General features: G+C 32.1%; 21 protein-coding genes. 15 read left to right on the forward strand and 6 right to left on the reverse strand.

What is annotated here, in order from left to right:
- Positions 1–235 precede the first annotated feature (235 nt).
- Entirely contained in the window at positions 236–16,042 is a 15,807-nt protein-coding gene (locus tag L988_RS08295; RefSeq protein ID WP_047383329.1) for a DUF11 domain-containing protein, read from the forward strand.
- Positions 16,043–19,759 (forward strand): hypothetical protein, encoded by a 3,717-nt coding sequence (locus L988_RS08300; protein WP_047383331.1) that lies wholly within the window; start codon positions 16,043–16,045, stop codon positions 19,757–19,759. It begins immediately after the preceding gene.
- Positions 19,760–19,961: 202 nt separating this feature from the next.
- On the opposite strand, the gene L988_RS13285 is transcribed toward L988_RS08300, so the two are convergent.
- Both L988_RS13285 and L988_RS13680 read right to left on the reverse strand, forming a co-directional pair.
- Positions 19,962–20,522: a HutD family protein gene (locus L988_RS13285; protein ID WP_052191764.1), complete on the reverse strand. Its 561-nt coding sequence runs from the start codon at positions 20,520–20,522 to the stop codon at positions 19,962–19,964.
- 120 nt (positions 20,523–20,642) lie between these two features.
- Entirely contained in the window at positions 20,643–20,792 is a 150-nt protein-coding gene (locus L988_RS13680) for a hypothetical protein (protein WP_156111946.1), read from the reverse strand.
- 148 nt (positions 20,793–20,940) lie between these two features.
- On the opposite strand from L988_RS13680, the gene L988_RS08310 reads away from it, so the two are divergent.
- From L988_RS08310 to L988_RS08325, 4 genes are all read left to right on the forward strand, one after another.
- A complete protein-coding gene (locus L988_RS08310; RefSeq protein WP_047383334.1) occupies positions 20,941–22,068 on the forward strand; it encodes a YibE/F family protein in 1,128 nt (375 codons plus the stop codon).
- Positions 22,068–23,933 (forward strand): bifunctional UDP-sugar hydrolase/5'-nucleotidase, encoded by a 1,866-nt coding sequence (locus tag L988_RS08315; protein ID WP_231549834.1) that lies wholly within the window; start codon positions 22,068–22,070, stop codon positions 23,931–23,933. Before L988_RS08310 ends, L988_RS08315 begins: the two co-directional genes overlap by 1 nt.
- Positions 23,934–24,069: 136 nt before the next feature.
- A complete protein-coding gene (locus L988_RS08320; protein ID WP_047383336.1) occupies positions 24,070–25,038 on the forward strand; it encodes a type I phosphomannose isomerase catalytic subunit in 969 nt (322 codons plus the stop codon).
- 18 nt (positions 25,039–25,056) lie between these two features.
- Positions 25,057–26,466, forward strand: a complete 1,410-nt coding sequence (locus L988_RS08325; RefSeq protein WP_047383338.1) for a hypothetical protein — start codon at positions 25,057–25,059, stop codon at positions 26,464–26,466.
- Between the two features lie 238 nt (positions 26,467–26,704).
- On the opposite strand, the gene pgk is transcribed toward L988_RS08325, so the two are convergent.
- Together pgk and gap are read right to left on the reverse strand one after the other, a co-directional pair.
- Entirely contained in the window at positions 26,705–27,904 is a 1,200-nt protein-coding gene (gene pgk, locus L988_RS08330) for a phosphoglycerate kinase (protein WP_047383340.1), read from the reverse strand.
- A gap of 109 nt (positions 27,905–28,013) precedes the next feature.
- Positions 28,014–29,021 (reverse strand): type I glyceraldehyde-3-phosphate dehydrogenase, encoded by a 1,008-nt coding sequence (gene gap, locus L988_RS08335; RefSeq protein WP_047383343.1) that lies wholly within the window; start codon positions 29,019–29,021, stop codon positions 28,014–28,016.
- A 220-nt stretch (positions 29,022–29,241) separates the two neighbouring features.
- Here gap and L988_RS08340 point away from each other — a divergent pair, with 220 nt between their 5' ends.
- A complete protein-coding gene (locus L988_RS08340; protein WP_047383345.1) occupies positions 29,242–31,320 on the forward strand; it encodes an HD domain-containing phosphohydrolase in 2,079 nt (692 codons plus the stop codon).
- A gap of 63 nt (positions 31,321–31,383) precedes the next feature.
- Here the strand turns inward: L988_RS08340 and L988_RS08345 are convergent, their stop codons facing one another.
- Positions 31,384–32,259 carry an RluA family pseudouridine synthase gene (locus L988_RS08345; protein ID WP_047383347.1) on the reverse strand — a complete coding sequence of 292 codons (876 nt, stop codon included), beginning with the start codon at positions 32,257–32,259 and terminating at the stop codon, positions 31,384–31,386.
- A 342-nt stretch (positions 32,260–32,601) separates the two neighbouring features.
- Between L988_RS08345 and asrA the strand changes: the two genes are divergently transcribed.
- The 8 genes from asrA to L988_RS08385 all read left to right on the forward strand — a co-directional run bounded on the left by asrA (position 32,602) and on the right by L988_RS08385 (position 40,187).
- Positions 32,602–33,639 (forward strand): anaerobic sulfite reductase subunit AsrA, encoded by a 1,038-nt coding sequence (gene asrA / locus L988_RS08350; protein ID WP_047383349.1) that lies wholly within the window; start codon positions 32,602–32,604, stop codon positions 33,637–33,639.
- On the forward strand, positions 33,639–34,448 hold the full coding sequence (asrB, locus tag L988_RS08355; protein WP_047383350.1) for an anaerobic sulfite reductase subunit AsrB: 810 nt from the start codon (positions 33,639–33,641) through the stop codon (positions 34,446–34,448). The genes asrA and asrB overlap by 1 nt, the downstream gene beginning before the upstream one ends.
- Positions 34,449–34,461: 13 nt before the next feature.
- Positions 34,462–35,532, forward strand: a complete 1,071-nt coding sequence (gene asrC / locus L988_RS08360) for a sulfite reductase subunit C (protein WP_052191765.1) — start codon at positions 34,462–34,464, stop codon at positions 35,530–35,532.
- A 127-nt stretch (positions 35,533–35,659) separates the two neighbouring features.
- Positions 35,660–37,417, forward strand: a complete 1,758-nt coding sequence (locus tag L988_RS08365) for a YeiH family protein (protein ID WP_052191766.1) — start codon at positions 35,660–35,662, stop codon at positions 37,415–37,417.
- 20 nt (positions 37,418–37,437) lie between these two features.
- On the forward strand, positions 37,438–37,686 hold the full coding sequence (locus tag L988_RS08370; protein ID WP_047383351.1) for a hypothetical protein: 249 nt from the start codon (positions 37,438–37,440) through the stop codon (positions 37,684–37,686).
- On the forward strand, positions 37,664–38,137 hold the full coding sequence (locus L988_RS08375) for a hypothetical protein (RefSeq protein WP_047383353.1): 474 nt from the start codon (positions 37,664–37,666) through the stop codon (positions 38,135–38,137). The genes L988_RS08370 and L988_RS08375 overlap by 23 nt, the downstream gene beginning before the upstream one ends.
- A 124-nt stretch (positions 38,138–38,261) precedes the next feature.
- A complete protein-coding gene (locus L988_RS08380; protein ID WP_052191767.1) occupies positions 38,262–39,815 on the forward strand; it encodes a bifunctional UDP-sugar hydrolase/5'-nucleotidase in 1,554 nt (517 codons plus the stop codon).
- A 12-nt stretch (positions 39,816–39,827) separates the two neighbouring features.
- The gene (locus L988_RS08385; protein ID WP_047383355.1) at positions 39,828–40,187 is read left to right on the forward strand and encodes an FMN-binding protein; all 360 of its coding nucleotides are present in this window, start codon (positions 39,828–39,830) and stop codon (positions 40,185–40,187) included.
- Between the two features lie 65 nt (positions 40,188–40,252).
- Here L988_RS08385 and L988_RS08390 read toward each other — a convergent pair whose 3' ends face one another.
- Positions 40,253–40,900: an OmpA family protein gene (locus L988_RS08390; RefSeq protein ID WP_047383357.1), complete on the reverse strand. Its 648-nt coding sequence runs from the start codon at positions 40,898–40,900 to the stop codon at positions 40,253–40,255.
- Positions 40,901–41,175 lie beyond the last annotated feature (275 nt).

A 41,175-nucleotide genomic window follows, 5' to 3' on the forward strand; every position in this document is an offset into this window, starting at 1 on the left:
AAAAAATGGTGGTGCTCTTTAAAGGTGCTACAGTGCTGCTAAACAAAGTTGCAAAACACAGTAAGGCTTTAATGCACGATATATTTGTAGGATACGCTCATCTGAAACTTTAATAAATTGCTTCGATGTTTTTATATTTTTGATAAATATTTCCAAAATAATGAAATAGAAAAAAGGAATGAAAGAGAACATAAAGAATATATTTTGAAACGTATAAAAATATTAAGGAGGAACTATGGGGACAACGGGGACATATAAACGGTTTTCAGCACTATTTATTTTCTTATTAAATTCTATATTTTTATTGGCGGCTCCAGTAGTAACAATTCAGAAAGTTAATACATCGGGAGTTGTACAATCAAATGAGTATGACACAGGAGAAACATTAAGATTTAAGGTACGGATTACTAATCCAGGACCAACAGCATTAACAAATATAAAAATAGAAGCGCCGCTGAGTGGAATAACTTCAACGTTAGATGGAGGAGGTTCAGGAGCGGCTTTTTCTAATTTGGTAAACCAAGTTAGTAGTAGTAGTTCAGGTGCTATAACGGGGAGCGTACCATTAAATGGTGATTTTTCAGTTAATGGTGTAGATATACCAGTAGGAGGATTTGTAGAGTATTTCGTGAGAGGAACTGTAAATAATTTGGTAAATGGTCAATTAACTCCAGTTGTAACTGTAAAAGAAACTAACAATACATCTATTGGAACTGGAAATATTACTTTAACAAGAGTTCCTTACACATACACAATAGGAAAGACATCACCAATAGCTTATTACGAAAAAGAGGGAGTTGTAACTTATAAGGTAACAATAACAAATACAAGTTCAACAACTACAATAAAAGATTTTAAAGTAGAGGATATTTTACCATCTGATTTAACAGGGGCAACTATAACTGCGACTAGTACAGGATCAAGTACAGCAGGAAGTTTTTCACCTTCTGGAAATTTAATTGCGACGGGAATAGAGATTAGTCCTTTAGGAAAAGTAGAATATACAATAACTGCAAATGTAAAAGCAGGGGTAACTACTCCAATAGTTAATACTGCAACAACTACAGTGAGAGGTCAAACAGAGAGCTCACTACCTTTGACTTTAAATTTAGCAACTTACGACTATTCAATTATAAAGACAACTACAACAACAAATTATACACCGGGTCAAAACTTAACATATAAAGTAAGAGTTCAGAATAATTCAAGTACTGTTGGAATTACAAAAATGAAAATTGAGGATATTCTTTCAACGATTACAGCAACTGCGGCGAATGGTTCTGTAAAATCAGTTTTTGTACCAGGAACAATAACAACAACAGCGACTGCATCAGGAGGTAGTAGTGCAGGATTATTCTCACCAACAGGCAATTTATCAGCTACAGATGTAAGTATAGCTACAAATTCGTTTGTAGAGTATACAATAACAGGAAAAGTAAATGATGATATTGTGGGAGCAATAGATAATACAGCAAAAGCAACTGATAGAAATAATGTTGAAAAAGTATCGACAATAAGCACAACATCAGTAGCGCCAGTAATGAATTTGACTAAAACTCAAAACCCAACGAGTTATAGACCTGGACAAACAATTACTTATACAGTAACTGTTAGAAATACAGGAACAGGAATAGCTTCAAACTATCTAGTAGAAGATTTATTGGCAAATATAACAGGAAGACTTGGGAATAATGGAACTTCATCAGCTACAGATGTAGCATCTTCAGGATTACTTAATACTTGGACTGTAAATGCGGCCTTGGCTGCAGGGTCAACAAAATCTCTATCAGCTATAGTAACTAACGGAGGAACTACATCTAATACAAATTTATTGGATATAGTATCAGTCTTCCCTGGAGAAAGTATAATTTATACGATAACAACAGTAGCAAAAGATTCTGCAATTAGTAATATAGTAAATGTTGCTAATTTAAAGAAAGATAATGTTCTACAAAAAACAGCGACTGTTACAACAACACCTGTTGCTTTGGCAAATAATAGTACTGTTGTTATAACAAAAGTTCCAACACAGATAGAATACAAACCAGGAGATGTTATAACTTATAATATAACAGTAACTAATCCAAATAACAATTTTATGAATGATATTACTATAACAGATTTGATAAATTCAATAAAGGCAACACAAATAGATGGATCGTTAGCTCCAGCATTTGATAGTTGGGATTTATCTGTTCTATCTACATCAGGAGTAGGAACAGCATCTGGAACAGTAAATACAACAAATAATACAGGAGATTTGATTTTAACAGCAGATATTGGACCAAATGGAAGTATAGTTTATGAAATAAAAGCAAAAACAAAACTTACAACTGTTGGTTTAATACAAGATAGTACAACAATAGCAGGAGACAATGTTGTAGAAACAGGACCTGGAGTAAAAATGTCTACTCCAATTTTAGAGGTAGCTAAAAATGTTAATACTACAGAATATGTTCCAGGAGGAACACTAATTTACACAATAGATGTTGATAATCCAGGAGATGGATATGCTACTAATGTAATGATTACAGATAAGCTAAGCTTGGTAACAGCTCAGTTAATAGATGGAACAACAGGACCTGCATTTAATTCTTGGAATATAACTTCGAAAATATATGATATATCTGGAAGCACACCAGTACTTGTAAATAGTGTTTTAGATCCAACAAGTGCAGGAACGTATTCACCAACAGCAGATATAAATATAACAAATGCAATTTTAGGACCAAACAGAAGAATAACTTATACAATAGAAGCGGTTTTAAATCCCAAAGCAAAAGGTGCTATTAAAAACTTAGCAACAGTGAATGGAGCTGTTTATTCTGATAAAGGATCACAGACAAAAGTTTCAAAAATAAGTATAGAAAAAACGACACCAACATCAACATATGTTGCAGGAGGAACAACAACTATAACATATGATGTAGTTGTAAAAAATGATGCTACTGCAGGGGTTGCTATAGGAATAAAAGTTGAAGATAAAGTATCAGAAGCTATTGCAGCTCTTTTAAGCGATGGTACAACAACAACAGCTTTTAGTAGCTGGACGATATCAGCTCCTGTACTAACAGGAAGTGAAACAAAATCAACATTAACTACTAGTATTAGTAATGTTGATTTAGTAGACACAGTTAATATTTCACCAGCTGGATCTGTAAAGTATACAATAACAGCAACATTAAAAACACCAACCTCAACTAATATTTTATACGGTCCAATAACTAATACAGCAAAAGCCGACGGTTTAATTGCTTCTGCTACAACAACACCTAAATTACCAAATTTAAATGTATCTAAAACAGCAATATCAGGAACGTTTATACCTGGTGGAACTGTATCATTTAAAGTTGTTGTAAGTAATAATGGAGAGGGATATGCAAACGATGCTTTAATTAAAGATATTTTAAACTCAACATATTTTGAAAATATAGAGATAAATGGAACACCAACAGGGTTAGGAACGACAACAGGGATAAGTAATCCTATAAATACTGATTTAAATGCAGTTGTAGATATAGCACCTGGAGGAAAAGTTGAGTATACAATTACAGCTAAAGTAAAAGCTAGTTACTTAGGAAATACAGTTTCAAACACAGTAGAAGTAACAGATACTCAAAATAATTTAACAACAACGACATCAGCAACAATAACAAAAAATGGAGGCTCAGGAAATCTTCTTGATTTTGTGAAAAGAAGTAACAACACTATATTTGAACCAGGAGGAACAATAACTTACTTTATAGATGTTATAAATAGATTAGGTTCAGAAAAAGTAGTTACAGTAAAAGATGTTCTTAGCAATATAAAAGCAACTTATGCAAATGATTTAGGACTTGAAAATGTAACAGATATGCCTAATCAGCCAGCATTTGATACATGGAATATATTTAGAGATTTAAATAATTCAAATCCAACATCTGTTTTGGGAAGTCCAAAGACAGATTTAAATGATACTATAACAATACCAGGTAATTCAACTATGACGTATAAAATAGTTGCGACAGTTAATCCTAGAGTCGTTACAACTCAGCTAACAAATATAGCAACTGTATTAGAGGGCACAACTTTAATCGGAACAAGTTCTGTGCAACATAACATAGTTCCACCAGGTGGAGGAGTTACTAGAGAAGTTAATAAGTCGACATATATTCCAGGAGTAGATACTATAAAATATACAATAACAGCAACTTCTACAGGTCCTGGATATCAAAATAATTTGAGTATAAATGAGCTTGTAAAAGACTTAACAGTACCACTTATAGATGGAACAGTTGGAAATCCATTTAATGGAGTATTTACAGTTACAAAAATTGTAACAAATGAAACAGATGGAACAGAAACTGTTTTTACAGTAGGACCAGCAAATAATGAAAATCTAATTGGTTTAGTGGATGTTAAACCTGGAGAAAAAGTTCAATACGTAATAGAAGGTTTAGTTCGGAAAGATGCAATTGGAACTATTAATAATAACGGTCTAGTAACAGTTCCTTTTAGATGGAATTTACAAAATACAAAGAGTGTATTACCTAGTAAATATGAGCCTGGGGGATATATAACATATACAATAACTATAAAGAATAATAGTAATGGTAATGCTCAAAATATACCTGTAAGTGATGACTTCAATGTAATTAAAGTTACAGATTCAACAGGAGCACTTGTGTCAGCTTTATCAGATATAACTGTTGATTTAGCTAACAGTACTGCAACAGGATTTAAAGCAGATTTAGGAAATCCTATTATAACTGCAGGAGTATTAACTGCAACTCCAGATATACCGATAGGTGGAGTTATAGTTTATAAAATTAAAGCTAAAGTAACAGATAAAGCTGTTGGTTTTATTACAAATACAGCTATTGTAGATGGAGATGCAGTATCAAACCAAGTAGGACCATCGATAGATAAACCTGAAATTAAAAAAGAAGTTTTAAAATTCTATAAACCAGATGGAACAACAGTTCTAACAAATAGATATATGCCGGGTGGTTTTATAGAGTATAAAGTAACTCTAAAAAATACAGGAAAAGGAATTTTAAATAATGGAACTTTCTTAGATGAAATAGGTGCAATTACGACGAACTACGCAACAACAGGAGTAACAGGACCAGCTTTTGATAGTTGGACAATAACAAAGTTAAGTGAAACAGGAGCTTCAACAGTGGCTGATATAAATAATTCTATCCCTTTAGGAACAGAAGTTTTAAATTCTGCAGCAAAGCCTAAAATAGAAGGATTGATGGATATTCATCCAGGTGGAGAGATTGTTTATATAATAAAAGCTAAAATAAATGAAAATGCAGTTAGAAATATCACAAATACAGCTAGTTTAAATGGTTTGAAATCAGCTGTAACTTCACTTATGAAAAATCCAACTATTAATCATACAAAACAAGTATTTGAAGAAAATGGAACAACAGTTAAAACAACTTTTTTACCTGGTGATAAAGTTGTTTATAAAATGAGAGTTGAAAACACTGGATTCGGTACGAGTGCTTCAAAGACTTATACTGATATAGTTGCAAATATAGTAGGAGAGATTGCTGAAACTCCAGGATCAGTAGCAATTCCAACAGCAAATGTATTTGCTAGTTATACAGCTAGCTTTACAACATCTGGTGGGAATGTTACAACTATAGGATCTGCTGGTTTAAATCAAACAATTAACCTTCCAAATTCGGTTACGATAGCTCCGGGAGGATGGATTGAGTTTAGAATAGATGCGACATTAAAGGATACGGTTATAGGTAGATTTACAAACAGATCAACTTATGATGGAAATAATAAAGATGTAAGCTTAAATCCAGTACCACCAGTAATAACTGCTAAGAAAACTCTAACGAAACTAAATGGAGTAGATTTTGTAGCAGGAATGACTTATGCTCCAGGAGATTCTGTAGAGTATAAAGTTGAAATTGAAAATATAGGAAGTAGCTTCTTCAATAACTTAGCTATTGGAGATAATCTTGATGCAATAGTTACTAGCTTAACTGGAGATGCAACAGGAAAAGGACTTGAAAATATATCAATTTCATCTCCAGTGGTTACTAACACATTATCAAAGCCAGTTTTAACAGATATTAAACCATCAGCTGGTAATAGTAGCACGAATTTACAAGTTGAAGTTGATTTTGCACCGAAAGATAAAATTGTATATACAATAACAGGAAATATTGTGAAATCAGCAATTGGAACTATACCGGCAAATATTGCGATAGTAAATGGAGTAAGTTATCCAAGTAATCCAATAAACCCAAAGGCGCCAATAATATCTTCTAAAAAAGAGCTAATAGCCCCAGCGAATAAAATTTATGGGCCAAACGAAGTTGTAGAGTATAAAATTACAATAGAAAATACTGGTGAAGGTTTTGGTAATGATATAAAAATAGTTGATTTGATAAGTGATATTAAGACGACTCTTTTAAATGGTAGCCAAGGACAAGCTTTTGCAAACTGGACAATAACAAGCCTTATAACTCATAGTAATACGGCTTTTAACGGTCAGACAATTTTACAAAATGCTTTGGCGGATAATACGAATATCAATACAGAAGTGGATATAGCACCAAGCGGAAAAGTTGAAATTACAATAAAAGCAACAACATCTAGTTTAGCAGCTGGTGAGATTGTAAATATTGCAAAAATAGATAACGTGGAGAAGCCAAGCGATAAAATTAATCCTAGAACAGCAGTTGTTGAATTTAATAAAGTTCCTTTAATAACAGGAAGTACAACATATACTCCAGGTGGAGATATTGGATTTAGATTGGTTCTTAGCAATACAAGTACGAATGCAATTGCAAAAGATATTAATTTAAGTGATTTGGTAAGTACTATAAAAGTTGATTCTTCAAATGGAGGACAAGTGCCAGCTTTCCAATCGGGATGGATTTATGAAATTGTAAGTGTTAGTGGAGATAGCACTAAATTTGCAACTTCAGGAATTACGAATGGAGTAGATATAAGTGCAGGAAAAGTTACTTTAGGACCAGGAGAGATTGTAGTTGTTAGAATAAAAGGAAAGGCAGCAACTACAGCAATTGGAAATATAGTAAATACAGGAAATGCATCTTATAATGGAACTGATTTAGGACCAAAAACAGTTACGTTGACACCAGCCCCAGGAATTGCAGATTTAAGCAAAGTTGTAAATAAAGAATCGTATACAGTAGGTGGAAAATTAATCTATACAATTGTTGTAAAAAATACAGGAACAGGTTATTTAAATGATGTTACGATAATAGATGATTTAAAACTAATTGAAACAGAATTAGCAACTGGAGGAGTTGGAAAAGCTATAGATAGCTTTAATGTGGTAACTCTAACAAAAACAAATTCAGCTACAATTATAACTAGAGATACTACATATGCTAATGGATTTAAAGCAACTGGGGATATTTATCCAGGAGATACTGTTACTATAGTAATAGAAGCAACACTAAATCCTCTAGCAGCAGGGAAGATAACAAACATAGCTAAAGTTTTAGATTCATCAGGAAATGAATTTAGTGAAGATAAAACAAACAATACTACAACAGTAAATCCCTTACCAGCAATTGTACAAATATTAAAGACAGTTGATAAAGCAACATATATTTCAGGGGATACTTTAACTTATAAAGTTGTTGTTGGAAATACAGGAACAGGTTGGGCAAATGGAATAAAAGTTACAGATGATATATCTGGAATTTTAGCAGAGATAGGCGGAGCATCTGTTGGTGCATTTGAGTCATGGACAATAGTAGCAAATAAAGTAGCTGGAAGTGATAAGGTTATACTTGGTAGTACAGAGTTAATAAGTTCTACAACATTGACACCAAATAGCAATTTAGATGCGAAAGTTTCATTGGCACCTCTTTCTTCAGTAGAGTTTACAATAGTAGCAAAATTAAAACCAAATACAACAACTGATATAAAAAATATTGCAAAATATCAGTATGATCCAAATAATCCGACTAATCCAACAACGGATCCAAAATTAAGTAATGAGGTTATAACAACTCCAAAGGTAACAGATTTAACAATAACTAAATTACAAAATAACCTAAGAGAAAGATCAGGGTTTACAGCAAATCCAGTTCAATACTGGTTAGATGACGTTATTTTATATCAAATTGTTGTTCAAAATGGTGAAAATGCAATAAATAATTTTGAGATAATTGATAATATACAACAAATTTTAGTTGGTGGAAGTGGAGGAGCTAATATTCCTGCATATTCTCAGTGGTCAATAGATAGTATTATTTATTCTGATGGAACAGCAGGACCAATAAGTGCTCAGCCATCGGGAATAGCAACACAACCATCAGGAGAAAATATTTCAGTTAAAACAAGCTTGAAGGCTGGGGAAAAAGTAACTGTTACGATTAGAGCTCAAATAACAAAGGGGGATGAAACTAATCTGAACTTCCCACAATCAGTTATAAAAAATACAGCTTCAATAATAGTAGAGTTAGCAGGTGGAAATCTGATAACAGAAAACTCTAACGAAGTAATATTTACTCCTTATCCACCAGTATTAGAAAGAACGAAGACAATAACAAGTATTGCAGGAGTACCTTATACATCAGGAATGACTTATTCTCCAGGAGATAAAGTTGTTTACACAATAGGTCTAAGAAATACTGGAAATGGAGTTGCAGATAATATAACAGTAAAAGATGATATAGCATCTGTGGTTACAGAGTTAGCAGGAGGAGCAGTAGGGTCAGCATTTAGTACTTGGACAGTAACCTTAGATAAATCACCAGCAGCTAAAGTTGATGGAACATATCCATTATCAAGTCCAGCAGTGATAGATGATATCGTTGATTTAGGACCTGATAAATATGTAAACTTTATAATAGAGGCAACAGTTGCAACTAATGCAATTGGGACTATTTCTCCAAATATTGCAATAATAAATGGAGAGGATAAAGTTACACCACCTATTCCTCCAAAAGTAGGAACAGCACCGAGTTTAACTAAAAAAATAGTTGTGGAAGACTCTAGATTAGATAAATCTGAATACAGTGCAGGGGATACAATAGTTTATGAAGTTACAGTTTCTAATCCAAACGATAAGATTTGGCTTAATGATGTAAATGTAGTGGATTTAATAGGTGATGTAAAAGCTTTAAATTTAGCAGGAATTGAAGTTACAGCATTTAAACCAAACTGGCAAATAGAGATGTCTAACTTAAAGCCAGAAACTATATTTAGTGGAACTTATCCTAAAAATAATGTTAATTTAAATGAGACTATGGATTTAGCTCCAGGAGATATAGTTAAATTCAAAATTACTGCAATTATAAATGATAATATAGTTGGAAAAATAATAAATACAACTACAGGAACGTATAAGAAAAACAAAACTGAGACACCTGTACTAGGACCAGTAAGTGTAGAATCAGATTCAAAAATAGGTTTAGCAAGTATTACAAAGTCACCATATGAAGAGTTTTATTCTCCTGGTGGCGTGATAGGATTTGATATTGTAATAGAAAATACTTCAGCAAACTTAATAAATGATTTAAAATTAACAGATTTAATAAGCGAAGTAAAAGTAAATAAAATTGGAGAATCAAATCCAGTACCAGCATTTAAAGCTGACCCCGCTTGGACAATAACTTATCAGGTTGTAGGAGATACTGTGAATACAGATGCCACTTCAATTCCAGCAACAGGAGATATAAATGCTGTGAACCTTGATATTGGAAAAAATACAAAAATTATAATTCAAATTAGAGGGACAGCAGCAGATAAAATATATGGAGATATAATAAATACTGCAAGCTATGAATATCCTGATACTAATGAGAATAAAGAAGTTACTGCAGTAATAAAACCAAAGGATCCTGTATTAACATTAGTAAAAAATGTAAATACACCAGAGTATGGACCACAGGATGAAATTGTTTATACAATTGAAATACAAAATACAGGAATAGGAGCTGCAATAGGAGTTGAATTAGAAGATGCAATAGGAGCTTTAGAAACAACTTTAGTAGGAATAGCAGCTCCAGGAACTGGATTAGCTTTTACTTCATGGACAAGAGAGTTGACATCTGTACCAGTAACTTCATCAGTAGTATCAGAAATTACAGATGGTGATACTTATAAAGCAAAGCTAGATATAGCTCCATCAGATAAGATTATAATCACTTTAAGAGGAGTTTTAGATGAAAGAGCTTACGGTAAAATAGATAACTTAGTATTACTAACTTATAGAGACGGACAAAATACAGAGAAAAAATTAGAAGCTAACGCTGAAACAACTGGAAAATCATCAGAATTATTCATAAGAAAAACAATAAATAAAAATGTTTATGAAGATGGAGATACATTAGTGTTTACAGTATTGCTTCAAAATGCTGGATTAGGATGGGCAAATGAGATAATAGTAGAAGATAAAATTTCAGAAATAAAAGATGAGAACTTAAATGTAAGCGCATTCTTATCTTGGACTATTACTGCAACTAAAACTTCAGAATTCTCGTTTATAAATCCTGAAATACTACCAGAGAGTACAGATTTATTCGCTAAAGTTGACATAGCACCTTTAAGTGAGGTTACATTTACAATAGTAGCTAAATTAAAAGAGGATGTAACATCAATTTTAAGAAATAAAGCTAAATTTAAAGATGGAGAGAAACCACCAGTTGATAGTAATGAGGTTGAAACAAAACCTATTCCGGGAATGATCTCTATCATAAAGGAAACTTTAGAGCCGACTTATGCGCCAGGTCAAAAGTTAACTTATATAATAAAAGCGAAGAATGAATCGAATATTCATTTAGAAAAAGTATTAATAACAGATTCTTTAAATAATATTCCAGTAAGTACAAATATAGCTGGAAAGACAATATTACCATTTAAAAATTGGAAGGTAATCAGCGTTAAAAATGATAAAGGATCAGAGATAGGAACATATTTACCAACAGAGTTCTCTACAACACCAGTAGAGGCAATAGTAGATATGGATCCACTAGAAACAGTAGAGGTTACTATAGAAGCTGAAGTTACAATCGGAGATGTCGAAAATGGGGTTCCTTTTGCAGATATAGAAAACGTTGCAGTAGCTACACATAATGACATACCAGTTTCAGATTCAGTAAAAACACCTTCAGCGCCAGGGGACGTAACAGTTCTTAAAAATATAAAGACTTTAGGTGGGGTAGCGTTTACAGGACAAAAATATAAAGCTGGAGATACTATCGAATATGAAATTAAGGTGAAAAATAGTGGAATAGGATTAGCGAAGAACGTAATCATAAAAGATGAAATTTCAAAATTAAAAGTAGAAACAGCTGGAGGAAGCTTAGAAAATGCAATTGAAAGCTGGACGGTATCAATTTCATCTGAAAAGGCAACAACAATAATAACACCGAATACTGTTGCTGAAAATAGTGATATAGATTTAGTAGCGGATATAGATGTGAATGATACAGTTACAATATTAATAACAGGGAAAATAAACTCAAAAGCAACAGGAGTTATACCTAAAAATATTGCGACAGCAAATGACAAAACATCTGAAACACCAGAAATAGATCCAGAAAAAGGAGTTTTAGAATTCACTAAAACAATAATAGGTGGAACTGACTATGTTCAAGGTGGAAATATAGTTTATGAACTTAAGATAACTAACAAGAGTAAAACATTCATAAATGATGTAAGTTTTGTAGATGAAATTTCGAAAATAAAAGCGACAGGATTGGATGAAAGTCAAGTGATAGCATTTAAATCTTGGACAGTAAGTAGAAGTGATAAAGGAACAGGAACAATATACAATCAAGCGCCTAATTTGTCGAATATAGATATAAACGATAAGATAGATATATCACCAGAGGACGTATTAACTTATACAGTAACAGCAGTTGTAGAGGATGATGTTGTAGGAGATATAGTAAATACAGGTTATGTAGAGTATGTTGGACCAGAGGGATTAGTAAAGTTAGAAAGAGATGTTGTTTCTAAAACTAATCCAGGAGATGTAAGATTAACAAAAGAAGCGATAAATCCAACATATGTTCCAAATGGAGAGATTGGATTTAGAGTTGTACTAGAGAATATCTCTACTGAAAATGTAGCGAATAATATAACAATAAGAGATATCATAAGTACTATTGTAGCAGATAAAATAGGAGGAGGAACTACACTAGCCTTTAAACCAGGATGGAAGATAACATCAAGAGTAGAAGGCGATTTAGAAAACTCAAATATAAATAGCTTACTTTCTTTAGAAGAGGGAAGAGATATAGTAGATTTAATAGTAGATTTAGGAAAAGCATCAAAAGTAATAATAGAGATTAAAGGAATAGCGGAAAGTAATATATATGGTGATATAAAAAATATAGCATCATTTAGTTATCCAGATAGCAAAGAGAGTTATGAGAGAGAAGCGATTATTAAAAGTGCTCAATCTACACCAGAATTAACAAAAGTTGTGGATAAAGCAGAATATAACTCAGGAGATACATTAGAATATACAATAAGAATAAAAAATCCAGGGTTATCAATAATACCAAACTTTGTATTAACTGATGAAATTGGAAAAGTTGTAGGAGAGATAGCGGGAGAAAGCTCATCAACAGGATTAGCGTTCGCATCTTGGCAAAGAGTTTCTTTAGAAATACCATCAACATCTGCCTTAAAAGAGGAGTTAGTTAAAGACTCAGCTGCAGGAGATACATATAAAGCAGTACTAGATTTAGGAGTTGGAGACGAAGTGGTATTGAAGTTATCAGCAGTAACAAAACCTAATGTATTTGGAACGCTAGTAAATACAGCGGTAGGTAAATACACTGAACAAGGAGAAGGCGGAGCAGTAGAAAAAGAGATAGTAAAACAAGCTGTTTCAACTGGAAAAATTGGACTTCTTGGATTGACAAAAACAGTTAAGACGAAAACATTATTACCAAATACATCAACATATCTATATTCTCCAGGAGAAGAGATTGAATATACTATAGTTGTAAGTAATAATGGAGATGGATGGGTTAGAAATGCAATATTAACTGATATGTTTACAGAAGTTCAGACTAAACTGTATCCAAATGGAGACTTAGGAGCAGCATTTGAGAATGGAACTTTATCGATTGAGTATGTATCTTCAGATTCTGAAAACTCAATTGTAATATTAGAAGATAATCCAAATTTAAAAGCTGAAATAGATATAAAAAATGGAAGCACAATTACATTTGTTGCAAAAATAAAAGTGTCGACAGAAGCAGTATCTATAATACAAAATAAAGCTGTTTTAAGTATTAAAGTAGGAGAAAAAGAAGAGGTTATCGAAGCAAAAGTAAATGTTTTTGCTCAAATACCTAAAGTTAGTTTAACTAAAACAGTAGATTTAAAAGAGTTTAATCCTTCAGAGAAATTAGTTTATATAGTAACTTTAGAGAATTCTGGAGATAATAATATAGTTGGAATTGAAGGTACTGATATCATTAAAGATATTAGATCTCTAAATAACCTAGGAGAGATGGTTTATCCATTTGAACCAGAAGCAACTATAACTAGATTAATTGAACCTGAAAACTCAGTAAGAGTTACACCGATTGAAACGGCTCAAGGAAATATAGTAGATAAGTTAGATATGAAACCAAAATCAAAAATAACTTATATAATAGAAGTTCAAGTTAAAGATTCGATAGTTGGTAGTATAGTAAATATAGCTAAAGCTAAAATTTTAAGTCAAGATGGTTTTGGAGAAGATAAAAACTTAGAATCTGAAGTGACGTCAACTCCAAGAAAACCAGTGATAGCTATAGAAAAAACTGTACTTACCCAGTTAGAATCTGATGATAAAATTGTAAATGGTGAAGAGGTTACATACACAATTAAATTAAAAACAGATAAAATAGTGTTTAATGTACAGTTGATTGATAAGATTTCTGAGATTAAAAATGAACTAGGAGAGGCATTGTTTGATCCGGAAACAATTAAAATAGTTTCTGTAAAAGAAGGTGAAAGCGACATAGCTTACACTGGAGATATCAATGGCTCAACTTCTGAAATCAAAATATCAAGAATTGATACAGAAGCAATAGTAGTAATAAAAGCAACTGTAAAAAATAATGTTTCATTAAAAAGTGGTGAAAAAATAACAAATACAGCATCAGCAAATTATGATCAGCAAAATGATGGTGGATTTGATTTAGAGACACCTGTAAGTGCAACTGTTGATGTGATTGGAAAAGCTATGCAACTAGAGTTAACGAAAGTAGCAAAGCAAGATCAAGTTTTATTAGGAGAAGAGATAGAATACACTATAGAAGTTAAAAATAGTGGATCAACAAGAGCATTAAACTTCACTGTAATAGACAATATATCTGAAATGACAGAGCTATCAAATAGTGGTTCAAAGATACCAGCTTATACAAGTTGGTCTATAACAGGAGTTGCAGGACCTAATTCACTAATAGGAACTATTCCAGGTCCAAATATTAATTTAAATATTACTGATGCTGAAATAGCTGCAGGTGAAACTCTAACATATACAATTAGAGCTAAAACATCATTAGATTTAAATGTACAAAAAGTTAGAAATATAGCTAAAGTAGCTATTGTTGGATTACCTGAAATAGAAGCAGAAGCAGAGGTAAAAGTTAAAAAGCCTTTAGTGTCGATAGATAAAGAGGCTGGAGTAAAAGAAACATCGATAGGGAAATTTGTACCTTATAGCTTAGTAATTACAAATAACGAGAGTCAACCTATTAAAAATCTTAAAATAAAAGATACCCCACCAGCTGGATTTAAATATGTTGATGATTCTTTAGGAATAATCAAAAATGGAGAGAAAGTTGGGACTATAGATGTTACTTATGAAGGGAATACTATTGTTATTGGACCGTTTGATTTAGAAAGTAAAGAGCAAATTGAAGTTGTTTACTTAACAAAAGTATCTATTGGAGTTGTAAGAGGAACTTATAAAAATGTGGCAGTTGTAACGAATACATCAGGAAAACCAGTTTCGAATGAAGATGTAGCAGAAGTTGATGTAGTTGAAGATCCATTATTTGAAACAACAACTGTAATTGGAAAAGTATTCCATGATAGAGACGGGGACGGAATTCAAGATGACAATAGAGCAACAGAAATATCAATAAAACAAGATATTCCAGAAAATGCATATGTTCCAAATAGTACGTACTATATAGTTGATGGTATTACAAAAGCTATTAAAGATCAGAGTGTTCCTTTAGAAAGAGGAATAAAGTTAAAAGAGGTTCTACATGGTAGAATGAGTGAAAGAGAAGATTTAGAGAAGAGTAGAGTTGAAATTTACACGGGATTAACTGATATTTCAAACTTAGGAGATATTAGAGTTACTACAGCAGAAGGAACAGATATAACTCTAACAAAAGACAATAGAGTTGTAAGTAATCATACTGGTTTAAAAGCTAAAGGTATGGTGTCACAAAATATCGTTGTAAGAAGACAGATATTGAAAAAAGCAACTAATAAAAATAAAGAGAATAAAATTAAATACTATCAAAAGATTACTGTAATAAACACAGGATTGATAGAGGAAGGAATTCCAGGAGTAAGAGTTGCCAATGTTGAAGGGTTAGTAATAATAACAGATCAATACGGAAGATTCCATATACCTGAAGTTTCTGATAAAAAAGGTAAAAATTATATTTTAAAAGTTGATGCAACAACATTGCCTGTTGGAAGTATATTTACAACAGAAAATCCAAAAGTTCAAAGATTAGGAACAACGATGATAAAATATAACTTTGGAGTAGTTTTACCTAGAACAACATATGAGTCAAAAGCAGATGGGACAAGATTGTTGAGAGTTAGAATTTTCCCAGGAGTCTTATTCTATGAAAGTTCAGCCGAGATAAAGCCTGTTGTTTATAAAGATCTTTTCGATGAAATTATGAAAAAATTAAAATCTAAAGACCACTTATTAGTTGAGTTAAATAGAAGTGGGAATAAGGATTTAGATGAAAAGAGAAGAGAGAAACTGCTAGAGGCTTTAAAGGATTATTTGAGTGATGAAAAAGTAAAAGTTCAATATATTCAAAGCAAAAAGGAGGCGATATAGATGAGTAATCACTTACAAAGTAACTGGAGTATACGTTTGATTTTACTAGGATTGATAATTTCAACAGCAAGTGCTCAAGTAGTTGAACCTCCCAACTCTTTTGATGAGTATGAAATAATTGAAACAGTATCAACTCAAAATTTGCAAAATGAAAATTGGAGTGATTCAGAAGAAAATGTAAGAGGTGTTGAGTTCCAGAAACTGGAACTCGACTCACCTTTCATAGAAGCAAATCGATTACCAGAAACAGAGGATTTAACATATAAAGGTAGAGCTTTTTTAGAAAATAGAAGAGGTGTTATCTATAGTATAGTAGATCCAGTAGCAGTAGATCCAAGATTGAATATACTTACGAAACCATATGTTTTGGTTGACGGAATGGGGAATATAAAAGAAGAGGTTATTTTCTATACCTATACAAACTATGATAAAAGTATTAAAAGTTATGAACTGCTAATATATAAAGAAGGGGATATATTAAGAAGAAATCCTATAGGAAAAGTAATTGGAGATAGAATAGATTTTAATACTCCAATAGTATGGGATGGTTTAGTTTCAAAAAATCAAAACTTAAAGAATGTAAATAAACTATATTATGTTCTTAGAGTTTATGGTGAAAATGGAACTTATGATGAAACAGATATAAAGACACTAAATTTAAACGATATGGTAATGAAAAAAACGAACGAAGATGATAGCTCACTAAAAGAGAAAGTCTATGGAACAAATGACTTGGCTTTACAAAATATACCCATCGTAGGATCTAAAATTAGATTCTACGGTAGGGATATTGATCCAAAATCAATAGTAAAAATTGATAATCAAAATATTGATTTAGATTCTACAGGTGATTTTATTTATGAAACTGTTTCAGATGAAACTTCAAAAGTATATAATTTTGAAATAGAAAAGGATGGGAAACATAAACACTATCCAATAGAAGTTGAGACAGTTAAAAATTATCAATATTTAGTAGCTTTAGCGGATTTTACTTTAGGAAATAATAAAGTATCAGGAAGCGATTCAATACTTCAAAATGATCCGGATTTTAGAGAGAGCTATTACAATACTGGAAGATTAGCTTTTTATTACAAAGGAATAAAAGATAAATATAAAATAACAGCTCAAGCTGATACTTGGGAAGATGAAATAAAAAATATGTTTAGTGATTTCCATATGAGAGATAAAAATGCTATTTTTAGAAAGCTTGATAGACAATATTTACCGTTTGACTATGGGGATGAATCAGAACGTTATTATGATGTTGAAACTGAGGGTAAGGCGTATTTAAGAGTTGATTGGGATAAATCTCAAGTTTTATGGGGGAACTATGAAACAGGTTTAGATTCAGGATTCTTTAATAATTATAATCGTAGTCTTTATGGAGCTAGAGGTGAATACAATAGTTTGGAGATAAATCCATTTGGAGAATCGAAACACCACATAGAAGTCTTTGCAGCTAATCCTGACACAAGCTATAAAAGAGATTCTTTCTTGGGAACTGGAGGAAGTATTTACGCTTTGAGTGAAAGAGATATAGTAATAGGAAGTGCAAAGTTAACAATAGAAATAAAAGATAAGAAAACAGGTAGAATTCTAGATAGAGTAACTCTAACAGAAGGGGCAGACTATACAATAAATGAGCTGTCGGGAAGAGTTATTCTTTCAGAACCTCTGAGTCAAAACTACTTCTCAGAAAAAAATACAGATATAGTAAAAAATACTCCATCAGGAGAAAAAAATATTTATTTAATAGCGGATTATGAATTCTATTCTTCAGCAGATAATATTTCAAATTTAACAGCAGGTGGAAGAGGTAAAACTTGGCTAACTGATAATATAGGTGTTGGTGGAACTTATGTTAAAGAAAATAGAAAAGGTTCATTAGCAGACTATGAATTGAAAAGTGCAGATTTAACACTGAAAAAATCTAATGGAACGTATATTAAAGGAGAATATTCGGAAAGTGAAGGAAATCAGCTAACTAAAGATTCAAATTGGTTTTCATATAATGGTGGTTATGATTTTATTCAGCAACCAATAATAAATGAAAATGGAAAAGGTCAAGCCTATTATATTGAGGCAAGTTTAGCACCAAGTGATTATAGTGAAAAGTTTAATTTAGATGACAATTTACTTTTTTGGTATTCTAGAAAAGATAAGGAATTCTCAACAGCGTCAGAGGCTAGTGGTTTAGAAAAAGAGGAGATTGGTTTTAGAGCAGAGCATAAAATTAATGAGAAAACTCTACTCTTTACAGAAGCTACAAAATATAAAGAAACTGATTTTGATGATCTCGGAAAAAAAGAAGGTTTCCAAGAGCAAAAGGAGATTTCTTTAGGAATAAATAGAGAAGTGACAGAAAAATTAGATATTGGATTTGAAGTTAAGTATGTAGAAGAAAAAGAGGATGAGTCAGAATTAGTAACATTAAACAGTGAGGATTTAGATAACGGTGAGGCTGTTCTTTTAGGTACAAGAGTTGGGTATAAATTTAATGAAGAGCTAGACGGATATTTAAAATTACAATCTTCTGTTTGGCGGGACAAAGGGTATGCACCAAATAATTCTATAACCGTTGGAGGAAAATATACACCTACAGAGAAATTAGAACTTGGAGGTGCTTTAACTACTGGAAATAGAGGAGAAGCAGCAGAAGTAACTATAGGTTATAAGTATAGTCCTGATTATGAGATATATGCAGGTTATACACATGAAAATGAAGATGATACAACTAAAGATTTAACAATAGGACAAAGATTCCTATACAGTGATAGAGTAACTCTTTTCCAAGAGAATAGTATAATGAAAAATTATTCAGAAAAAGGATTGTTGCAAGGTTATGGTGTTGATTATGAATATGAAAAAAATATTTTCTTAGGATTCCTATATGAAAGAGGAGATGTGGACATTGAAGATGGAAAAGTAACTAGAAATAATTTAGGAACTAGCTTGAGATATGAAACTGAAGAGCTATATTCAAAGCATAGACTTGAGTATGGTAGAGATTCAGGAGCTAGGTCATCTTCTAGTTGGGCATTTATTAATAACGCAAAATGGAAACCGACTCCAGAGTATACAATATTTGGAGAAGCTAACTATGTTTCAATAGATGGTGATAGCTATACTTTGAAGAAAGATAATAATGAGTACTTATCTAGAACTTTCGATGGTGATGATAAGTTCTACGAGTTAGGGTTAGGGTTTGGTTATAGACCAGTATTTAATGATAGGTTAAATTTAATATCAAGATGGAACTATATCTATGATACAAACGGATCTGGAACTGTAGGAGATTCAACAGACTTTAATTTTAAAGCTCACTTATATACAGTAGAAGCTATTTATGATTGGACTCAGAGATTAACTGTGGCAGGAAAATATGCAATAAGACAGGATAAAGTAAGATTAGTTTCTGGAGGAGATTGGCATAGTAATACAATAAATATGTATTCGATGAGAATGACATATGAAATAATATACAGATGGGATGTTTTTGCAGAATATCATATATTAGAAAGTAGAAAAACAGATGAAGTTAAGCATGGTGCTCAGGTTGGAGTTTATAGAGATATAAATGAAAATATGCAAGTTGGAGTGGGGTATAACTTCAGTAAGTTTGATGATAATTTAAAAGACTTACGTTATAAAAACGGTGGAAAAGATTTAGATTATGAGACACAAGGATGGTTCATAAATATAATCGGGAAATTCTAGTAAAAAAACTGTAAAAAAATCTCCAAAAATTTGAAAAACTTTAAGGAGGGTGATATAATTATATATTAAATATAATTATAAATAGGAAGGTCTGGTACAGTAGATGCAAGAAAAAGTAACTATGACTATGTTGGTTTTAGCAACAGCAATTCTAATGAGAATGTATGCTTAAATAAAACGCAGCCTTAAATTGGCTGCGTTTTTACTTTATATATAAAGATATTAAAATTCCTGAACCTTTTCCTTCTATATTAAAGTTATTTCCACAGATGATAATCGTGTCCCCAACTTCTAAAAGATATTCATTGTTGTTTATATTTACGTGTTTATTGTTTTCTAAATTATAAAAAATATTGATAGCTTTATTGGACAAAATCTCTCCTGAAAGATTGCTATCAGTAATATGGAAAGTTAATAATTCAACATCATCTTTAAAGATAAGGTTAAAATCTTCACTGTTTTCTTCGGTTGTACTTTTAGTTATACTGTCGCCTGAGAAAAAAATATGAGACATAGGATTTAAAGAGTATTCATTATTATCAATCTCTAACTTTATAGAACCTTTTAAAAGAATTAAAAGCCTTTTATACGAGTTGAAAGTGGTGAATTTATACACGCCTGGATTTATTGTAGCAGTTGAAACTCTAAAGTTAAAAGGGTTGTTTAAAGTCGAACCATCAGGGAATATATATAACTCTTTAGAAATTCCACCAGCCCATGAAGATTCTTTTACATTTTCTTTTCTAATAATTTTATAATCCATAGTATTTCTCCTCCGTATTCTTGAAGTTAATATCACTACTTTTATATAGCTCATAAAATCTGAATAATCAAGAGTAAATTTAGAAAAATAAAAAAAAACTCTCTGAATATATCCAGAGAGTTAAGCTATTTCCACTTTTTTATTTCCATCTTTGAAAGTGTGAATAACACTATCATTTATATCAGTAGCTTCTAATCCTAAAATTATCAAATCTAGTAGTTCGTCAATTGTTTTACCTTTTAGCAATTCTTTTATGTTTTTTTCTGGCATTATATTTTTACACCTCACTAAAAAAGTTTTTCATCACAATATAATAATACAAAAAAAATACTGAATAGTCAAACAAAAAAGAGATTTTTTTTAAAAAAAATGTTATAATTTTTAAGCAAAATAACTTTTAATAGAACAAGAGGTTGGAATGAAGAAGATATTATTACCAGTATTAGTTATAATCTCTATTTTTATGATGGCAACATACTCACCAAAATTAAGTCAAGGTTTAAAAGGGAAGGCTAGATTCCCACAAGAGTTTGTCCAAGGAGAGGTTATAAAAGTTTTAAAAGAGGATTTAATGAAAGATCCTGTTGTGGCAGGAAAGTTTAGAGGAAGTCAAACTTTAGAAGTTAGAATTCTTGAAGGAAAGTATAAAAATGAGGAGTTTGTAGTTTATAACTCTTTGAGTGCTTTGCATAATGTTTATGCAGATCAAGGTTTGAAGGCGATATTTACAGTGAAAGAAGAGGGCGCTAAGCCTACAGTCTGGCTCTATAATTTAAGAAGAGATAGATCAATATATCTTTTAGGAGCTATTTTTATAGGAGCTGTTGTATTGTTAGGAAAGATGAAGGGAGTAAAATCTCTTTTAGCGTTGGCATTTACAGGCTCAGTTATAATCTATGTACTGTTACCACTGCTATTTAAAGGAGTAGACCCGATTTCTACATCGATACTGCTTTCTTCAATTATAATTGTTGTAAGTTTTTTACTGATAGGGGGCTATGATAGAAAAACATATTCTGCTATAATAGGAACAATATGTGGAATAACAATAGCCGGTCTTATATCTTTTGGTTTTGGAAAAATTATGAAACTGAGTGGGCTAAATTTATCAGAAGGACAGCAACTATTATATATAACTAGAGATTTTAGATTGCAGATAGAGGGATTACTATTTGTTTCAATATTGATTGCCTCTTTAGGAGCGGTTATGGATGTGGCAATGTCTATTTCATCTTCAGTGAATGAGATTTATCAACATAAAAGTAGCTTAACAAGGAAAGAGTTGTTCCAATCAGCTATGGAGATTGGAAAAGATATTGTTGGAACTATGATTAACACTTTAATTTTAGCTTTTGCAGGTGGTTCGTTACCACTTATGATGATGATATGGGGATATGGAATGGTCTATCAGCAGTTTATCAATATACCAGCTATAGCTATAGAGATTGTCAATGCATTAGCAGGAAGTATAGGAATAATAGCAACTGTACCTGTAACCGCAGTTGTATCAATATTATTAATAAAAAGAAAAGGGGAGGAATATTAGTGAAAAGTACTAAGTTCTTTGTTTTAGGGGCACTTTTATCGTTAGCTTTAGTTGGTTGCGGTAAAAAAGAAGAAGCACCTAAAACAGCTACAAACACAGAGGTTAAGGAGTATTCAGAAAACAAACTTAACCTAGAAAAGAAAGTTATTACAAAAGGAGAGGTTGGAGCAGAAGAGGTAACTCTATCATTTGCAGCAACTTCAGACGTTCACGGAAGAATCTATCCATATGAGTATGGAATAGACTCTGAGGACAAAAGTGCAGGATTTGCTAAAACTTATACAATAGTAAAAGCTTTAAGAGAGCAAAATCCAAACTTAATACTAATGGATATTGGAGATACTGTTCAAGACAACAGTGCTGAGTTATTCAATAACTTAGAAACACATCCTATGGTAGAAGCTATGAACACTATGAACTACGATGCTTGGATTTTAGGAAACCATGAGTTTAACTTCGAGAAGGATTTCTTACTAAGAAATGTTAAAAACTTCAAAGGATCTGTAATCTCTGTAAATATAGAGAATGAAGATGATGGTTCAAAGTTTGTATTACCTTACCAAATCTATGAGATTGAAGGAGTAAGAGTTGCTTTAATGGGAGGAATACCACCTCACGTTCCTATGTGGGAAGCATCAGCACCAGAGCACTTCAAAGGGCTTACTTTTGAAGATCCTATGACAGCTGTAAAGGAAACATTAGATGAGTTAGAAGGAAAGTATGATGTACTTGTAGGAGCATTCCATTTAGGAAGAAAAGATGAGTATGGAAAAACTGGAGTATTTGATTTAGCAGAAGCTTATCCTCAATTTGATTTAATCTTTGCAGGACATGAGCATGCTAGATATGTAACAGATGTAAATGGAACGACAGTTCTTGAGCCTGGAGCTTACGGATGGGGAGTTTCAAACGGAGAGATTAAAGTTGCTAAAAAAGATGGAAAGTGGCAAGTTCAAAATATAGTTGCTAAAAACATTGAAACTAAAGATGTTGATGCAGATGCAGCTATGTTAGATCAATTTAAAAATGTTCATGATGAGTCAAGAGCAGATGCAAATAAAGTAGTAGGAAAAGTAAATGCTAAATTTATTGAAAGAACTGACTACATAACTGGTGAAGATAAAGTTACAACTATGCCAACATCTCAAATAGAGGATAACGCTATTATTGAGTTAATCAATGAGGTTCAAAACCACTATGCAAAATCAGATGTATCAGCAGCAGCGGTATTTAACTTTGATTCAAACTTAAATGCAGGAGATTTCAAAAAGAAAGATGTTGCATTCATCTATAAATATACAAATACGCTTATGGGTGTAAACATGACTGGAGCTAACTTATTAAAGTATATGGAGTGGTCAATGGATTACTACAATACAACAGAGCCAGGAGATGTAACTATATCGTTCAATCCAAAAGTTAGAGGATATAACTACGATATGTTTGATGGAGTAAACTATAAAGTGGATATTTCAAAACCAGCTGGAGAGAGAATAGTAGATGCTACAATAAAGGGAGAGGCAATCGATCCTGCTAAAGTATACAAGGTAGCTGTAAACAACTACAGATTCGGAACTCTTTTAAACTTAGGACTTGTAACAACTGAAGATAAGTACTATGATTCTTACGAAGAGTTACAAGATGGTGGAAGAATTAGAGATCTAATTGTTAGATACGTACAAGAGAATTTAAAAGGTGAATTAACTCCAAAAGTTGATAATAACTGGTCGATTGTAGGATTTGATGAGAATGTTCCTGGAAGAGCCGAGGTTATTGAAAGAATCAGAAATGGAGAGATAAAAATCCCTATGTCTGAGGATGGAAGAACTCTTAATGTTCAATCAGTAAACATTAACACTCTATAATAGAAACAAAAGTATAAAAGAGGAGAAGTTTCTCCTCTTTTTTTATTTACTTTTATAAGAAATAGAGTTACAATAAAAGGGATTGTGGTATTTACATATAGACAAAATAATATTTATATAAATTATGGGAGGAAAAATGTACTTATTGAAATTTAAGAAAAACTTAGTAGAAAAAGTATGGGGAGGAAGAGGATTTGAAACTACTTTAGGATTTGATTTACCTAATGAAGAGTTGTATGGTGAGTCTTGGGAAGTTAGTTGTCATCCATCAGGGATGTCTTACGTTGAAAACGGTGAGTTAGAGGGAGAAACTTTAGAAAACTTATTCCAAAAGTTTGGAAAAGACCTTGTAGGTGAAGAGATAGTAGAGAAATATGAAGAGAAGTTTCCTCTTTTAATAAAGTATTTAGATATAAATGATAAGTTATCAGTTCAAGTTCATCCGAGTGATGAGTACGCTTTAAGAGTGGAGAAAGAGTTTGGTAAAAGTGAAGTTTGGTATGTTATGGAAGCGAGTGAGGATGCTAAGCTGATTCTAGGGTTAAAAAAAGAGATAACACCAGAGATATATAAAGAAAAAGTTGATAAAAAAGATTTCACTGAACTATTCAATGAAGTTAGTGTAAAAAAAGGTGACTTTATAGATGTAAAGCCTGGAGTTGTTCATGGAACTTTAGAGGGGTCGATATTGATATGTGAAATTCAGCAGAACTCAGATACAACATATAGAATATATGATTTTGATAGAGAAGTAAATGGAGTTAAAAGAGAGTTACATTTAGATAAAGCTATGGATGTTATAAAGTTTGGAGAAGAGATTGAAATAAGCTCAGAAGCATCTAGAGAAAAGATAAAGAGTGGAGATGCAACTATAGAAGAGATGATAAGAGGAGAGTACTTCTCAATAGATAGATTATTAATAGATGGAAACTTTACAGATGCACAGTACAAGAACTTTAAAATATATTCAATATTAGATGGAAAGGGAGTATTGACTTCAGAAAATGAAAAGTATGAAGTTAGAAAGGGAGATACGTACTTCATTCCAGCCAATAAAGAGGTTTTAATAGAGGGGAAATTAGAGGTAATGAAAAGTTATATATAAGAATAAAGGGGGGATTTTATGTCAACAGCAGCAATAACATTGTTAAAAATTTTATTGCACGGAGATATGCATGTAGATGAGATTGGGAAATACATAAATTTGGATACAAACGCTATAGAAAGAAATATGCAGACGTTAAATGAATACTTAAAAGCAAACAATATGAATGTAGTGAAAAAAGTTAATAATATTTACAGTTTAGAAAATAAAAATGATGGATTTGCTGATTTTTTCTCAAAACTAGATGTTTTGACTTCGGATGAAAGAATAGATATCTATTGTATAAGATTTTTATTGAAGGGTTATATTAATTTAGAAAAAGAGAGACAGCAAATGGGGGTTTCAAGAACAACAGCGATTAAAGATTTTAAAAGAGTGAGAGAACTTCTAGAAAAAAATAGTATTTTTATAGAATCGAGAAACTCAAAAGGAATTTTTTTAAAAGAACCTAATAATACAAAAATAACTGAAATATTGTGTGAGAAATTAATGAAATTATTTGCAGAGAGGGATTTTCTTTCTAAAAAGAGAAGAGAACTACTAGAAGAGATTAATATTTTAGATGAGAAAAAATTTGTAAAAATATATAAAGAGATTATAGAAGCTTTTAAAATGAGAAAATCAATCTTTACATTCTATGCTATATATTCAATGGCTCTTATTGAAAAACATAAAAATATTTTATATTATGAAAGCCAAAATATAGATGTGAAAGAAAAGAGTGAAGATATAGATAAAAGACTTGGTGAATTAAAAAATCTAAAAGATATATCTGAAAACTTAAAAAAGGTGATTGGAAGTATAGTATTGAAAGGTAAATATTATATATCTTCAGATTATCCTATAAAAAAACATTTCAATAGGTTTTCATCTAAAATTCAAGAGGTATTTAAATTGAATAGTGGTGAGACAGAAAGATTGGAAAATTATATTTTAAGTTATTTTGCAATAGGATACCTAGATAAAAAGTATGGAGTTCTTTGGGTTAGAAAAAATCCCTACTCTTTAAAATGTCGAAGGTTAGGAGAGGTTGTAGAAAATATACTGAATGAACTCAATTTAGAGATGATGTACTCTGATGTATTGAGATTAGCAGGTGCTATCTCTAGATTCTTTATGGAAGAGGAGTATGTAAAGGGATTTAAAATCCTCAGTGTATCTAGAAATTTAGATGAGGAATATAACGAGAGAGTCATTAGAAGTGTAAAAGAGCTTTTTCCAAATATTGAGTTTTCGTATCAATCTTTTCTAGAGTTTAGATTTAATACTGAAGAGGAGATTTCAGAGTACAATTTAATAATATCTGATACGGAAAGCTATTCTATAAAGAATCTTAGAAAAGTAAATGCTCTTAGTGGAAGAGAGATTCAAAGGTGTTTGATAGAGTTTCCTTTAGATAAAAGATTTAAAAAATCTGGGATTTTATAATATGCTTTTTTGATGTTAAAAAATAAAAAAAAAGTATATATACACTTAACATTAAAAATGGTATTCTAGTAATACAAATCCTTTTCTCTAATATATTCCCCCTAATATATATTTGAGAAAGTAAATTCCAGAAGAACTCCACCCCCCCGGAGTTCTTTTTTTATTTCTAAAAAAAGAGCTATTAAAATTTAAAAGCATAAAAAAAGGACACCTTGAAAAGTGTCCTTTATAATTTATATTAGTTATTAGATATAGATTCTACACCTGGTAACTTTTTACCTTCTAAATACTCAAGAGAAGCTCCTCCACCAGTAGAGATGTGAGAGAACTTGTCAGCGAATCCTAGAGAGATAGCAGCAGCAGCAGAGTCTCCTCCACCAATAATAGTTGTAGAGTTTTCTAAGTTAGCGATAGCTTCACAAACTCCGATAGTTCCTTTAGCGTAGTTAGACATTTCGAATACACCCATTGGTCCATTCCATACAACTGTCTTAGCTCCAACTAATTGCTCAGTGAATAAAGCAACAGTAGCAGGTCCTACATCTAATCCCATCTCATCAGCAGGAATAGCATCTACAGATACAACTGAATGAGGAGCTTCGTTAGAGAACTCTTTACAGATTACTGTATCGATAGGTAAAATGATTTTTCCTTCTGCTTTTTCTAATAATGATTTTGCTAATTCTACTTTATCCTCTTCAACAAGAGATTTTCCTGTATCTTTTCCTAAAGCTTTGAAGAATGTGAACATCATAGCTCCACCGATAAGTATTTTATCAGCTTTAACTAATAAGTTTTCGATAACTCCGATTTTGTCAGAAACTTTAGCTCCTCCTAAGATAGCAACTAATGGTCTTTCTGGTGCATCAACAGCTCCACCGATGAACTTGATCTCTTTTTCCATTAAGAATCCAGCAGCAGTGTTTCCTTCTCCGATGTTAGCAGCGATTCCAACGTTAGATGCATGTGCTCTATGAGCAGTTCCGAAAGCATCGTTAACGAATAAATCTCCTAAAGAAGCCCAGTATTTTCCTAATTCAGGATCATTTTTAGACTCTTTTTTACCTTCTAAATCTTCGAATCTAGTGTTTTGGAACATTAGGATTTCTCCATCTTTTAAGTTAGCAACAGCAGTTTCTAACTCTTCTCCTCTAGTAGCGTTGATGAAAGTTACTGGTTGTCCTAAAAGCTCAGCTAATCTCTTAGCAACAGGCTCGATGTTTCTCTTTTCTAAATCAGCAGCTTCTTTTACTTTTCCTAAGTGAGAGAAAGCTATTACTTTTCCACCGTTTTCTAAAACATACTTTATAGTTGGTAAAGCAGCTACGATTCTGTTTTCGTCAGTGATTTTTCCATCCTTCATAGGAACGTTGAAATCAACTCTCATTAAAACTTTCTTTCCAGCTACGCTTAAATCAGTTACAATTTTCTTTGCCATTTTATGTGAACCTCCCAAAATTTTTAAAATCTAATTATATTTTCTTAAAAAAAAGCGGAACTAGATAGTTCCGCTATTCTGTTTATTCTGTTTTTCCTAGATGTTCTAATTACTTAGAGATTTCTACGAATAATTTTAAAGTTCTGATTAATTGAGCAGTGTAAGACATTTCGTTATCGTACCAAGAAACTGTCTTAACTAATTGCTTATCTCCAACTGTCATTACTTTAGTTTGAGTTGCATCGAATAAAGATCCAAACTCGATTCCGATAACGTCAGAAGATACTAATTCCTCTTCAGTGTATCCGAATGATTCGTTAGCAGCAGCTTTCATTGCAGCGTTGATTTCAGCTACAGTTACTGGCTTCTCTAATACAGTTACTAACTCAGTTAATGATCCAGTGATTACTGGTACTCTTTGAGCAGCTCCATCTAATTTTCCAGCTAATTCAGGGATTACTAATCCGATTGCTTTTGCAGCTCCAGTTGTGTTAGGAACGATGTTTGCAGCAGCAGCTCTTCCTCTTCTTAAATCTCCTTTACCGTGTGGTCCATCTAATGTGTTTTGGTCGTTAGTGTAAGCATGGATTGTAGTCATTAAACCTTCTACGATTCCGTAGTTGTCGTTTAATACTTTAGCCATTGGTGCTAAACAGTTAGTTGTACAAGAAGCTCCTGAAATTACAGTTTCTGTACCGTCTAAAATGTTGTGGTTAGTGTTGTAAACTACAGTTTTGATATCTCCAGTTGCAGGTGCAGAGATAACTACTTTTTTAGCTCCAGCTTCTAAGTGAAGTCCAGCTTTCTCTTGAGATGTGAAGAATCCAGTACACTCAAGAACAACGTCTACGTTTAATTCTGCCCATGGTAAGTTTTTAGGATCTCTATCAGCTAAAACTTTAATTTCTTGTCCGTTTACTGAGAATCCTCGTTCGATAACCTCGATAGTTCCGTTGAATCTACCTTGTGCTGAATCATACTTGAATAAGTGTGCAAGAGTTTTTGCATCTGTTAAATCGTTTATTGCTACTACCTCAAACTCAGGGTTGTTCATCATTAATCTTAATGCTAATCTTCCAATTCTACCGAATCCATTAATCGCTACTTTAACTGCCATTTGGAAACCTCCTAATATTTTATATTTTTTTAATTTAAGTTCATAATTAAGTATTTTTCTTTTTCTTTTTGTAATGCTTTCTTTCGTTCTGTCTTAATGATATATTATCTTTTAAAATTTGTCAATTTATTCATGGGAACTAAAATTAATCTTTTTATGATTACTTTTTCATTAAAATTATAGTATAATAAAAAAAATAAAACCAAAGGAGAAGAGAAACATGTTGAAAGTATTACTGTTTTCTTTCGTATTATGCTGTAGTCTAATGGGGAAAGATCATACGATATTGTTGGAAAATGAAAATAGTTTCTTCTTTTATAAAGAGCAAAGTGAGTATAAAGGCTTATACCCCAAGATATTTCAAGATATATATAATAGAAGAGATATAAATTTGAGAGTGAAAGAGTTAGATACGAACCTAATATTAGATATGGAAAAAGGCAAAGATATTTTGATTATGGATTTAATTGAAACAGAAGAGAGAAGAAAAAAGTATTATTTTATTCCAACGTTTTTCTATTTAAAAGCTAATATGTACTTTTTAAATGCTCAGTATATAGATGTAACAAATTTCTATAAAAAAAGAGTGGGAGTTATAAAAGGAACGTACATAGACAAAGAGTTTTCTGAAAAATATGAGTTTTTAAATAGTGAAATTATTGATATTGAAACGAGAGAAAAAGGTGTACAAATGCTCAAAAATGGAGAGATAGAAGGATTTGTAGCAGATAATCAATATGGATTTATCGATACCTTAAATAAAATAGATATGAATAGAATACCTACGATGGTTACAACATTAGCTGTTCCTAAAAGTGAGAAAAAGCTATATGAGGATTTAAAAAAATATTTTGAAAATATCTCGTCGGATGATTTGAAAAATATGATTAGTGAATCTAGAAGAGAGTATTATAAAGATAAATTTAAAGGTAGATATCAATCTTTGAAGGGTAAAGAAGTAGATGTTCTGTTTCCAGCAGAGAAAAGTAATTATCCTCTATACTATAATGAAGATGGTAAAGAAAAAGGATTAACGGTTGAATATTTATCAGACGTTGCTGATATTTTAGGATTGAAAATGAATAAAGTTACTTACACAAATAGTAAGGATTGGAAAGAGAATCATATAACAGCAGCAGCAACAGTTGAAACAAGTATTGAAAGAGGAGACCATTATACAAACCCTTACTATACTTTAACTCCAGTTATATTCAATAGAAAAGAAGATGGTTTTATAACTAATTTAATAGAAGCTAGGAAAGAAAGGTTTGCTGTAGTTGATAATAGCTATTATATGGATTACCTTAGAAGAAGTTTAAAAGAGGAAAATTTTATTTATGTAAATGATATGGACGAAGCGATTGAAAAAATTAGAAAAAAAGAAGCTGATTATAGTATTGCAGATTATAAAACATTAATAAATAAACTTTACAATAGCGGATATGATCAAGAGTTGAAAATTGCGGGTATTTTGGATAAAAAATATGATTTGTCGATGATTATTCGTAAAGATGAAGAGGAACTTTTCGAAGCGTTAAAAGAGATTTCGGCAAGTTTTTTGAATGAAAATATGACTAAAAATATATATTGGTTAAAAAATAGTTATGAAGTTACTGACTATAAAAGACTTGTTGGTGTTTCATTAGGGCTGTTTTTGATAAGTTTGATACTTATGTACAGGGCTAAAAAAGATTTAACTGAAAAAAAGAAGTATCAAGATTTAATGATGTCGTTAGTATCGTCGTTAGAAGCTGTGAATCAGTTCAATGATTTTGAAACAGGAAATCATATAAAAAGATTGAATATGTATTCTGAACTACTAGCTAATAAAATGGGGTGTAGTAAAAAGTTTTGTGATGAGATAGGAAGCGTTGCCTCGTTACATGATGTAGGAAAAATAGGGATTGATAGGAGTGTTTTAAAAAAGCCGGGAAAGCTTACGGAAGAGGAGTTTGAAGTAATAAAAACTCATCCAGAAATAGGATATGAAATAATAAAAAAATCTGGTGTCAGTATGATGGCTGAAAATATAGCAAGATATCATCATGAAAAATGGAATGGAGAAGGTTATCCGAAAGGCTTAAAAGGTGAGGAGATTCCTTTAGAAGCTAGGATAGTTTCGATTGTAGATGTGTATGATGCCTTGAGACAAAAAAGAGTATATAAAGAAGGGTTTGATCATCGTAAATCCATTAGTATAATAAAAGAGGAAAGTGGAAAAAGTTTTGATCCAGAAATTGTAAAGGTTTTCTTAGAAAATGAGTTGAAATTTGAAAGATTATTTAATAGCAATACTTAAAAGAGAGTGGTTTAAAGCCACTCTCTTTTCTTTTTTCTACTATTATATATATAATAATAAAAATTAATCTTTTACTTTATGTAAAATCTCTTTGAAATCATCTGGAAGAGGTGCCTCAACTTTAATTTTTTCGTTAGTTTCTACATCTGTAAATATAAGTTTGAATGCATGTAGCAGTTGTCTTTTTGCTCTAGAATCTCCACCACCATAAAGGTCATCTCCTAGAATAGGATATCCAACTAAGGACATATGAGCACGTATTTGGTGAGTTCTGCCAGTGAAAAGTTCTAATTCGATAAGAGTTAAATTCTCTTCTGGGAAACGCTCTAAAACTTTCATACTTGTTTTAGCAGTTTGTCCTCCAATTTCAGGAGACATCTCTTTTCTTCTAAGTTCGTCGCCCTCTTTACCGATAGGAATCTCTATCATCATCTCATCCTCTTTTACAACACCTTTAACAATAGCTTGATAGAACTTAGAAACTTTCTCTTTATCACTTTGTAAAAAAGCTTGAGTATAAGCATTCTTAGCAACAACAATAAGACCAGATGTGTTCATATCTAAACGATTGAAAAATCTAGGTGGTTGAATTCTTCCTGTTTCCTCTTGAAGATGGTATATAACTCCATTAGCTAAAGTGATATCTGTTTTTTTAGTTGTAGGATGTACAACTAAATATGGATCTTTATCTATTATAATCAGATTTTTATCCTCGTATATTATTTTTAAATCCATTTGAATAGGCTTGATTCCAACCTCTTTCTCTTTTTCTTTAACTAGAAGTCTAGCATTTTTCTTAACTTGTTTAGTCGTTTTAACTCTTTTTCCATTTAAATAAACCTCTACATTTCTAATACCTCTTCCAGAATATCCTTTTTCTTTTAGGTATTGAGAGATTTTCATATTGTGAAATTCAGCTTCGACAGTAAATTTTTTCATACGTCCACCTTTTAAATAATATTATTTTCTAATATTTTATACTGAAATGCAGAAAAAAACAATCTTTTGATTTTAAAGTGACAAAAAAGTGATCGTTTTAACACTAGTGTATAAGTATACTAGTGTTGTATGAAATTAGATGCAGAAAGGATATTTGGAAAGTGAAACTTTATCAAAAAAATAAAGAAATTAAACTATGACCAATTAAGTTTCGACTGAAAATTCAATTTTAACCAAATATAAAAAAGTAGTAAATATTGATTTACAAATTTACATAAAGGTTGTAATATAAACACATGAATGGTTGACTAAAAATTCAAATAATGGGGAGGCAAAGTAAGAATGGGATACAAAATAACAGCAGAAAATTTTGATAGCTTGTTAAAAAATCTTAGCAAAGAGTATAAAGTATACGCTCCAAAGAGATTTCCTAAGCAAGGAAGATATTCGGATACGGATATTGTAAGATATGATAGAGTTTATTCGGCAAATGAGATTGTGCATGAAGAGAAATCTGATTATGCAGCTAAAGAAGCTCTAAGCCCAATAACAGAGACAGTTTTATATTTTACTGATGCAGATTACAGAGAATCAAAAGTTGTTGATGAGAGACCAATGCTTGTATTTGCAAGAGCTTGCGATATACATTCAATTAAAAGATATGATGATATATTCTTAAAAAATGGTGGGTTTGAGGATTCATACTATAAAAGAATGAGAGAAAAGACAAAGTTTGTTTTAATTGAATGCCCTAAAAATGGATGGGATACTTGCTTCTGCGCTTCAATGGGAACTGGATCAGCAGATGAGTATGCTTTTGGAGTTAAATTCTTAGATGGAGAGGTTTTAGTAGAAACTAAAGACTCTGAATTTAACACTTACTTTGCAGGAAATGAAGAGTTAGAATTTAAAGTGACTCCTGTTACTGAGAATGTAAGAACAGTTAGAATACCAGAGATAAATGATAAAGAAACTCAAATAGCAGTTAAGAGTTTAGAGATGTGGAAAGAGTTTGATAAGAGATGTTTAATGTGTGGAAGTTGTACTGTATCTTGCTCGACTTGTACTTGCTTTACAACATATGATATGAACTACACATCTGACTCAAATGCAGGGGAAAGAAGAAGAATAAATGCTTCTTGCCATGTAGATGGATATACTGATATGGCTGGAAACCACTCGTTTAGAAAAGCTGGTGGAGAAAGAATGAGATTTAAAGTTATGCATAAGATTCACGACCACAAAAAGAGGTTCAAAGAGCACCATATGTGTGTTGGATGTGGAAGATGTGATGATAAGTGTCCAGTGTTTATATCGTTTGCAACTACTGTAAATAAATTAGCAGCAGAAGTTGATAAACTAAATGGAGGTGCTAAATAATGCAAAATTTAATAATGCCAACGCCATACAGATTATTAGATGTAAAACAAGTTACTGATATTGAATTTCTATTTAGAGTTGAATATCCAGAAGCTGGAAATATAAAGTTTGGACAATTTATGCAACTATCTCTTCCTAAAGTTGGAGAGTGTCCAATATCAGTTACTGACTTCTCAGCTGAGGAGGGTTGGGCAGAGTTCCTAATCAGAAAAGTTGGAGTGGTAACAGATGAGATATTTAATCTTCATGCAGGAGACTTACTTCCAATGAGAGGACCTTATGGAAAAGGGTTTGATGCAATTGATATAAAAAATAAAAAAGTGGTTATCGTAACAGGAGGATCAGGACTAGCTCCAGTTAGATCGTTAATCAATCATATACATAAAAATCCAGCTGAAGTTCAATCGATGGAGCTACTATTTGGATTTAAAGATGACAATTCAATACTATTTAGAGATGAAATTTTAGAGTGGAGAAAGAAACATCCTATGGTGCTTACAGTGGATAAAGGGTGTGGATTAGATGGGGAGTGCGTAGGACTTGTTACAGAATATGTACCTCATTTAAAGATGTTATCAAATGAGTTTCATGATTTAGAAGTTGTGATTGTTGGACCACCTAATATGATGAAATATACAGCTATCGAGTTTGAAAAATTAGGAGTTCCTACTGATAAAATTTGGGTATCTTTTGAAAGAAAGATGTCATGTGCAATCGGTAAATGTGGTCATTGTAGAATAGATGAAGTTTATGTTTGTCTAGAAGGACCTGTGTTTAATTATTCAGAAGCTAAATATCTAATCGACTAAGGGGGTATAAAGAGTGAATCACGATATTAATATAACTAAAATGAAACTAAACTGCTTCCGTCAATCAAAAGTACCAGGGGAGTTCATGATACAACTTCGTGTTCCTGGAGGATTAATAGAAGCTAAGTATTTAAAAGTAATACAAGAGATTGCAGAGAGATGGGGAGATGGAACATTCCACATGGGTATGAGACAAACTCTTAACGCTCCTGGAATAAAGTTTGAAAATGTTGAGGCTGTAAATACTTATTTAGAAGAGTATATAAAAGAAGTAGATGTTGAGATGTGTGGAGTTGATATGGATGTTACCAAAGCTGGTTATCCAACTATCGGAGCTAGAAATATAATGGCTTGTATTGGAAACTCTCACTGTGTAAAAGCAAATATCAACACTTGGGAGTTAGCAAGAAAACTTGAAAAGCAAATTTTCCCAAGTCATTACCATATAAAATTGGCAATAGCTGGATGTCCAAATGACTGTGCTAAAGGTCACTTTAATGATTTTGGTATAATTGGAGTAACAAAGCCGATATATGTTAAAGATAGATGTATTGGATGTGGAAGATGTGTGAAGGTTTGTGATCATGCTGCTACTAGAGTTTTAAAGTTAGAAAATCATAGAATTGTTAAAGATTCTTGCTGCTGCGTTGGATGTGGAGAGTGTGTTGAAGCTTGTCCATCTTCAGCTTGGGTAAGACCAGAGGAAAAACTATTTAGAGTTATCATCGGTGGAAGAACAGGAAAGCAGTATCCAAGAATGGGTAAGATGTTCTTGAACTGGGTAACTGAGGATGTAATTTTACAAGTTATTGGAAACTGGCAAAAGTTCTCAGCTAATGTATTACATCATAAACCTATGTATATCCATGGAGGTCATTTAATAGACAGAGCTGGATATCAAAAGTTTAAAGAGTTAATGCTTGATGGTGTTGAGTTAAATCCTGAAGCACAAGTAGCACAAAGAATTCTTTGGGCAGAGACAGAGTACAGAGCAAATATAAATGTAAAACCTATGTCTCAACATCCAAGTCCTGGAGAAGCATATACATTAGAGAAACCATTTAATTATGGTGGAGGACACTAAAAAGTAGTTTTTATTCGAAAAAATATTCTAAAAGTTAATGGGAACCCTTAAAGGGTTCCCATTAGTCATGTTTACGACTTTGAATTATGGTTCAAAAAGCTTGTTAAAAAAACCTAGGGGGTAGAAAATGGAAGCTATTAAAGAGAACGAAAAAAGTTTAAAGGAAACAATATTAGATTTATTTAAGTTTGAGGATTACTGGGCAATATTACTAGCAACAATCTTATTGGTATTTTGTATGTTTATGTATATGGGAGCTAACTCTAACGCTGTGTTAGGAAAGGCAGAAGTATATAATGATATAATGAAGAGTGAAGGAGAAAGGGCTTCGTTTAAAACAGTTCAATGGCACGAAGCGCAGTTTGACAAAAATGCTCTCGTAATAAAAACATCACTTTCACAAAAGGTGAGAGATGTTTTAGGAAAACCTAAAAAGTGGACAACGAATCCTTTAGAGTCTGTATACCTGAGTGAAAGTGCAGCTTTGGAGAAGGGAGCTCCATTTATTAAAGATTATGAAGAGATTAAAAATACTACATCTATAATGAGAGAAAATGCTTTAGCTGCTACAGCTTTAGCTGAAGGGAAAAACTTTACAGATGAAGAGTTAAATAAAGCAGCTACAACATCTGTGGATGAGTGGTTGGTGAGTAGAGATAAGGAGAGTAAGTTAAAAGCAAAAGCGATTCAAAAGCCGTATAACTTGATACCCAATCTTCTTATTTTATTGGCTGCAATTGGAGTTTACTTTAGTTTTGGAATGAAGAAAATGGGGAGAGATAGAGAAGGTTTCTTACAAGGATTCCCGTTTGTATTTCTATTAGCAACGAGTGCTTATCTTTTAGGAGAACAAGAAGCACTAAAAGCTTGGGGACTAGGATATGTATTCTGGGGATTAGTTTTAGGGTTGATAGTTAGTAACACTGTAGGAACTCCTAAAAAGTTACTTGCTGCGGCACAAACAGAGTATTTTATAAAAACAGGATTAATTCTATTGGGATCGACTGTTTTAGTGAATAAAGTTTTGTTGATAGGAATTCCAGGAATCTTCGTAACTTGGTTTGTAACTCCGGTTGTTTTAGTTTTAACATTCCTTTTTGGAGATAAGGTTTTAAAAATGGAATCGAAGAGTTTGAACATGGTTATGTCTGCAGATATGTCTGTAAGTGGAGTGTCAGCAGCAATAGCAGCGGCAGCGGCTTGTAAAGCTAAGAAAGAGGAGCTTACACTATCTGTAAGTATCTCGATTATGTTTACTGCATTTATGATGATAGCTATGCCTATGTTTATAAAAATGTTGAATATGGATCCTGTTTTAGGTGGTGCTTGGATTGGAGGAACTGTTGACTCAACAGGAGCGGTAGTTGCAGCAGGAGAGTATTTAGGACCTGTAGCAAGAGACGTTGCAGCAACAATAAAGATGATTCAAAATATAATAATTGGTGTTATGGCATTAGGTGTTGCAGCTTACTGGTCTTTAAAAGTTGATACATCTATGGCAGCAGAGAAAGATTTCTCTTTAAAGGGGTCTTTACTTGAAATATGGAATAGATTCCCTAAATTTATTTTAGGATTTATAGGAGCTTCGTTAGTATTCTCTGGAATCTACGCTATGTTAGGAGTGGATGGTTCTAAAATAGTTATCGATAAAGGTATGGTTAATGGTTTAATATCTCCGTTACAAGGGTGGCTATTCTGTTTAGCATTCACAAGTATTGGGTTATCAACTAATTTTAGTGAGCTGAGTAAGTTGTTTAAAGGTGGAAAACCAATAACTCTTTATATAGTAGGAAAGATAATTAATCTAGGAGTAACTTTTGGAGCAGCGTATCTGATGTTCCACGTAATATTCCCAGATATAACAAAATCACTTATGAGCTTATAAAGGTAAAATAGGAGGAGAATATGATAAAAAAGTGGATAGCTTTATTGAGTAGCTTTTTATGTATATATTTCTTATGTTTTTCTGTTTTACCATTTTTAGATGATGTTTTAGGTTTTAAAGAAGCTCATCAAAAGTTAGCTGAAGAGGATATAGAGTCTGGAGCTTGGTATTATATATTTGTAAAGAAAGTAGAGCCAAGTTCAGAAAATGTTAGGCATACTCTTATATATTCAAATAGGAGAGAGAATGAGAAAAGAGACGATAGATAAGTTTTTGGAAAAAGAAACAAAGTTAGCTTTAGAGGTTGCTTCAAAATTAATAGAAAAACCAAAAGTATCGATAATGGTAGTTGTATTTCCTTTTCTATTGATTAATTTTATCCAAGACTTAAGAATTTATCGTTATAAGAGAGAGTTTTTTTTAAAAGAGTACCTATTTTTAAAAAAAACTATATGTGAACTTTTGAAAGAAAAAGAACTTTCAGATACAGAGTTAGAGGAGAGAATAGAGAGCATAATAGTCAAAGATAGTAAGTATAGTGAACTTTATCGATGTCAAATAGATGAAGGGATTGCAATAAAAAAATATCTGACTGGAGAGAGAGATGAGATGTTTATGCGTTCAAAAGAGATAGAAACTTTAAAGAGAACAATTGAAATTTTAAAGCTGAATGGAGATGCTTTAGAGACTAGTCAAAAACTTTTGAATATACTTATATAATAATGGTTGTAAAATAAAGGTGAAAACTGCATTTGTATGCAGTTTTTTCTTTTACAATCTTGTCTAAATATGATAAAATATGTTCGAATTTAATTGAATACTAGGGTTTATCAGGGAGGAAAAAATGAATAAAAATTTAAAAGTTTTTGGTTTAATGGGACTGGTTTTAGCTCTTTCTGCTTGTAAGGTGTTACCACCGAAAGATGGAGAATACGAACTAACTCTAGTTCATGTAAACGATGTTCACGGAAGAGCAGTAGAAAGCAAAAATGATGGTGTGGGGTTAGCGAGAGTAAAGACTATAGCTAAAGCATTAGAGCAGGATAGAAATAATGGTAAAGTTTTATTGATAGATGCAGGAGACACTATGCATGGAACAACATTTGCGACTTTAACTAAAGGTGAGTCGATGGTTGAGACATTAAATGCAGTAGGTTTAGATTATGCAACTTTAGGAAATCATGACTTCAACTATGGACAAGAGAGATTAGAAGAGTTACTTTCTATGCAAAAATATAAAACTTTAGCGGCGAATGTTATAGATAAAAATACTGGAAAACCAGTTGCAGGAACTTATGATATTAGAAGAATAGATGGAGTGAAGGTTGGATTCTTTGGATTAGCAACTCCAGAAACATATTTCAAAACAAATCCAAACAATGTAAAAAATATTACAATTGCTGATCCAATTGCAACGGCTAAAACAGTAGTGGCACAAATGAAAAAAGAGGGAGTGAAATTTATAGTAGTGATTTCACACTTAGGAGACGACGAAAGTACGGCTAAGCATTTACAAAGTATAGGAGTGGCAGAAGCTGTTCCAGAAATAGATTTAATTATTGATGGTCACAGTCATACAGAATTGAAAGAGAAGAAGGTTGTAAATGGTGTAACAATAGTACAAACAGGTGAGTATACAAAAAATGTTGGTGTTGTAAAAGTTGATTTCGATAAATTAAAAGATAGAAATGCAGCAATTGACTATACTTTATATACTAAAGATATAATAATGAATGGAGATAATCCAGTACCTGAAGATGAGAAGGTAAAAGCAACAATAGATGAAATATCTAAGAAACAAGAGATGATAACAAGTGTAAAAGTTGGAGAAAATCCAATTTTATTACAAGGAGATAGAGCTTTTGTAAGAACTGGAGAAACAAACTTGGCTCAATTAATAACGGATGCAATGGTTTGGAAAACAGGAGCTGACGTAGCAATAACAAATGGTGGAGGAATAAGAGCTTCTATAAATCCAGGAGAAGTAACAGTTGGAGATATTATTAGTGTATTACCATTTGGAAATTATGTTATAACAAAAGAAGTAAAAGGATCTGATTTACAAAAAGCTGTTGAAAACGGATTAAAATCATATCCAGAATCATTAGGGGCAATGGCTCAAGTTTCTGGAATGACTGTTAAATTTAATGTGAAAAATCCAGCACATAGAAGAGTTTTAGAAATAAAAGTAGGAGATAAGAAATTAGATCCTAACAAGACATATGTTGTAGCAACAAATGACTTTATGGCAGCAGGTGGAGATGGATATACATCTTTAGCTGGTGGAAAAGAGATTGGACATTATCCAGGACTTGATGAAGTATTAATTGAATATATTCAAAAAGTAGGATTAGAAGGAAGAGATAAAGTAGTTCCAAGATTAATACCAAAGAAATAGAAGGGGTTAGGAATGACAAAAGAGGGTTTAAGGAAAATATCCGTAATGGCCTTTATAGGATTGGGATTGCTGTTAGGAATATATGATGCTAATAAGCCGGGACCAATGTTAGTAAAAGGAAGCGGAACAGGTTATAATGGAGAGCTGTCTGTAGAGTTACAAGTTAAGCCAAAAGGAAAAGAATTTAAAATTATAGGTTTGAATGTAACGCATACAGATACACCACCAATTGCAGATCCAGCTATAGAAACTTTAAAAAATCAAGTTTTAAGAAATCAGAATGCGGATTTAGATGTTGTTGCAGGAGCAACATATACATCTGAGGGTGTACAAGAAGCTGTAAAAAATGCAATTGAAAAAATTGGTAAATAATTTAAAAGAAAAGAGGGTTCGATAAGAACCCTCTTTCTATTTATTATGTTTTGTTTTAGCAGATATTAGTAAGCAGGGAAAATTTGGATTTCAACCCTTCTATTTTGAGCTCTACCTGTAGTAGTTCCGTTACTTGCGATTGGTCTATCTGGACCAAATCCATTTATAGTTATTCTATTAGGATTTACTCCTCTTCTAACTACATAATCAGCAACACTTCTTGCTCTTTTAACTGATAGATCCATATTGTAAGAGTAAGCACCAGTGTTATCTGTGTGTCCAGATATAACTATTCTTGTTTCAGGGTATTGATTTAAAACAGAAGCTATATCATTAAGAGGAGCGTAGAATCCAGTTCCAATAACAGATCCGTTAGTTGGGAATGTAACTCCGCCAGGAAGATTAAGATTAATGTAATTTCCTTCATCAGTTACCTTAACTGAAGTGTTTTGTAATCTAGCTTGTAACTCTTTTGTTTGTTGATCTTTGTATGCTCCCCATCCTAGACCAGCAAGAGCTCCAATACCAGCTCCGATAAGAGTTCCTTTAGTATCTTGTCCGATTGCTTGCCCGATAAGAGCACCTATAGCAGCTCCACCAGCAGTTCCAGTAGTTTTACTATTTAGGTTGTTATAACCACCGTTAGTAGAAGTACAAGCACCAAAAAGTGAACCAGCTAAAAGAACAGAACAGATAAGTTTTGTATTTTTCATAATAAACCTCCTTAAAACTAAAAATAGTTATAGATATTATAGAAAATATTTTTCCAATTGTATATAAAATATTATTCTTTTTAAATAAAATTAATCCTTCTTTTTCTTAGTGTTAAAAAAAAATAAAAAAAATAAAAAAAGTTTGTTGACAGAAATTATAATTTGTGATACTATAATTATGTAGCGAGCGAAAGCGAGTTGCGAAAATTAAATAGTCGGAATATAGCGCAGTCCGGTAGCGCACCTGCCTTGGGAGCAGGGGGCCGCAAGTTCGA

It is taken from the genome of Cetobacterium sp. ZWU0022 (assembly GCF_000800875.1).
Taxonomy (GTDB): Bacteria; Fusobacteriota; Fusobacteriia; order Fusobacteriales; family Fusobacteriaceae; genus Cetobacterium_A.

Coding starts and splice junctions, on each gene's coding strand:
- L988_RS08295 (WP_047383329.1), top strand. CDS start 236: ATGGGGACAACGGGGACATATAAACGGTTTTCAGCACTATTTATTTTC.
- L988_RS08300 (WP_047383331.1), top strand. CDS start 16,043: ATGAGTAATCACTTACAAAGTAACTGGAGTATACGTTTGATTTTACTA.
- L988_RS13285 (WP_052191764.1), bottom strand. CDS start 20,522: ATGGATTATAAAATTATTAGAAAAGAAAATGTAAAAGAATCTTCATGG.
- L988_RS13680 (WP_156111946.1), bottom strand. CDS start 20,792: ATGCCAGAAAAAAACATAAAAGAATTGCTAAAAGGTAAAACAATTGAC.
- L988_RS08310 (WP_047383334.1), top strand. CDS start 20,941: ATGAAGAAGATATTATTACCAGTATTAGTTATAATCTCTATTTTTATG.
- L988_RS08320 (WP_047383336.1), top strand. CDS start 24,070: ATGTACTTATTGAAATTTAAGAAAAACTTAGTAGAAAAAGTATGGGGA.
- L988_RS08325 (WP_047383338.1), top strand. CDS start 25,057: ATGTCAACAGCAGCAATAACATTGTTAAAAATTTTATTGCACGGAGAT.
- pgk (WP_047383340.1), bottom strand. CDS start 27,904: ATGGCAAAGAAAATTGTAACTGATTTAAGCGTAGCTGGAAAGAAAGTT.
- gap (WP_047383343.1), bottom strand. CDS start 29,021: ATGGCAGTTAAAGTAGCGATTAATGGATTCGGTAGAATTGGAAGATTA.
- L988_RS08340 (WP_047383345.1), top strand. CDS start 29,242: ATGTTGAAAGTATTACTGTTTTCTTTCGTATTATGCTGTAGTCTAATG.
- L988_RS08345 (WP_047383347.1), bottom strand. CDS start 32,259: ATGAAAAAATTTACTGTCGAAGCTGAATTTCACAATATGAAAATCTCT.
- asrA (WP_047383349.1), top strand. CDS start 32,602: ATGGGATACAAAATAACAGCAGAAAATTTTGATAGCTTGTTAAAAAAT.
- asrB (WP_047383350.1), top strand. CDS start 33,639: ATGCAAAATTTAATAATGCCAACGCCATACAGATTATTAGATGTAAAA.
- L988_RS08365 (WP_052191766.1), top strand. CDS start 35,660: ATGGAAGCTATTAAAGAGAACGAAAAAAGTTTAAAGGAAACAATATTA.
- L988_RS08370 (WP_047383351.1), top strand. CDS start 37,438: ATGATAAAAAAGTGGATAGCTTTATTGAGTAGCTTTTTATGTATATAT.
- L988_RS08375 (WP_047383353.1), top strand. CDS start 37,664: ATGAGAAAAGAGACGATAGATAAGTTTTTGGAAAAAGAAACAAAGTTA.
- L988_RS08380 (WP_052191767.1), top strand. CDS start 38,262: ATGAATAAAAATTTAAAAGTTTTTGGTTTAATGGGACTGGTTTTAGCT.
- L988_RS08385 (WP_047383355.1), top strand. CDS start 39,828: ATGACAAAAGAGGGTTTAAGGAAAATATCCGTAATGGCCTTTATAGGA.
- L988_RS08390 (WP_047383357.1), bottom strand. CDS start 40,900: ATGAAAAATACAAAACTTATCTGTTCTGTTCTTTTAGCTGGTTCACTT.